Annotated in this window: 49 protein-coding genes and 1 tRNA gene (2 of these 50 cut by a window edge); 23 read left to right on the forward strand and 27 right to left on the reverse strand. The window is 67.4% G+C overall.

Annotated elements, in window-relative coordinates; all coding sequences use genetic code 11:
* The 4 genes from ACIPYT_RS14215 to ACIPYT_RS14230 form a co-directional block, all read left to right on the forward strand.
* A protein-coding gene (locus ACIPYT_RS14215) for an ABC transporter permease (RefSeq protein WP_401075485.1) crosses the window boundary here: on the forward strand, positions 1-228 show its 3' end. 699 nt of this gene lie to the left of the window's left edge; the window shows 228 of its 927 coding nt (coding positions 700-927); the start codon falls outside the window, past its left edge; its stop codon occupies positions 226-228.
* Positions 225-2,156, forward strand: coding sequence for a dipeptide ABC transporter ATP-binding protein (locus ACIPYT_RS14220; RefSeq protein ID WP_401075488.1), 1,932 nt, complete (start codon positions 225-227; stop codon positions 2,154-2,156). Before ACIPYT_RS14215 ends, ACIPYT_RS14220 begins: the two co-directional genes overlap by 4 nt.
* Positions 2,157-2,274: 118 nt before the next feature.
* Positions 2,275-3,984 (forward strand): ABC transporter family substrate-binding protein, encoded by a 1,710-nt coding sequence (locus tag ACIPYT_RS14225; protein WP_401075491.1) that lies wholly within the window; start codon positions 2,275-2,277, stop codon positions 3,982-3,984.
* Between the two features lie 68 nt (positions 3,985-4,052).
* Positions 4,053-4,799 (forward strand): alpha/beta fold hydrolase, encoded by a 747-nt coding sequence (locus ACIPYT_RS14230; RefSeq protein WP_401075494.1) that lies wholly within the window; start codon positions 4,053-4,055, stop codon positions 4,797-4,799.
* Here ACIPYT_RS14230 and ACIPYT_RS14235 read toward each other — a convergent pair.
* Complete coding sequence (locus ACIPYT_RS14235; protein ID WP_401075497.1) at positions 4,768-6,093, reverse strand: MFS transporter; 1,326 nt, start codon at positions 6,091-6,093, stop codon at positions 4,768-4,770. The genes ACIPYT_RS14230 and ACIPYT_RS14235 overlap by 32 nt on opposite strands.
* Before the next feature lie 148 nt (positions 6,094-6,241).
* On the opposite strand from ACIPYT_RS14235, the gene rpsT reads away from it, so the two are divergent.
* A complete protein-coding gene (rpsT, locus tag ACIPYT_RS14240; RefSeq protein WP_050720699.1) occupies positions 6,242-6,502 on the forward strand; it encodes a 30S ribosomal protein S20 in 261 nt (86 codons plus the stop codon).
* 100 nt (positions 6,503-6,602) lie between these two features.
* Here rpsT and ACIPYT_RS14245 read toward each other — a convergent pair whose 3' ends face one another.
* The 6 genes from ACIPYT_RS14245 to ACIPYT_RS14270 form a co-directional block, all read right to left on the reverse strand.
* Entirely contained in the window at positions 6,603-7,298 is a 696-nt protein-coding gene (locus tag ACIPYT_RS14245) for a histidine phosphatase family protein (RefSeq protein ID WP_401075501.1), read from the reverse strand.
* Entirely contained in the window at positions 7,295-8,338 is a 1,044-nt protein-coding gene (gene holA, locus ACIPYT_RS14250) for a DNA polymerase III subunit delta (protein ID WP_401075503.1), read from the reverse strand. Before holA ends, ACIPYT_RS14245 begins: the two co-directional genes overlap by 4 nt.
* A 108-nt stretch (positions 8,339-8,446) precedes the next feature.
* Complete coding sequence (locus ACIPYT_RS14255; protein ID WP_401075506.1) at positions 8,447-10,732, reverse strand: ComEC/Rec2 family competence protein; 2,286 nt, start codon at positions 10,730-10,732, stop codon at positions 8,447-8,449.
* Entirely contained in the window at positions 10,729-11,328 is a 600-nt protein-coding gene (locus tag ACIPYT_RS14260) for a helix-hairpin-helix domain-containing protein (protein WP_401075509.1), read from the reverse strand. The genes ACIPYT_RS14255 and ACIPYT_RS14260 overlap by 4 nt, the downstream gene beginning before the upstream one ends.
* A 119-nt stretch (positions 11,329-11,447) precedes the next feature.
* A complete protein-coding gene (gene leuS / locus ACIPYT_RS14265) occupies positions 11,448-14,021 on the reverse strand; it encodes a leucine--tRNA ligase (RefSeq protein ID WP_401075677.1) in 2,574 nt (857 codons plus the stop codon).
* 34 nt (positions 14,022-14,055) lie between these two features.
* Positions 14,056-15,360: an anthranilate synthase component I family protein gene (locus ACIPYT_RS14270; protein WP_401075512.1), complete on the reverse strand. Its 1,305-nt coding sequence runs from the start codon at positions 15,358-15,360 to the stop codon at positions 14,056-14,058.
* A 41-nt stretch (positions 15,361-15,401) separates the two neighbouring features.
* Between ACIPYT_RS14270 and ACIPYT_RS14275 the strand changes: the two genes are divergently transcribed.
* From ACIPYT_RS14275 to ACIPYT_RS14285, 3 genes are read left to right on the forward strand one after another with little or no spacing between them, the layout of a single operon-like run.
* The gene (locus tag ACIPYT_RS14275; protein ID WP_401075515.1) at positions 15,402-16,079 is read left to right on the forward strand and encodes a DedA family protein; all 678 of its coding nucleotides are present in this window, start codon (positions 15,402-15,404) and stop codon (positions 16,077-16,079) included.
* A gap of 4 nt (positions 16,080-16,083) precedes the next feature.
* Positions 16,084-17,109, forward strand: a complete 1,026-nt coding sequence (locus tag ACIPYT_RS14280; RefSeq protein ID WP_401075517.1) for an App1 family protein — start codon at positions 16,084-16,086, stop codon at positions 17,107-17,109.
* Between the two features lies 1 nt (position 17,110).
* Positions 17,111-17,971, forward strand: a complete 861-nt coding sequence (locus ACIPYT_RS14285; RefSeq protein ID WP_401075520.1) for a 3-methyladenine DNA glycosylase — start codon at positions 17,111-17,113, stop codon at positions 17,969-17,971.
* A 7-nt stretch (positions 17,972-17,978) separates the two neighbouring features.
* On the opposite strand, the gene ACIPYT_RS14290 is transcribed toward ACIPYT_RS14285, so the two are convergent.
* Genes ACIPYT_RS14290 through ACIPYT_RS14300 form a run of 3 tightly spaced genes read right to left on the reverse strand, consistent with a single transcriptional unit; the run spans position 17,979 to position 21,002 of the window.
* Positions 17,979-19,196 (reverse strand): glycoside hydrolase family 3 N-terminal domain-containing protein, encoded by a 1,218-nt coding sequence (locus ACIPYT_RS14290; RefSeq protein ID WP_401075523.1) that lies wholly within the window; start codon positions 19,194-19,196, stop codon positions 17,979-17,981.
* 4 nt (positions 19,197-19,200) lie between these two features.
* Entirely contained in the window at positions 19,201-19,857 is a 657-nt protein-coding gene (locus ACIPYT_RS14295; protein WP_401075526.1) for an SDR family oxidoreductase, read from the reverse strand.
* 41 nt (positions 19,858-19,898) lie between these two features.
* Positions 19,899-21,002: a flavin-containing monooxygenase gene (locus ACIPYT_RS14300; protein WP_401075528.1), complete on the reverse strand. Its 1,104-nt coding sequence runs from the start codon at positions 21,000-21,002 to the stop codon at positions 19,899-19,901.
* A 134-nt stretch (positions 21,003-21,136) separates the two neighbouring features.
* Here ACIPYT_RS14300 and ACIPYT_RS14305 point away from each other — a divergent pair.
* Positions 21,137-21,209 (forward strand) — tRNA-Ala (locus tag ACIPYT_RS14305).
* Positions 21,210-21,561: 352 nt separating this feature from the next.
* Here ACIPYT_RS14305 and ACIPYT_RS14310 read toward each other — a convergent pair.
* From ACIPYT_RS14310 to ACIPYT_RS14330, 5 genes are all read right to left on the reverse strand, one after another.
* The gene (locus ACIPYT_RS14310) at positions 21,562-22,563 is read right to left on the reverse strand and encodes a DUF3644 domain-containing protein (protein WP_401075531.1); all 1,002 of its coding nucleotides are present in this window, start codon (positions 22,561-22,563) and stop codon (positions 21,562-21,564) included.
* Positions 22,564-22,749: 186 nt separating this feature from the next.
* Positions 22,750-23,988 (reverse strand): PASTA domain-containing protein, encoded by a 1,239-nt coding sequence (locus ACIPYT_RS14315; protein ID WP_401075534.1) that lies wholly within the window; start codon positions 23,986-23,988, stop codon positions 22,750-22,752.
* Positions 23,989-24,063: 75 nt separating this feature from the next.
* Positions 24,064-24,969 carry a hypothetical protein gene (locus tag ACIPYT_RS14320; protein WP_401075537.1) on the reverse strand — a complete coding sequence of 302 codons (906 nt, stop codon included), beginning with the start codon at positions 24,967-24,969 and terminating at the stop codon, positions 24,064-24,066.
* A gap of 313 nt (positions 24,970-25,282) precedes the next feature.
* Positions 25,283-25,702 carry a hypothetical protein gene (locus ACIPYT_RS14325; protein ID WP_401075540.1) on the reverse strand — a complete coding sequence of 140 codons (420 nt, stop codon included), beginning with the start codon at positions 25,700-25,702 and terminating at the stop codon, positions 25,283-25,285.
* A 308-nt stretch (positions 25,703-26,010) separates the two neighbouring features.
* Positions 26,011-26,295: a CFI-box-CTERM domain-containing protein gene (locus ACIPYT_RS14330; RefSeq protein ID WP_401075680.1), complete on the reverse strand. Its 285-nt coding sequence runs from the start codon at positions 26,293-26,295 to the stop codon at positions 26,011-26,013.
* A 239-nt stretch (positions 26,296-26,534) separates the two neighbouring features.
* On the opposite strand from ACIPYT_RS14330, the gene ACIPYT_RS14335 reads away from it, so the two are divergent.
* From ACIPYT_RS14335 to ACIPYT_RS14345, 3 genes are all read left to right on the forward strand, one after another.
* Positions 26,535-26,819 carry a helix-turn-helix transcriptional regulator gene (locus tag ACIPYT_RS14335; protein WP_401075543.1) on the forward strand — a complete coding sequence of 95 codons (285 nt, stop codon included), beginning with the start codon at positions 26,535-26,537 and terminating at the stop codon, positions 26,817-26,819.
* 176 nt (positions 26,820-26,995) lie between these two features.
* Complete coding sequence (locus tag ACIPYT_RS14340; protein WP_401075546.1) at positions 26,996-28,048, forward strand: tyrosine-type recombinase/integrase; 1,053 nt, start codon at positions 26,996-26,998, stop codon at positions 28,046-28,048.
* 102 nt (positions 28,049-28,150) lie between these two features.
* Positions 28,151-29,281 carry a DNA N-6-adenine-methyltransferase gene (locus ACIPYT_RS14345; RefSeq protein WP_401075549.1) on the forward strand — a complete coding sequence of 377 codons (1,131 nt, stop codon included), beginning with the start codon at positions 28,151-28,153 and terminating at the stop codon, positions 29,279-29,281.
* Here ACIPYT_RS14345 and ACIPYT_RS14350 read toward each other — a convergent pair.
* The 5 genes from ACIPYT_RS14350 to ACIPYT_RS14370 form a co-directional block, all read right to left on the reverse strand.
* Complete coding sequence (locus ACIPYT_RS14350; RefSeq protein ID WP_401075552.1) at positions 29,278-29,667, reverse strand: hypothetical protein; 390 nt, start codon at positions 29,665-29,667, stop codon at positions 29,278-29,280. The two genes, ACIPYT_RS14345 and ACIPYT_RS14350, sit on opposite strands and share 4 nt — an antisense overlap.
* Before the next feature lie 86 nt (positions 29,668-29,753).
* The gene (locus ACIPYT_RS14355; RefSeq protein ID WP_401075555.1) at positions 29,754-30,053 is read right to left on the reverse strand and encodes a hypothetical protein; all 300 of its coding nucleotides are present in this window, start codon (positions 30,051-30,053) and stop codon (positions 29,754-29,756) included.
* Positions 30,054-30,254: 201 nt separating this feature from the next.
* Entirely contained in the window at positions 30,255-31,706 is a 1,452-nt protein-coding gene (locus tag ACIPYT_RS14360) for a DNA polymerase (protein WP_401075557.1), read from the reverse strand.
* Positions 31,706-34,186: a hypothetical protein gene (locus tag ACIPYT_RS14365; protein WP_401075560.1), complete on the reverse strand. Its 2,481-nt coding sequence runs from the start codon at positions 34,184-34,186 to the stop codon at positions 31,706-31,708. The genes ACIPYT_RS14360 and ACIPYT_RS14365 overlap by 1 nt, the downstream gene beginning before the upstream one ends.
* 726 nt (positions 34,187-34,912) lie before the next feature.
* Positions 34,913-35,194 (reverse strand): helix-turn-helix domain-containing protein, encoded by a 282-nt coding sequence (locus ACIPYT_RS14370; RefSeq protein WP_401075562.1) that lies wholly within the window; start codon positions 35,192-35,194, stop codon positions 34,913-34,915.
* Positions 35,195-35,811: 617 nt separating this feature from the next.
* Here ACIPYT_RS14370 and ACIPYT_RS14375 point away from each other — a divergent pair.
* The 3 genes from ACIPYT_RS14375 (at position 35,812) to ACIPYT_RS14385 (ending at position 39,616) form a co-directional block, all read left to right on the forward strand.
* A complete protein-coding gene (locus tag ACIPYT_RS14375) occupies positions 35,812-36,822 on the forward strand; it encodes a metallophosphoesterase (protein ID WP_401075565.1) in 1,011 nt (336 codons plus the stop codon).
* On the forward strand, positions 36,819-37,202 hold the full coding sequence (locus ACIPYT_RS14380; RefSeq protein ID WP_401075568.1) for a hypothetical protein: 384 nt from the start codon (positions 36,819-36,821) through the stop codon (positions 37,200-37,202). Before ACIPYT_RS14375 ends, ACIPYT_RS14380 begins: the two co-directional genes overlap by 4 nt.
* A 1,187-nt stretch (positions 37,203-38,389) precedes the next feature.
* Complete coding sequence (locus ACIPYT_RS14385; protein ID WP_401075571.1) at positions 38,390-39,616, forward strand: hypothetical protein; 1,227 nt, start codon at positions 38,390-38,392, stop codon at positions 39,614-39,616.
* A 105-nt stretch (positions 39,617-39,721) separates the two neighbouring features.
* On the opposite strand, the gene ACIPYT_RS14390 is transcribed toward ACIPYT_RS14385, so the two are convergent.
* The 7 genes from ACIPYT_RS14390 to ACIPYT_RS14420 form a co-directional block, all read right to left on the reverse strand.
* Positions 39,722-41,296: an ABC transporter substrate-binding protein gene (locus ACIPYT_RS14390; RefSeq protein WP_401075574.1), complete on the reverse strand. Its 1,575-nt coding sequence runs from the start codon at positions 41,294-41,296 to the stop codon at positions 39,722-39,724.
* Positions 41,297-41,406: 110 nt separating this feature from the next.
* Positions 41,407-42,774, reverse strand: a complete 1,368-nt coding sequence (locus ACIPYT_RS14395) for a serine hydrolase domain-containing protein (RefSeq protein ID WP_401075576.1) — start codon at positions 42,772-42,774, stop codon at positions 41,407-41,409.
* The gene (locus ACIPYT_RS14400) at positions 42,771-43,802 is read right to left on the reverse strand and encodes a dipeptidase (protein WP_401075579.1); all 1,032 of its coding nucleotides are present in this window, start codon (positions 43,800-43,802) and stop codon (positions 42,771-42,773) included. Before ACIPYT_RS14400 ends, ACIPYT_RS14395 begins: the two co-directional genes overlap by 4 nt.
* Positions 43,799-44,575 carry an ABC transporter ATP-binding protein gene (locus ACIPYT_RS14405; RefSeq protein WP_401075581.1) on the reverse strand — a complete coding sequence of 259 codons (777 nt, stop codon included), beginning with the start codon at positions 44,573-44,575 and terminating at the stop codon, positions 43,799-43,801. The genes ACIPYT_RS14400 and ACIPYT_RS14405 overlap by 4 nt, the downstream gene beginning before the upstream one ends.
* The gene (locus tag ACIPYT_RS14410; protein WP_401075584.1) at positions 44,572-46,587 is read right to left on the reverse strand and encodes a dipeptide/oligopeptide/nickel ABC transporter permease/ATP-binding protein; all 2,016 of its coding nucleotides are present in this window, start codon (positions 46,585-46,587) and stop codon (positions 44,572-44,574) included. The genes ACIPYT_RS14405 and ACIPYT_RS14410 overlap by 4 nt, the downstream gene beginning before the upstream one ends.
* Before the next feature lies 1 nt (position 46,588).
* Positions 46,589-47,653, reverse strand: coding sequence for an ABC transporter permease (locus ACIPYT_RS14415; protein WP_401075683.1), 1,065 nt, complete (start codon positions 47,651-47,653; stop codon positions 46,589-46,591).
* Positions 47,654-47,708: 55 nt separating this feature from the next.
* Positions 47,709-49,277 (reverse strand): serine hydrolase domain-containing protein, encoded by a 1,569-nt coding sequence (locus tag ACIPYT_RS14420; RefSeq protein ID WP_401075587.1) that lies wholly within the window; start codon positions 49,275-49,277, stop codon positions 47,709-47,711.
* 116 nt (positions 49,278-49,393) lie between these two features.
* On the opposite strand from ACIPYT_RS14420, the gene ACIPYT_RS14425 reads away from it, so the two are divergent.
* The 8 genes from ACIPYT_RS14425 to lysA all read left to right on the forward strand — a co-directional run.
* The gene (locus ACIPYT_RS14425; protein WP_401075590.1) at positions 49,394-51,064 is read left to right on the forward strand and encodes a PucR family transcriptional regulator; all 1,671 of its coding nucleotides are present in this window, start codon (positions 49,394-49,396) and stop codon (positions 51,062-51,064) included.
* A 111-nt stretch (positions 51,065-51,175) separates the two neighbouring features.
* Positions 51,176-51,763 carry an isochorismatase family protein gene (locus tag ACIPYT_RS14430; RefSeq protein ID WP_401075592.1) on the forward strand — a complete coding sequence of 196 codons (588 nt, stop codon included), beginning with the start codon at positions 51,176-51,178 and terminating at the stop codon, positions 51,761-51,763.
* Positions 51,760-52,929, forward strand: a complete 1,170-nt coding sequence (locus ACIPYT_RS14435; RefSeq protein ID WP_401075595.1) for a M20/M25/M40 family metallo-hydrolase — start codon at positions 51,760-51,762, stop codon at positions 52,927-52,929. Before ACIPYT_RS14430 ends, ACIPYT_RS14435 begins: the two co-directional genes overlap by 4 nt.
* A gap of 43 nt (positions 52,930-52,972) precedes the next feature.
* Positions 52,973-53,836, forward strand: coding sequence for a GNAT family N-acetyltransferase (locus ACIPYT_RS14440; RefSeq protein WP_401075597.1), 864 nt, complete (start codon positions 52,973-52,975; stop codon positions 53,834-53,836).
* Complete coding sequence (gene menC, locus ACIPYT_RS14445) at positions 53,833-54,963, forward strand: o-succinylbenzoate synthase (RefSeq protein ID WP_401075600.1); 1,131 nt, start codon at positions 53,833-53,835, stop codon at positions 54,961-54,963. The genes ACIPYT_RS14440 and menC overlap by 4 nt, the downstream gene beginning before the upstream one ends.
* Positions 54,963-55,676, forward strand: coding sequence for an aspartate/glutamate racemase family protein (locus tag ACIPYT_RS14450; RefSeq protein ID WP_401075603.1), 714 nt, complete (start codon positions 54,963-54,965; stop codon positions 55,674-55,676). Before menC ends, ACIPYT_RS14450 begins: the two co-directional genes overlap by 1 nt.
* A 43-nt stretch (positions 55,677-55,719) precedes the next feature.
* Positions 55,720-57,093: a serine hydrolase domain-containing protein gene (locus tag ACIPYT_RS14455; protein WP_401075605.1), complete on the forward strand. Its 1,374-nt coding sequence runs from the start codon at positions 55,720-55,722 to the stop codon at positions 57,091-57,093.
* Positions 57,094-57,190: 97 nt separating this feature from the next.
* Positions 57,191-57,671 carry the start of a diaminopimelate decarboxylase gene (lysA, locus tag ACIPYT_RS14460; protein ID WP_401075607.1) on the forward strand. The gene runs 830 nt beyond the window's last position, so the window shows 481 of its 1,311 coding nt (coding positions 1-481); its start codon is at positions 57,191-57,193; its stop codon lies off the right edge, out of view.

The raw sequence follows: 57,671 nt of genomic DNA on the forward strand, positions 1-57,671 counted from the left end.
GCGGTGCTCACCGAGACCGCCCTGTCGTTCCTCGGGTTCGGCGTGAAGCTGCCCGACGTGTCGCTCGGTGCGCTGATCGGCTACGGCTCCAGCACTCTCGTGAGCGCGCCGTGGCTGTTCTACTTCCCTGCGGCGGCGCTCACGCTGCTCACCGTGTCGATGGCCCTCATCGCCGACGGTCTGCGCGACGCCCTCGACCCGACCTCCGCGGCTGGAGGTCGCGCATGAGTACTGTTCTCTCCGTCCGCGACCTCAAGGTCAGCTTCCCGTCCGAGGCGGGCCGAGTGGATGCCGTCCGCGGCGTCTCCTTCGACCTCGAGGCCGGCAAGACCCTCGGCATCGTCGGCGAGTCCGGCTCGGGCAAATCCGTCACCTCCCTCGCGATCATGGGGCTGCTCGACGAGAACGCCAAGATCACCGGCTCCATCGTGTATGACGGCCAGGAGCTCATCGGCAAGTCCGACAAGCAGCTCTCGGTCATCCGGGGCAACGGCATGGCGATGGTCTTCCAGGACCCGCTGACCTCGCTCACCCCTGTCTTCACGGTGGGTGACCAGCTCATCGAGGCACTGACCGTGCACCGTCGGCTCTCGAAGAAGGATGCCTGGGACCGCTCGGTCGAGCTCCTCACGCTCGTCGGCATCCCCGAGCCCGAGCGGCGGATGAAGTCGTTCCCGCACGAGTTCTCCGGAGGCATGCGACAGCGCGTCGTGATCGCGATCGCGATGGCCAACGACCCCAAGCTGATCATCGCCGACGAGCCCACCACGGCGCTCGACGTCACGATCCAGGCGCAGATCCTCGAGCTCATGGCGACGGCGCAGAAGGAGACCGGCGCCGCGATGATCATGATCACGCACGACATGGGCGTGGTCGCGAAGACCGCGGACGACGTGCTCGTGATGTACGCGGGCAAGCCCGTCGAGCATGCTCCGGTGCGCGAGCTCTTCTACCGCACGCGGATGCCGTACTCGATGGGTCTGCTCGGCGCGATCCCGCGGGTCGACAAGACCGAGAAGATCCCGCTGATCCCGATCAAGGGGAATCCCCCGCTGCTGATCAACCTCCCGGACGCGTGCCCGTTCGCGGCGCGGTGCCCGATCGCGATCGACGCGTGTCGCCAGGGCGAGCCCGAGCTGCTTCCCATCTCGACCGAGGGTCACGCGAACCACACCGTCGCGTGCATCCGCGCCGAGGACATCGACGACGACGGCACGATCGGCGGCCTGCCGGTGTTCCCCGCCCCCGAGGTGCCCGAGAGCACTCTCACGAAGCTGCCCCGCGAGGAGCGTCCGATCACCCTGCAGGCGATCAACCTCAACAAGACCTTCCCCCTGATGAAGGGCGCGCTGTTCAAGCGCAAGGTCGGCGAAGTCCACGCCGTCAAGGGCATCAGCTTCGATGTGCGTCAGGGCGAGACGCTCGCGATCGTGGGCGAGTCCGGCAGCGGCAAGACGACCACGCTGCTGCAGATCATGGACCTCGTGAAGCAGGAGGACGGCGACATCCGCATCGGCGGCACGAGCGTCGCCGACATCAAGAGTCGCGCCGAGGAGCGCAAGCTCCGTCGCGACCTGCAGATCGTGTTCCAGGATCCGATGGGCGCTCTCGACCCGCGCATGACCGTGTGGGACATCATCGCCGAGCCGATGTTCGCGATCGGGATGAGCCGCGACGACGTGTTCGATCGCGTCGAGGAGCTCATGAGCCTGGTGGGCCTGGATCCTGCGCACAGCGACCGCTTCCCGCAGGCGTTCTCCGGTGGCCAGCGTCAGCGCATCGGCATCGCCCGCGCCCTGTCGACCAACCCCAAGGTCGTCGTCCTGGACGAGCCCGTGTCGGCGCTCGACGTGTCGATCCAAGCCGGCGTCATCAACCTCCTCGACGAGCTCAAGGCGAAGATGGGGCTGTCGTACCTCTTCGTCGCGCACGACCTCGCCGTGGTCCGGCACATCGCCGACCGCGTCGCCGTGATGTACAAAGGCGAGTTCGTGGAGCACGGCGACGTCGACCAGGTGTTCGATGCGCCGGAGCATCCTTACACGAAGGCACTGCTGTCGGCGATCCCGATCCCCGACCCCGACATCGAGCGCACCCGCGAGCGGATCATCCTGCCCGTCGAAGGATTCGATGCGCAGGCCGTACCCGCCAATTGACGAGGAATCAGTTGTGCACAGTCCGATAACGAATCGGTGCGCAATTGCTTCGGCCCGCGAGACGCGGAGTTATTCTGCCTCCATCCCCAAGTAAGGCCGACAGGCACTAAGGAGTACCATGAAACGGCATCAGAAGCTGATGGGCATCGCTGCTCTCGGCGCCGCCCTCGCACTCGTCATGAGCGGTTGTGCGCCGGCAGGCAACGGTGGCAGCGGAGAGGGCGACACGCCTCAGACGGTCGAGGGTGCGGACTACAATCCGCAGCCCCGCGAGAACCTGGCCGAGGGCGGCGAGCTCCGCATCCCCGTCTCGAACATCGCCGAGCAGCTGAACTACTTCCACAGCGACGGTGACGCGCGCGTCACGCAGATCGGCACGTGGTTCCGCCCGCAGATCCTGCTCATGGATCCGGACGGCACGGTCAAGAAGAACGACGCCTACCTCGACGACTACTCCTTCGGTGTCGAGGACGGCAAGACCGTCCTGCACTTCAAGGTCAACGAGAAGGCGGTCTGGAACGACGGCACGCCCATCGACGTCACCGCGTTCAAGGCCACGTGGGAAGCCAACAGCGGCGCCAACGAGGAGTACCAGCCGAACGCGACCGACGGCTGGAAGGAGATCGAGTCCGTCGAGGCCGGCGAGAACGACCGCGACGTCATCGTCACCTTCAAGGGCGAGTTCGCCTGGCCCGAGATGGTCTACTCGCAGCTTCTGCACCCTGCGGTCAACACGCCGGAGCTCTTCAACACGGCGTTCCTCGGTGACTGGCACCCGGAGTGGGCAGCCGGCCCCTACACGGTCGAGGACTACGACAAGACCGGTGGCGTCGTCACGCTCGTCCCGAACGAGAAGTGGTGGGGCAACGCTCCGCTCCTCGACAAGGTGACCTTCATCCAGATGGAGCCGACCGCCGCAGTAAACGCTCTGCGCAACGGCGAGGTCGACATGGCCGAGACCGGCAGCGCCGAGCTGCTCGCCCAGGTCGAGGGCCTCGACGGCGTCAAGACCTACAAGGGTCAGGCGACCGCGAACGCGATCTTCACCCTCAACTCCGCCAACCCGGCGCTGGCCGACCTCGACGTCCGCAAGGCTGTCTTCGAGGCGATCAGCATCGAGCAGGTCAAGGAGATCGTCTTCAACGGTCTGAACTACACCGAGGAGCCGGCAGGGTCGCTCACGCTGTTCTCGTTCCAGCCGGACTACGTGAACGCTCTGGAAGAGGCCGGTCGCAAGGACGGCGACACCGAGGGCGCCAACAAGCTCCTCGACGACGCCGGCTGGGTCCCCGGATCTGACGGCATCCGTGAGAAGGACGGCGTGCGTCTGTCGCTCGTCTTCCCGGTGCACTCCGACACGGAGACCGCGCGTGCACGCTCGCTCGCCGTCCAGGCGCAGCTCAAGGAGGTCGGCGTGGAGGTCACGATCGATACCCGACCGTCTGCGGACTTCGCCGAGGACTACACCACGCAGAACGGTGACATCTTCTTCCTCAACTTCACGTCGTCCGACCCGTTCGGTGCCGCCTGGTTCTGCCAGCTGTACTGCTCGGACAGCGGCCTGAACCTGTCGGGCACCGGCACGGAGGAGATCGACAAGATGATCCACGAGGAGCTGGAGACCATCTCCGACCCCGTGGAGCAGACCAAGAAGGCCATGGAGATGGAGTCCGAGATCTTCGCGAAGACCTGGGGCATCATCCCGGTCCTCAACGGCCCGGAGATCTGGACCGTCAAGGAAGGCCTCGCCAACCTCACGCCCGAGCCCTACGTGGGTCTCGACCTCTTCGGCATCACGCCCGTGGAGAACGTGGGCTACGAGAAGTAAGCACTCGTCCTGAGTGAGGAGGCGGGGTCGGTGGGCAACCACCGGCCCCGCTTTCGTATGCTGAGGGTGTGACAGTCCAGGTCGTCCTCGTGCACGGCATCCGCACGTCCGCGACGATGTGGCGATCTCAGGTCGTGTTCCTCGAGGAGGCCGGCATCCCGGTCGTCGCGGTCGACCTGCCGGGGCACGGCACGCGCATGGCGGAGGACTTCACCCTGCACGAGGCGCTGCACACGATCGATGCGGCGGTACGCGATGCGGCGACGCGGGGACCCGTGCTGCTGGTCGGGCACTCGATGGGCGGACTCCTCACGCTCGCCTACGTCGGCGGGGCGCAGAAGCCGCCCGTCGCGGCGCTGATCGCGGCCTCGTGCACGGCTCTCCCCCACGGTGCGGGCCTCGCCGCGTACCGCATGATCGCGCGCGCGGTCGATCATCTACCCGACCGCGGACTCTGGCTGACCGAGCGGATCCTCGAGGCGACGATCCCCCTCGAGACTCGGCCCGACTTCGCGGCAGGCGGCTATGCGTTGGACACGCAGGACATCGCTCTCGCTGCACTGTCGGCGCTCGACCTCGCGACGGCTGTCGCACGGATCGAGATCCCGCTCTGGTTCGTCAACGGCCAGTACGACCAGCTGCGCATCAACGAGTCGTTGTTCACCCGACTCGCCCCGCACGCCGAGCTCATCGTGGTTCCCCGCACCTCCCATCTGGTGACAGCCATGCGGCCGACGGTGTTCAACGCCGTGCTGCGACTCGGCATCGCGACCGTCGAGGCCCTCAGCGACGAGGCGGACGCGCGCGAGACGTGAGGATGCCGCCGACGGCCGACAGCACCGCCGCGGCGACGAAGACCAACCAGAAACCGCCGACCAGCGCCACGAGACCGGCGCCGAGCACCGGACCGATCAACTGGCCGAGCGCCGCCGTCACCGTGACGACACCGAGATCACGCGCGTGATCCTTCTCATCGGGGAGCAGATCGGCCGCGAAGGCGAGACCCACGGTCGAGAACGCGCCGTACCCGACGCCCATGAGCGCGGCGGCGACCATGGTCGCCTCGAACGAGGGGACGACGGCGATCACCACTCCGGACGCCGCCTGCACCAGGGTCGCCACGACCGTCAGCGTGCGGCGGTCGCCCGTACGGTCGGACACGATGCCCGTGACCACCGAGGCGAGCACGACGAACACGGTGTAGACCACGATGAGCAGCAGCAGGTTGTCCTGCGCGGTGGCCGTGTCCTGGTTCAGGCCGTGCAGCAGATAGAAGAGGAAGAGCGCGGTGCCGAGGGCGTTGCCGATGTTCGTGACGAGGCGGCCCGACAGCATCCATGCGAAGTCGCGATCCCGCAGGAAGGCGAGCGGATGCCGGGCTCGCTCGTGCCTCACGAGAGACGCCGGCGCAGGCGGATCGGGCAGCAGCAATGCCGCGGCAGATCCCACGACGGCGATGATCGCCGCGAGCAGGAGGTAGCCGTCACGCACGCCGAGGCCGAGCAGCACGACCAGGCCGACACCCAGCACGATCCCGACGGCCTGGCTCGACCCGACCGCAGCTGACGCGGCGCCGCGCTGGGTGCTCGGGAGCTGATCCGCGATGAGCGCGGTGAAGGCCGCCGACGACATCGCGACGCCGACCGAGACCCCGAGCCAGGCGAGCCCCACACCCCACGGTTCCTCGGCGAAGCCGGTGACGACCAGGCAGGCCGCCGTCAGCAGAACGCCGCCGAGCGCCCAGGGCCGCCGCCTCCGTCGTCCCGCGCCCGCACGATCGGACAGCGCACCGGCGACCGGGCCGGCGACGATGCCGGCGAGGCCTCCGACTCCGAGCACCAGGCCGGAGGAGACGACGCCGCGGATCCAGTCGTCCTCCGGCGTATCGAGCTGAAGCGGGAGGAGCAGCTGCACGGGGGTGAGCTGAACGGTCCAGATGGCGAGCCAGGCGAGCGTGAAGACGGTCATCCAGCGGGCGCCCGCACGCACGACGGCCGTCTGTTCTCCGCTCGCTGCAGGGTGGTCGGTCATCGGTCTCCTTGACGTCGGCGTCGTGAGAGGAGGTCGTGCGGGCAGCACGACACGGTGCGGATAAGGTCGATTGTGCACCCGGAGGCGCCCGTTTAGGGTGAACGGCTCGACTGCTGGTAGACTCGACTCTTGGCTTGCGTGTGGGTTCTTCCCTCACGACCGCCGCGCGGAAGCCCTCTTCTTCCGCCGGCATTCCGAATCACTCCTGTACAGAAAGTGTCCACACGTGGCAAACATCAAGTCGCAGATCAAGCGCAACAAGACCAACGAGAAGGCGCACGAGCGCAACAAGGCCGTCAAGAGCGAGCTCAAGACGCACGTCCGCGCCGCACGCACCGCCGTCGCCTCGGGTGACAAGGCTGCTGCCGAGGCCGCGCTGAAGACCGCGTCCCGCAAGCTCGACAAGGCCGTCAGCAAGGGCGTCATCCACCAGAACCAGGCGGCGAACCGCAAGTCGGCCATCGCCAAGCAGGTCGCCGCTCTCTGAGCACCGATCACAGAGGAAGGGCCCGTCTCGTCGAGACGGGCCCTTCCTCTTTCTGCGCGCCGTGTCAGTCAGGCGGCGCGTGCGGTGGCCTCGGGCGCCGTCAACCCGCGGGTGTCTCGACCGGATCGCCGGGCTCGCCCACCGGCTCGGCAGGGACATCGAGGGCTCCGGGATCTTCGAGGTCCACTCCCCCGAGCGGCTCCTCGTGCCAGGACACCAGGTGCCATCCCGTGACGGGATCGCCGTCGAGCACGCACATGCCGGTGTTGTAGAGCCGCCAGTGGGCAGCGTCGTCGAGGTCGATGCCCTGCAGCCGAGCGGCTGCCCACACGCGGATCGCCGCCCCGTGGCTCACGACGACCACGGCGCCGTCGGCGTGGGCTGCCGCGATGCGGTCGATCGCCGCGTCGTAGCGGGCGAAGAACTCCGTGCCGCTCTCGCCGCCCGGGATCTCGACGTCGACGTCACCCGACAGCCAGCTGCGGGCGGTGCGCACATACCCCTCGACCGCCTCGCGGTCGCTGTGCATCTCCCAGTCGCCTGCGGAGATCTCCTCGAGCCCCTCGACGACGGCGATCTCGATCCCCCGGTCTACGGCGAGAGGTGCGGCCGTGAGTTGCGTGCGCACGAGCGGCGAGGCATAGATCGCGTCGATCTGCTCGTCGCGCAGCACACCCGGGATCGCCGCGGCCTGCGCATGTCCCAACCCCGTGAGGCCAGGGCCGGGGCGCCCGGTGTCGAGGGCGCCGATGACGTTGCTCGGCGTCTGACCGTGGCGGATGAGCAGCAGCTTCATGATTCCCCTCCGAAAGGCTGGCGCGTGGCGATGACCGTGAGCATGCGCTCCAGGGCGAAGATCGGGTCGCGAGCGGCGCCCTTCACCTCGGCGTCGGCCCTGGCCGTGGCCTGAATCGCGAGACCGAGGGAGTACTCGTTCCAGCCTGCGAGATCGCGGCGTGCGCGATCGACCTGCCAGTCCTTCATGCCGAGGCGCTGGGCGAGCTGCCGACTGGGTTCGCGGATGCCGGCGACCCGCGCCATGGTGCGCAGCTTCATCGCGAACGCGGCCACCATCGGCACCGGGTCGGCGCCGGAAGCGAGAGCGTGCCGGAGCGCGACCAGCGCCTCTCCGTAGCGTCCGGCGATGGCGGTGTCGGCGACGACGAACGCCGACACCTCGACGCGGCCGCCGTAGTACTTCGTGATGACCTCTTCGGTGATGTCGCCTTCGACGTCGCCGATGAGCTGCTGGCACGCGGCGGCGAGCTCGGTGAGATCGTCGGCGAACGCCGAGACGAGCGCGCGGAGGGCGGCCGGCGCGATGCGCTTCTTCGCAGCGGTGAACTCGCCCGCGGCGAAGTCGACGCGATCGCCGTCGCGCTTGATCGCCGGGCACGCGATCTCGATGCCGTCACCCGTGCCGGCGCGCAGAGCATCCAACAGCTTCTTGCCGCGGACGGTGGCGCCTGTGTGCCGCAGCACCACGGTCGCCCCCTCCTGCGGATGCTCGAGATACGCCACGGCCTCCTGCAGGAAAGCATCGGAGCACTTCTCGACTCCTGAGACCCGGACGAGTCGCGGCTCCCCGAACAGCGAGGGCGATGTGAGCGAGAGCAGGGTGCCCGGCGCGTAGTCGTCGGCGCGGACGTCGGTGACCTCGAGAGCCGCGTCTTCGGCGCGCAGGTAGTCACGAACTCCTGCGATCGCCCGCTCCGCACAGACCTCTTCGGGACCGGAGACGAGCACGACGGGCGCGGGTCGCGGGGAACGCCACGAGACCTGCGGGATCTTGGACGACGCGGCTCCTCCGCGGGACGAGGATCGGGGAGCAGCCATGGTCCCAGCCTACCCGGGGGCCTCCGACATCGACGCGGCGTGCGCTCCAAGGGAGTCGCCGCCCGGACGCACTTTTCTCGCCGGACGCCCTCCGCCTCTCCCGCCGGGTCACGGCGGCTGCTTCTCGGTCCAGACATCCAGCTCTCCGTCACGCAGGGCGACCAGCACACGCCCCTGCTGGTCCGTGCGGAACGCGCGGGTACCGGCGGCATCGAGCATCGCCAGCGTCTCCGCACGAGGATGCCCGTAGTCGTTCTCAGCCCCGACGCCGATCAGACCGATCGTCGCCCTCGCCTCGGCGTACAGCGCGGGATCCTGATCGGCACTGCCGTGATGCGATACCTTGACGACCGGGTAGACCCCGGAGACGCGGGCCGATCGCACCAGCGCGCTCTGCGCCTCCGCGGACAGATCCCCGAGGAACAGCGATCGCGGCACGTCTCCGCCGTCGAACTCGACGACCACACTGAGATCATTGCCCGGCGGAAATGCCCGCTCGTCGCGCGCGGGCCAGAGCACCCGCCAGGAGGATTCCCCGAGCATCCCCCGCAGTCCCGCCGACGCCGCCACGAGGTGCGCACCGCTCTGCTGCAGACGGTCGAGCATCGCCTGATCGTCCGGCTCGCCCGGGGGACCGTGCAGCACGACCTCGGCCCGCCCCTGCACGGCGTCGACTCCCCCGACGTGATCGAGATCGAAGTGCGTCAGGACGAGGATGTCGAGACGGTCGACACCGAGTGCGCGCAGGCACCCGTCGAGCGGGGCCGGGTCGGGCCCCGTGTCGATCAGGGCGACGCGCTGCGCCGACCGCACGACGACCGCATCGCCCTGACCGATGTCGCACATGGCGATCGACCATCCTTCGGGCGTGTTCATGGTGGACAGCGGCCCCGAGAGCACGAGATGCGACGCCCCGAGCGCCAGTGCGATCGCCAGCACGGTCGATGCGGCACCCCGCACGAACGGCATCCGACGCAGGCCGCCGCCGAGTACCACGGCCACGGCAGCACTCACGACGGCGACGAGCGCGGCCGTGAGCAGGCCGGGCGGCACGAGCACCTCGGCGAACGGCAGGCGCGCGCTCACCTCCGCCGTCATGGCGATCCACGCCGCGGGGAGCCAGGCCGATGCGGCGAGCAGATCGGCGAGCGGCGGCACGGGCGCCGAGAGACACGCGAGGAGGCCGATGACCGTGGCGATCGGCGCCGCGGGAGCGGCGAGGAGGTTCGCGGCGACGCCGATGAGCGACTGCTGCTCGGCGAAGAGGGCGATGATCGGCCCGCACGCCAGTTGCGCCGCGATCGGTACGGCGATCGCGAGGGCGAGCGATGCCGGCATCCATCGACCTAGTCCCCGCGCGAGCGCAGGAGCCAACAGGATGAGCGCGCCCGACGCCGCGACCGACAGCGCGAACCCCGCCGTCGCGGCGAGCCAGGGATCGGCGATCAAGATGCCGGTGGCGCTGAGCGCGAGCATCCCCGCGCCCGCGCTCGGTCTGCCGACAAGCACGGCGGTCATCGCGACGCCCGCCATGACCGCCGCCCTGATCACACTCGGCTCGGGCGTCACGAGCACGACGAAGCCCACGAGCGCGATGGCCGCAAGGGCGATCCGGAAGCCCCTGGTCGCACCGCACAGCCCGGTGAGCCAGAACACCGCACCGACGACGATCGCGCAGTTCGCGCCCGACACAGCCGTGAGATGACTGAGCCCGCTCGTGCGCATCGCGTCGTTCAGCTCGGTCGACACGGCCCGCGTGTCGCCCACGGCGAGTCCGGGGAGCAGCCCCGCACCCGGTTCGGGGAGCCCGAGAGAACGCTCCACGAACGAGTGGCGCAGACCCGCCGCGACCGCGAACACCCCCGCTGCCGGGCGCTCGACCGTCGCCGTGTTCGCGAACACCACCAGAGCCGCACGTTCGCCGACATCGGTCACCTCCGCCTCGCCGGTCACGCGCACGGAGGCGCCGAGGTCGAAGCCCTCATCGGGCTCCACGCCGATGCGCACGGGCGCAGATGCCGGCCGCAGAGCGCCCGGCGGCCCGATCGCGATCGTCTGCACCTCGACCCACAGCCGTCCGTCGCGGCCGAGCGACGCCGAGGAGACGATCTCTCCCGTCGCCTCGATCACCCGGCCGTCCCACGCGGCCGCCGCGTCTCGCGACGCCTCCGCGGCCACGCACGTGATCGACACGGCCGTCGCCGCCGCGCACGCCACCACGAGCAGGCCCCAGACCGACGCGACCCGCCGGCGTCGCAGCATCCCGCCGCACAGGAGCACGCCCGACGATCCGGCGATGACGCTCCCCCACGCCGCTCCGGGAGCGAAGACGCAGATCAACGCGATCGCCCATGCGGCACCCGCGATCGGCAGCAGGCGAAGGTCACGCCTCACACGCGAGCTCCGTCGCGGATACCGGCGAGCAGCTTCTCACCGATACCGGGCACCCCGAGGAGGTCGTCGACCGAACGGAAGGGTCCGTTCTCGTCGCGCCAGGCGATGATGCGCTCGGCGAGGGCCGGCCCGATTCGCGGCAACGTCTCGAGCGCCGCCTGATCCGCCGTGTTGAGGTCGATCAGTCCGTCGTCCGGCGCTGCCGCTCCCGGCGCGTCCGCCGCCGCACCGACCACCGGCACCACCACCTGCTCGCCGTCGGTCAACGCCCGGGCGAGGTTGACGGCGGCGAGATCGGCGTCGTCCGTCGTCCCACCCGCCGCGCCCACGGCGTCGACGAGGCGCGCGTCCATCTCGAGGACGTAGAGCCCCGGATGCTCGACGGCGCCGAGAACGTGCACGTACAACGCACCGGTGACGTCCGGTGCCGCCGAGCCGGTGGACATCGGGATCGACTCGGCGGGAGCCGCCTGGCCTCGCAGCAGCCCGAGGCCCACGGCGCCCGACAGCACGACGAGCGCGACGACGACGGCCGCGCCGATGCTCAATCGCAGTCGTCGCGGCGGCGGTGGCGGGGTCTCGTTCTCATCCGGCATCCCGCCACGCTAGGCGGGCACGCCGACGCCGCACGGCCCTGTATGCACACTCCGTGCACAACCCCGGCGCCCGGACACCTGTGCAGGGGCAGTGCGATCACCGTCCCTGCACAGGCCTGCTACTTCACGACGATGCTGACGATCTTCGGAGCACGCACGACGACCTTGACGATCTCGCGGTCGCCGATCGAGCGGATCACGCGCTCGTCGGCGCGAGCGAGAGCCTCGAGCTCCGCCTCGCCGATGCGCGCCGGCACCTCGAGCTGGGCGCGGACCTTGCCGCCCACCTGCACGACGGCCGTGACCGAGTCCTCGACGAGCAGCACCGGATCGGCCGAACGCCAGGTGACGAGACCCACGGAGGGCTCGTGTCCGAGCGCCTCCCACATCTCCTCCGCGGTGTGCGGGGCGATCAGGTCGAGCATGACCGCGACCGTCTCGATCGCCTCACGAACCGCGGGGTCTCCCGCACCGCCCGCGCCGTCGATCGTCTTGCGCGTGACGTTCACGAGTTCCATCAGTCGCGCGACGAGCACGTTGAACTTCGTCTGCTCGACCAGTCCCGGCGCCTCGGACAGCAGCTTGTGCGTCGCACGGCGCAGGGCCGCGTCTCCGCCGTCGAACACCACGTCGACGTCGCTGGTGACCTCGTGCGCGATCCGCAGGGCGCGCGACAGGAACTTCTGGGCGCCGGTCGTCGAGACATCAGCCCAGTCCTTGTCGTCCTCGACCGGGCCGGCGAAGGCCAGACCGACGCGGAGGGCGTCGGCGCCGTGAGCATCGAGCTCCTCCTGGAACAGGACCAGGTTGCCCTTGCTCTTCGACATCTTCTGCCCGTCGAGCAGGACCATGCCCTGGTTGATCAGGTTCGAGAACGGCTCGGTGAAGTCGATCAGACCCATGTCGAACAGGACCTTGGTGATGAAGCGCGCGTACAGCAGGTGCAGGATCGCGTGCTCGACACCGCCGATGTACGAGTCCACCGGGGCCCAGCGCGATGCCTCGGCCGGATCGAACGCCACGGTGTCGCTGTTCGGCGACAGGAACCGCAGGAAGTACCAGGAGCTGTCGACGAACGTGTCCATGGTGTCGGGGTCGCGCAGCACCGGCTCGCCGGAGACCGGGTCGACCGTGCGCACCCAGCTCTCGGCGCCGCCCAGCGGCGACGTGCCCTTGGGCTTGAGGTCGAGGCCCTCGACGCTCGGCAGCCGCACCGGCAGCTTGTCCTCGGTGACGGGGATGATCGAGCCGTCCTCGGCGTGCAGCATCGGGATGGGCGTGCCCCAGAAGCGCTGACGCGAGATCAGCCAGTCGCGCAGGCGGTAGTTCTTCGCGGCGCGACCCGTGCCGGATGCTTCGAGCTGCTCGATCGCACGGGCGATCGCGTTGCGCTTCGACAGCCCGTTCAGCGGCCCCGAGTTGATCATGCGGCCGTCGCCCGTGAGCGCGACCCCGGTGGACGCCGGGTTCTGCTCGTCGAGAAGAGCATCGACGTCGATCGGCACGCCGTCATCGTCGACCTCGATCACCGGCATGGCACCGGTGATCGGCGCGGTCGTGTCGACGACGACCTTGACGGGCAGGTCGAAGGCGCGGGCGAAATCGAGGTCGCGCTGGTCGTGCGCGGGCACGGCCATGACCGCACCGTGACCGTAGTCGGCCAGCACGTAGTCGGCGGCCCAGATCGGCAGCTTCTCGCCGTTGACCGGGTTGATCGCGTACCGCTCGAGGAACACACCGGTCTTCGGCCGATCGGTCGACTGCCGGTCGATGTCGGTGGTCTTCTGCACGTCGGCGAGATACGCGGCGAAGCGCTCACGAACGGCATCCGGCGCTTCAGCGGCGATCTCGGTCGCCAGGTCTCCGTCGGGCGCGACGACGAAGAACGTCGCACCGTGCAGGGTGTCGGGACGCGTCGAGAACACCGTCACCGGCTCGTCGCGTCCCTCGATGCGGAAGTCGACGTCGGCGCCGACCGAGCGGCCGATCCAGTTGCGCTGCATCTGGAGCACCTTGTGCGGCCAGCGCCCCTCGAGCTGGTTCAGGTCGTCGAGCAGTCGGTCGGCGTAGTCGGTGATGCGGAAGTACCACTGCGTGAGCTTCTTCTTCGCGACCTCCGCGCCGCAGCGATCGCAGCGTCCGTCGACGACCTGCTCGTTCGCGAGCACGGTCTGGTCGTTGGGGCACCAGTTCACCGGGCTCTTCTTGCGGTAGGCCAATCCGCGCTCGTGCAGCTTCAGGAACAGCCACTGGTTCCAGTGGTAGTACTCCGGGTCGGACGTGTGCAGCACACGACTCCAGTCGAAGGAGACGCCGTACTGCTCGAAGCCGACCTTCTGCTGCGCGATGTTCTGGTACGTCCACTCGCGCGGGTCGGCGCCCTGGCGGATCGCCGCGTTCTCGGCGGGCAGACCGAACGAGTCCCAGCCGATGGGGTTCAGGACGTTGTGGCCCCGGTGCCGCCAGAACCGCGCGACGATGTCGGAGTACAGGTAGTTCTCCGCGTGCCCCATGTGCAGGTCGCCCGACGGGTACGGGAACATCGCGAGCACGTAGCGCCGCGGCCGCTTGTCGTCGTCGCCGCCCGTGAGGAACGTGCCGTTCTCCGCCCAGTACTTCTGCCACTTGGCCTGGATGGCGTGCGGCGAGGAGGTCTCCTCGTCGACGGGAGAGGTGGGCAGGTGCTCAGACAACGAACGCACGACCAATCTGAAGGGATAAAGGGGATCAGCTCAGGATATCGGAAGCCCAGGCCACGGGCGTATCCGCGCCCAGGGCGGCCAGGGGCGCCGCGGCCTTGGTGGCGACCTCCGCGACCTCGGATGCCGCGACCGACCGCCACGTGATCCCGCCCCCGGCGCCGACGACCGCGCGGTCTGCGTCGATCACGATGCTGCGGATGACCATCGCGAGATCGAGCTGACCACCGGTGCCGATGTAGCCGAAGCATCCGGAGTACACCCCGCGCGGGCCGCCTTCGAGCTCGTGCAGACGCGTCATGGCCGAGAGCTTGGGCGCGCCCGTCATGCTGCCCGCGGGGAACGTCGCGTCGAACAGTCCGCCGACATCGACGCCGTCGGCGATCGTACCGCTCACGGTGCTCACGAGCTGGTGCACCGCGGGGTAGGTCTCGACGCTCCAGAGCGCGTCGACGCGGATCGATCCGGGGACGCACACGCGGGAGAGGTCGTTGCGCATGAGATCGACGATCATGACGTTCTCGGCGCGCTCCTTCTCGTCGGTCGCGAGCTCGGCGACCAGCTCGGCATCGCGCTCGGGGGTGTCACCGCGCGGGCGCGTCCCCTTGATCGGCCGCGTACGCACCGAGCCTCCCTCGGCATGCAGGAACTGCTCGGGACTCGCGCTGAGCAGCGATCGTCCCCTCATCCGCAGAAATCCCCCGTGGTGCGCGGGCGTCGCCGCACGCAGCCGTCGGTATATGTCGACGGGGTCGTGCGCGCCGTCGATCGTGAAACGCGTGGTGAGGCAGAGCTGGTAGGCGATCCCCGCGCGGATGAGTTCGCGGCACCGCTCGATCAGCATCCGGTACTCGTCGGGGGTGTGACGCGCCCGCGCACGGGATCGCGTGACGGCGACCGTCGGATCCGAGGGCGCCGGCGCCGCGAGGATCACGCGCTCCCAGTCGTCGAGCTCACCGTCGGACGCGAGCGCCCAGCAGTCCCCGGTCCCATGGTCGACGGCGAGGAGGCGCGTGACGCGCATCCACGCCCCGCTCTCGGACTCGGCGCCGCTCTCCGCGACGGGCGCTCCGGCCGCTCGCGCTCCGCTCTCGTAGTCCCGCCAGCCGACCCATCCGCCCCCGAACGGCGGAACGGTCGGGGCTTCGGTCGTGTCGAGGCGCACCTGCGCAGGGAACGCCGCGTCCTCCCCCACACCGACGTAGCTCCATCCCTCGGCGGCAGCCCCGGCGTCCAACCAGAAGATGTCGGACTCGTCGCGCTCGAGCGCGACGAACACCGCTTCGGGATCGACGGCTCGCGCGAGTAGCCGACGGTGCAGACGCTCGGACACCTTCTCAGCCTAGGCCGCGGCCTCTCCCGTAGTCTCGGAGGGTGGACGACCTGCTGCTGTGGCTGTTCGACGTGATCCAGTCGATCGACCCGGTCACGCGCACGCTCATCGCGGGCGTCGCAGTGATGCTCGAGACCAGCGTGCTCATCGGCCTCATCGTGCCGGGCGACACCGTCGTCATCATCGCGTCGATGGGCGTCGCGAGCCCGCTCGAGGCCGTCGCCATGGTCATCGCGGTCGTGGTCGGAGCGCTGATCGGCGAGAGCATCGGCTTCTGGCTCGGTCGCTGGCTCGGCCCGCACATCCGGCACTCGTGGGTCGGGCGCCGCATCGGCGAGACCAACTGGGTGCGGGCGGAGAACTACCTCGCGCGACGCGGCGGCATCGCGATCTTCCTGTCGCGGTTCCTACCCGTGCTGCACTCGCTCGTGCCGTTGACCGTGGGCATGAGCCACTACTCCTACCGCCGATTCCTCGCCTGGACCGCGCCCGCCTGCCTGCTGTGGGCGACGGCGTACGTCTGCATCACCTCGCTCGCGGCCGGAAGCTTCCGCGAGCTCGTCGACCGCGTGCACTACGCGGGCTACATCTTCGTCGGGGTCATCGCGGCGTTCCTCCTCCTCGTCTTCCTGGGCAAGAAGCTCCTGACTCGACTGGAGTCCCGGCATATCGATGCCCCCGACGCGGGCGCGCCGAGCGATGCGGACGTGAAAGACTGAAGCAATGGCTTCCGCACCCCCGGCGCCCCGGATCCACTGGTTCGCGCGCCTCGAGCACCGCTTCCACGTGTGGCGGGAGGGTCGAGCGCGCCGCCACGGTCGCACGGCGACGATCCTGCCCTTCCCCGGATACGGCGGTCCCGGCTGGGTGCGTGTGCTCGGCAGAGTGCTGATCGTCCCGCCGCAGCGGAGCACCAAGAACGGCGAGCCCGCGAGCGTACGCGGATGGCGGAGCTTCGTCGGCATCCCGGTGAGCTTCGCCAAGGTCACGGTGCAGGTCGGCGACGCCGTGCATCACGTGGTCGCCGACCGCGGCGGCGTCGTGGACGCGGTGATCGAGGCCCGGCTCGAGCCCGGCTGGCAGACGTTCACCTTCTCGGTCGAAGGTCAGGAGCCCGTGGAGGCGACCGTGTTCGTGGTGTCGGAGTCCACGCGCTTCGGCGTGCTGTCGGACGTCGACGACACGGTCATGGTCACCGCGCTCCCCCGCCCGTTCATCGCCGCCTGGAACTCGTTCGTGGTCGACGAGCATGCGCGTCTGCCCGTACCGGGGATGGCCGTGCTGCTCGACCAGCTGCTGCGCCAGCATCCCGGTGCGCCGATGGTGTACCTGTCGACCGGTGCATGGAACGTGGCGCCCACGCTCCGACGCTTCCTGGGTCGCCACCTCTTCCCCTCGGGCTCGATGCTCCTGACCGACTGGGGTCCCACGCACGACCGGTGGTTCCGCAGTGGCCGCGAGCACAAGCTCACGAACCTGCGCCGCCTCGCCGCCGAGTTCCCGCACGTGAAGTGGCTGCTGATCGGCGACGACGGGCAGCACGACGAGGCCATCTACACGCAGTTCATGGAGGAGCATCCCGATGCGGTCGCCGGGGTCGCGATCCGTCGACTGCTCCCCGCAGAAGCGGTGCTCGCCGGTGGACGCGCAGGGCGCGAGCCGCATTCCGAGGACGTCGCGCCCTGGGTCAGCGCCGAGGACGGCGCCGGGCTCCGCGACCTGCTCGGCGAAGCCGGCATCATCGACTGACATGATCCTCTCGCGATCGGAGTGGGCGGAGCGCGAGACGGCGCACCGGGAGCGCGCCGACGCGCTCACCGCTGAGCATCGCGAACGAGCGTCCCGCGGCGAGAAGCACCCGGTGTGGGACTTCCTCTTCACCTACTACTCGTACAAGCCCGCGCAGCTTCGTCGATGGCACCCCGGCGCGGGAGTGGAGCTCGCGGACGCCGTCGAACGGCGGGCCTGGCGCTGGTACTCCCCCGGTGAGACGGTCGACGGAGCCGTGCCGGATGCGGCGGTCTTCGCCGCAGAGAAGCCTGCGCTCGCAGACCTGGTCGAGCGGATGCTGCGGCGCACCGCCTCCCGCCCCGCACAGTTCGGATGCTTCGGTCTGCACGAATGGGCGATGGTCTACCGCGCCGAGGAGAACCGGCATCCGGTGCCTCTGCGCCTCGGCCGTGACGGCACCGATCGAGTCATCGAGAGCCACGAGCTGCGCTGCACACACTTCGACGCCTACCGCTTCTTCACGCCCGAGGCCGTTCCGCGCAACCGCACGACGCTCAGCCGCGATGACCAGCCGCTCATCGAACAGCCCGGATGCCTCCACGCCGGCATGGACCTGTACAAGTGGGCACTGAAGCTCGGTCCTCTCGTACCGGGCGACCTGCTGCTCGACACGTTCGAGCTCGCGCGCGACATCCGTCTGCTCGACATGGAGGCCGCACCGTACGACCTCGCTGCATGGGGCGTCGTGCCCGTCGCGATCGAGACCCCAGAGGGCAAGGCCGAGTACGTGCGTCGTCAGCGCGGATTCGCCGAGCGGGGTGCCGAGCTGCGCGTGCGACTGCTCGACTCCTGGCTCGGCGTCTCAGCCGCCACCACCTGACCCGGGCTCACGTCGCCGGTTCGCAGTCGCCGCACAGCGACCACTGCGCGGGCGCCGCGGCGTTCTGCATCCGCAGCGCCATGACCCGCGTCGCCGCCTCGGCCAATCGATCGGCCGAGACCGTGCCCGAGTCGACGGCCGCGACGATCCCGTCGACCATGTCGCCGGCCGTCTCGGGCGTCGATCCGGCGACCATGAGCAGCAGGTCGCTCCCCGCGGCCAACGCGGTGACGGCGTTCGCGACCGGATCGGCGTACTCGGGAAGGCCGGAGGACTGCAGCATCCCGAGATCGTCGGTGACGATCACGCCGTCGAAGCCGAGCTCGTCGCGGGCGATCGCGTGCCAGGCGGGCGAGAGCGACGCGGGGGCGGCATCGACGGCCGTGTACGACAGGTGCCCGAACATGAGCAGCGACGCTCCGGCGTCGATCCCGGCCGCGAAGGGCACGGCGTCGCTCGCACGCCACTGCTCGAGGCTTTCGTCCGTGGTCGGGATCGCGTGGTGGGAATCGCCGGGGGCCGCGCCGTGGCCCGGGAAGTGCTTGAGCGTCGACGCCACGACCGGCTCTTGCGCGGTCGTGGCTGCCGCGACGCGCTCTGCGGCCGTCGCTGGGTCGGTGCCGAGAGCTCGGCCGTAGATGAACGACGCGGGGTCGGCGGTCACATCCGCCACGGTGCCGAAGTTCACGTCGATCCCCGCTCGCACGAGCAGCGCCACCCGCGCCGAGAAGGCCGCCGCGGTCGCCTCGACGGGCAGCGACTTCAGCGTCGTGGACGCCGGATACTGGTCGGCATCGAGACGCGACACGATCCCGCCCTCCTGATCGATCGCGATGAGCGGCGGGAGTGCGGAGTCGCTCGTGAGGGCGGCAGTCAGGGATGCGAGCTGGGACTCGTCGTCGGGGATGTTCGCGCCCATCAGCAGGAAGCCGCCGAGCCCCTGCTGCATGTAGCTCGCGAGAGCACCGGCGTCGGTGGTCGGGATGTGCCCCATGACGACCGACGCCGCCTGCTCCTGCGTCGTCATGTCGGCGACGACCGCTGCGGCGCGGGTGTGCAGCGGATCGTCGCCGGACGATGTCGTGGTCGGCACGATGACCGCCGCGTCGACGGTTCGAGAGTCCGCGTCGACCTCGGAGACCGCCGCGGCGGCGGAGCCGGACGGCAGCGCTGCCGCGCCGACGGCCAGTGCCGTCAGCAGCGCCCCGAACCGCACCGCACGCATGGCGTCAGGCGCTGAGAGCGTCGGCGATAGGGGTCGACGTCTCGGCGGTGCCGTTGCCGAAGCGGATGGTGCGACCGTACGTCGACGGCGTGCCGACGGTCGCAGCGATCACGGCGGCGACATCGGCGCGCGACACCTCGCCCCGCCCCTCGGGGTCGATGAGGATACGGCCGGTGGGATCGTCGAACGTGAGGGTTCCGGGGCCGAGGATCGTGCCGTCGAGGTCGACCGCGCGGAGGTGCTCGTCGGCGGCCCATTTCGCGTCCGCGTAGGGGAAGAACGAGTCACCCTCCGGCACGCCGTGGTCGGCCGTCGAGCCGATCCACGACACCATCACGTAGCGCCGGACGCCGGCATCCACCGCAGCATCCATGCTGCGGATCGCGGCATCGCGGTCGACCGCGTACGTGCGCTCGGGCGAGCCGCCGCCCGCACCGGCCGACCACACGATCGCGTCGTGCCCGCGGACGACCTCGGCGATGCCGGGCGTGTCGAGACTCTCGACATCGGCGACCAGCGCGTGCGCGCCGGTCTGCTCGACCTCGGCCACGTGGTCGGGATTGCGGACGACCGCGGTGACCTCGTCACCGCGGGCGACGAGCAGAGGGGCGAGCAGCAGGGCGATGCGGCCGTGGCCGCCGAAGACGAGGATGCGCGACATGTGTTTCACCCTACGCGCCCCCGCCGACGTCGGCTCCGGGGTCAGCTCGTCGGAACGCCGTCGGCCGCGGACGACGCCGCGAGCACCGGCGCATCGGTCGCCGACGCGAGCGCTCGACGCACGCCCGTCGCCGCCGAACGCCCGGCGCGGTTGGCGCCGATCGTGCTCGCCGAGGGTCCGTAGCCGACGAGCTGGATGCGCGGATCGGCGACCGCCGTCGTGCCGCGACCGTTGCGGTCGAGCTGGATACCGCCGGCCGCGCTGCGCAGATGCAGCGGCGCGAGATGGCTGATCGCGGGGCGGAAGCCCGTGGCCCACAGGATCGCGTCGACGCGCTCGAACGATCCGTCGGCCCAGCGCACTCCGTCGGGCTCGATGCGCGAGAACATGGGGCGCCGATCGGCGTACGCTCCGAGGAGCTCGGCCTCGCGCTCCTGCGCGCGCAGCTTCAGCCCGGTGACGCTCACGACGCTCTGCGGCGGGAGGCCCTGTGCGACACGCTGCTCGACGAGCGCGACCGCCGCGGCGCCGGCCTCCGTCGTGAACTCGTCGGTGCGCCAGACGGGAGCGGTGCGCGTCGCCCAGAGCGTGTCGGTGAGCGGGGCGAGTGCACCGAGGAACTGCACGGCCGACGCTCCGCCGCCCACGACCAGCACCCTCTTCCCGCGGAAGTGCTCCGGACCGGGGTACTCCACGGTGTGGAACTGCTCACCGAGGAACGTCTCCATGCCCGGGTAGTGCGGAAGGAACGGCTGCGTCCACGTGCCCGTCGCGTTCACCAGCGTGCGCGTACGCCACTCCCGGTCGCCGGCCCGCACCACGAGGATGCCGCTCTCGTCGTCGACGCGGTCGACGTGCACCGGCCGGATGATCGGCAGATCGTGAGCTGCTTCATAGGCCGCGAAAGACGCCGGCACCACGATGTTCGCCCGCTGGCCGTCGCGTGCGGGAGGCCGATCGTCGGGAAGCTCTGCGACCCCGTGCACGTCGCGCATCGTCAACGCGTCCCACCGGTGCTGCCACGCGCCACCCGGCGCCGCGTCGGCGTCGAGCACCACGTGACGGATGCCGAGACGGGTCAGATGGAAGGAGGCCGACAGGCCCGCCTGCCCTGCGCCGATCACCACGCTGTCGAGGATGTCCACGCACACGTCAACGCCGACGGCGGCGCTGTTGTTCCGCTGTCCGCGACGCGCCCGGATGGCACGGCCCGATTGGTGTTGCGCGCGATCCGTGTAGTACGCTGTTCGAGTTGCTCCGAGCGATCGGAAGCAGTTCTGGGCCTGTGGCGCAGCTGGTAGCGCACCTGCATGGCATGCAGGGGGTCAGGGGTTCGAGTCCCCTCAGGTCCACGAAAGAAACCCGCGAGATATCGCGGGTTTTCTTGTGTCGACGTGCGTTTCCGGAACGCGAGAATGCGGGCAATATTCCACCGCCCTGCCCTCATTCGTCGCCACGGTCTTCTCGGCGGCTCCCGCGGGACATGTCGGGATGTCTCGGGAACTTGAGGATTGTTCCGGCGCAGGGCCTATGCCGAGCTCTCGACAGTTATCTGTACGCGCGGGGATTTCAGCGTCGGTCGATTCCGCGTGAATGCCGCGGGGACCGATATCTTGACGCTGTCCTAAGCACGATGGCAAATCACGAGCGCGTCGCCGAGATCTATCCCGGAGTGACGCAGGATCGGGACGAGGGACGAGCCGATCACTTCACGGCTTCACGAAGGCTCGCACTGTATCCCTTTCGGGCGGCGTCATACTGCTCGTCGGTCAGTGAGACCATGTACGCGACCGTCTCACCCGACCACGAGTGCGATCCACCGATGGTGTGCTTCCAGGCGTACTTCGGGTTCTCGCGGAGTTGATACTGCCAACACAACGCCTGGTGATCACGGCTCGTCAGCTTGCGCCCTGTGCGCTTCTCGTTGACCTTCTCGAGCAGCTTGGTCGCACTGAACGGATGCGTCTGGTTGGGGTCGGTTTTACGGATCGCAATCTGCCCGTCAGCGGTCGGCGAGACAGCAACCACGAGATCCGCGCTGCTCATCTTCTTCTGCGACTGCATGTGAATGTCGTAGACGGTCGCCACACGCCCCATGTCGCCGCCTGTCGCCTGCACATCATCCATCAGGTGACGAAGTTCAGTGATGAAGTCCTCGACTTCGGCGACCATCGTGGCGTTCTTGTCCACCTTCATGAACTGCACTGCATCTGCTGGGGCCGTCGCTCCAAGCGGGAGCAACTGCCAGGTCATCGAGTCGGCCAAGTCCTTTTTGAACTTGGCGACCATGAAGTCTCGGTAGTTCAGGATGTTCTGCTGCAGGAAGGGGTAGATGACTGCACCGAGGCCCTGCGCGTTATAGAGATGTATCGCCCGATCCCGATACTCGGCAAGTGCTTTGACGTTGGCCATGACGGCAGGGCCATCGATGTCCGCCGGCCACAGTTTGCTGGCGGCGACTCGGCCAAGCGCATCGTCAATCGCGATAGATCGGTAGCGTTCGCCGCGCTTCTTCGGGTAGAAAATCGATCTGTTCTTCTGACGCAGCGTGGCTTTGAGCGCCAGCTCCCATGCATTGACGATCAGCATGACGGTTACCTCATCGCGGTACGTCATCTGCGGCTTGTTGTACACCTCGACAGCCGCGAGCATCCCGGCGAGCGAGTTGTCGACCAATCGCTTGATCGAGACATACGGCGCGCTCATCAGTGGACTCCTCGCTCGAGCTTTCGGTTGGCCAGCGGGTCGGGTCAGCATGGAGCCGGAACTTCAGCGGCTGCTTCTCGCAAGAACATCGCGCCGTTCTCGACGGAGTCGATCTCTAACTCCGTCTTGCTCACGACGCGAGCGAAGCTGTCCCAGAATGAAGCCCGGACCCGCAATGCATCTCGCCTAACCACAACTGACGACCGCATAGCGTCCCGTGGACGTGGCTGTCTTGACCAGTTGACCGTTGACGTAGATGTTGCAGGTGACGCTGTTGCCGTCCATGATCTGGGCGTTGAAGTTGCGGTAGCCGGAGTCGGTCGGCCAGGACATTCGCCACGGTAACGGAGTGTCGCCCGCCTGGCTGATGCTGAAGCTGTTCGGTGGCGCCCAGGTGACCGTTCCTCGACTTCCGTTCGACACGACTTCGTACACGGTGGACGGCGGTTCGAGGGTGATGGTCACGGTATCGCCGGGCTTAAGCACGGTGCCGGCGGCGGGATCTTGAGCGGCGACCGCCTGCGAGCTGGACTTCGAACCAGTCACGGTCAGTTTGGCGTTCGAGAGCGCGTTGTTCGCTGCAAGGTCCGTCATCCCGACGACGCTCGGCAGTTGCACTCCCCACGAGAGTGAGACCTTGCTGGCCACGGGTAGCTTGCCTTCGATGATCTCCGGGTCGGTCGCAGTCACGACCCAGGCGGGGTCGTACGGGTCGCCAGGATCCGAGGACACCACCGCCAGGAACCCGGCAGCCGTGAGCGTGTCAAGTGCCCCCTGCAGGTTGGTTCCGATAACTGCGGGGGCGTCGGCGACGGGACGGTCGAGTGTGACCCTGAGGTTGGATCCGGCGGTCGAGGTTCCGCGCTCGGCTTGGGTGAGGACTGTCCAATCCTCGTATCCGTCGATGAGGCTGTCGGAGGTATCCGAAGGCAGCACCTGAAGTGCGACTTCGGCGCCAGCGTCGACCGCATCGCCGTAGGTCATCCCGTCCAAGTCCGGGATCGAGACTTCGGACGGGACTACCTCAAGTGTCACAACTTCATCCGCATGAACACGCTCGTCCCCGGCTGGGGTTTGAGAAGTCACCACGCAGAACTCGGGTCCGCGGTCGTCATCTTCGCAGAACGCCGAATCGGTGTGGAAGACGCTCCGGAGCTCGACGCCGTCGAGGGCGGCCGTGGCGTCAGCGAGGGTCTGCTGTTCGACGACCGGAACCGACACCCGGGTGACGTGGTCGAGGATGACGAACGCAACGAGCCCGAGCGCGACCACTCCTGCGACGATGATCCCGCCGACCAGGATCGAGCGCTTGCGGATCCGGGAACGAATCCCCTCCAAGAGCGTGCCGCGTTCAGTCGCTTGTGTTTCCGGATCGTCACCGGGCATCTGGGTGCCGGGCTCTGCACCCGAAGACTCATCTACCACCGTTGCTCCTTGGATTCAGAGTTGCTGGTTCGGGGAGGGCCGGCACGTGTGACACGACCCTCCCCTGCTCGTGTGCTACTGGACGGCGACGAACACCTTGTCGGTGATCATGCCGGCGCGGACCGCGAGGACGCCGTCCACAGGGCTCGGGACCTGGATGGCGTAGTTACCGGTCGCCGACGCGCCCTCGTACAGCGGCGAGGTGCTGTTCATCGCCTCGGGGGCGAGGACGAGCTTCTCGAGCGGGTCGATGGTCACACCATCAGCGGTGACGTAGTCGAGGCCGACGAACGCGGGCATCTGACCCTCGGGGTCGGTGCCGATGTACGTGACGGTGTAGTTGACGAGGATGAAGACGGAGCCCGCGTCCGGGGCCTCGTTGTACGGGTTCTCCGCGGCGATCTGCGCGTTCGCGTCGAGGGTGACGGAGTTGACGACGACCTTCCAGTCCGAAGACGAGAACGGGGTGCCCAGGGCGATGGGGTTCTCGCGCGTGCCGGCCTCGGCCGCGGCGCTCTCGTCATTGGCGGGAGCGTCGGCTTCCTCGGTGACGGTCGTCGGGGATCCGACCTCGACGTCCGAGCCGCCGAATGCGTCGTTGAACGCGGTGGCGACGACGACGGTGAAGACGATGATGCCGATGATAGTGCCCACGATGGAGACGATGATGGCGGTGACGCCCTGCCACTTCACCTTGCCCTTGAGGAAGAGCGAGACGATGCCGAGGATGAAGCCGATGGGCAGCAGCACCCAGCCGACGATGAGCGCGCCGGGGATGCAGGCGAAGATGAAGCCGACGGCGGACACGATGAGGGCGATGAGGCCCGGGATGTTGCGTTGCTTCTTCGTCGCCGGGGTGACTTCGGCGGGAGCCTGCGGGTACGCGGCGTCGGGCGTCGGCTGCGCGCTCGGTGCGGGCTGTGCGTACTCGGGGGCGGGCGCCGGCTGCGCGTCGGGAGCCGGGGGCGGGACGTTGGTCATGATTCTCCAGGTGCTGTGTTCTTGCGGGGGCGCGCGCGAATGGCGCGGGACCCGTGGCCCCTGTGACTCCCCCAGTGTCCGGATGGACAACCTCAATCTAGTGGGATCCACAGACATTCCACAGCGAATGGAGATAACGACTTGAACGCGAGTTCAGCAATCAGCCTGATGACGGCGGGGGCTTTCGTCGGGGGCGGCCGCTCGCGTTAACTCTCCCCTGAACTACGGATGCCTCTCACGCCGCTTCCAGCGGCCATTATCACGAGCATGAGCGTCCGCGCACGCGTCGCGGCCGTGTCTATTTGTAGCGCGATCATCGCAACTCCGGGCACATGATCGGCACGGCGATCTCTGTGTAGAACGCCGCCGTGACTGGATCGGCGTCTACCAGCGACTGCTCTGCTGCCATCCCGGCCTCTAGGTCGTTGCAGAGCCGGCTCGTGCCGGTGACATAGATCGAGTTCATATTGCTCTCGCCGAAGTACTTGTCGGCGGCCTCACGTACCTGCTGCCGGACGTCCGGCTGCTGGGAACCGAAGAAGGGCTCCCCCCTAACAAGGTTGGGGATCCCCATGGCCGCAAGTGCGCCGAGGACCACAATCGCGATGAACACGAGGACCAGAAGGAAGCAACCGGGCTGCTTTGATGGCTCTGTTGGCTTTTGCGGCAGGGCAGACTCCGGGTCGCTGGGTCGTGCGGGCGGGCGCTCGTCGTATCGGCGATCATCCGACATCAGACACTCTCCACGACCGCCGTGAGGCAGTAACCTGTCAGTTTGAACCCTTGCTGCAACGACACGATCCTCATCGGTGGGTACGATTCCAGGCGGCGCCGCAGCTCCGCGAACGCCGTCTCGAACGACAAAGGATCCCGTCCGCCATACGGGCCTTCAACGTATAGGGCATCCTGCTGGGGAATCAGAGGCATGGCGACAGAGACCTTTCGGCGTAGTGGGATTCTCAGCAGGCTATCGGCTCTGTCCCCAGCGAGTACGAATCCTCACCGATCAGTTGTCACCGATTCGTGCATCAGCCCCGCACGTCAGTCGCCGTCGTATGGTGTTGCGGAGTATCCGGAACGCTGAAGACGAACGACAATACGGTCAAGGCCGGCGCGAGACGAGGCCACAAACCAGTTCCGCGAGCCAAATCTGCTCACGCGGTGTGGTGAAGAGGCGTAATAGAACCGGATCATCTGGCAACCCAACGCCGATGCCCGGAGCTTTGTATCGCGCCACCGTCTGAGCACGACCACCTCAGGAGCGTCATAATCTCCGTCCGTCGATGACCGGCAGTCCGCAGCCGCGACACAACTCCCCAGCCTCAGCTTCGTCGTGTATCAGAGACATGCCTTCGTCGGCCCATCGCCTCCGCTGCAACTCGTATCGGTGCGCGCAGCGCAGATGGTAGCGCCCCCGCGAGATCGGATCCCCGTCGGCAGCCGAGCAGCGTCTGCGGAACGTGGCCACCCTCCTGATCCCGGCCCTTGAGCAGGCTCTCGTCCTCGCTTGCGGGCCCCACAAGCTGTGTCGCATCACTCCCGTCGAGACCGCGCATAGAGCAGGTATGACTACCCCCGACTTGAACGCAATCATCCAACTGGCGGCAATCGTCGCGGAGCAGAACGCCGCTCCAGGACCCGAAGTGCCTCCCGTGCACATGCGCGAGGAGGAGCTGCCGGACCTCCTGACCCTCGCCGAGACCGCGCAGTACCTGCGTGTGAAGCCGAAAACGCTTCGAAACTGGAGCTGCCTCGGCAAGGGACCGAAGCCGCTCCGCCTCGGTGGCCGCGTGGTCTACCGTCGCACCGACGTGCTCGCGTTCCGCGATGAACAGGCGGTGGCAGCATGACTCGCGCAGCGCTCAAGCCCGGCGAAATCGGGGAGCCCTCCGTTCGAGCGGTCGACGGTGGCTATCAGGTGCGTGTTCGCTTCCGACGTCATGACGGCGAGCTGGCTCGCACATCTGCAACGGGGCGCACCAAGAGTCTCGCAGTCCGCGCTGCACGCGAAAAGGCGTCCGCGCGGATGACCGACCGAAGCGGAGCGGCAATCGGGGCTTCGCCTCTGACTCCTGACTCGACCGTCAACGAGCTCGCCGCAGAGTTCCTCAATGCACTCCCCCACCGAACAGGTAGCGACAAGGCCCAGTCGGTCTCGAACAAGGTCCGGACCATTCGGAAGCACATCGTCGGCTCCGCGCTGGGCGGGATGACTCTTCGCCAGCTGACTGTGGGCGCCGTGAAGCGTCATCACGCCGCACTCGTCGCACAGGACAAGAAGGCAACCGCGCGTCAGGTGGTGAGCGCTCTCCGTGAGATTCTGGCTTTCGCAGCGGAAGATGACCTGGTGCAGGGCAACGTCGCGGTCGAGTTCCGGATGAAGCGTCCCCCGACGCAGATGAAGTACGTGCCGGCGGTGAGCGACGTGCAGCTCCTTCGCGATGCAGCTCGCGCGTATCGAGACCGCCCGGGGAGGATGGGGCCACGGCCGACTCCTCTCCTGCTCGACGCCATCGACATCATCCTCGGAACCGGCCTTCGCATCGGGGAAGTTCTCGGCCTTCGCTGGTCCGACCTCAACCTCGACGGCCCCTCCCCGACGCTCGAAGTGCTTGGAACGGTCGTCGAGGGGCACGGCATCAAGAAGCACTGGCAGCCCGGACCGAAGGTGATGAAGTCGGAGCGTACGTTCTTCATCGACGACGCACTCACGGCGACTCTGAAGCGACGGAGAACGGAGAGCGTCGGTCGCACGAGGTACGTGTTCGAAACGAACTCGGGGGCTCCCACGGGTCCTCACCAGTGGCGCGTGCAGCTGTGGAAGGTCAGGGACTGGGCCCTCAGCGAGGAGTCTGGCTTCGCCGTCCATGGAGAGATGGGCGCACACGCGCTTCGTCGCGCAGTGGCGACCGTCGTCGCAGACGAGACTGACGTCGTGACGGCGGCGCGTCTCCTCGGCCAGCGCGAGACCGGAGTCACGGAGCGGCACTATGCTCGCCGGAATCCCGAGGCTCCCGACGTGCGCTCCGTGCTGTCCGTGTTCGCCGACACAGGGCCCGTCAGAGAAGTCGAGCTCTAAGCCGTGGTGCGCCTCGCGACGCCGACAACGACGAGGCGCACCTAGGCTGAGTGAGTGCGTACGCAGTTCCCCATACACCCGTTCGCGGATCTGCTTCCTCGCATGGCAGATGACGAGTTGCAGTCTCTGACGCACGACATCGCGGCGCACGGGCAGCGCGAACCGGCGACAGTGTGGACCGACGCGGATGACGTCACCTGGCTTCTCGACGGCCGGCACCGCGCGCAAGCAGTCGAGCGCTTGGGATCGAATCTGCGCACGACCAGATTCGATGGCACCGAAGAAGAAGCACGAGCACTCGTCATGTCGCTCAACGTGCATCGTCGACACCTCAGCCCGTCCCAGCGGGCGCTGGCCGCCGGTGCGCTCGCCACGAGACAGCGCGGCGGAATATCGGGCCTAGCGGCAGGCGTGCCGATTGCTCCGACGCAAGCCGAGGCGGCGCGGTCTGCTGGCGTGTCAGAACGTCTCGTTCGTGACGGATCAGTCGTCATGGCATCCGGCGACGAGGCGATCATCCGAGCTGTCGCGAACGGAGAGATGAGTGTGACCGCGGCGGCGGCGAACGTCCGCGCCGAACGGACTGATCGTCAGGCAGCGGCAGCGCTGTTCTTCACGCATCGACGCTCGTCTTCCTCGGACTCATGGCTCACTCCCCCATGGGTACTCGAGCGAGCTGCTGCCTGCATGGGGCGGATCGACGGCGACGTCGCTGCAGCTCCGGAAGGCAACGTTCCAGCGCGGTGGAGCCTAACTGCTGAGGATGACGCCCTCGCGCAGGCCAGCTGGGCCAACCCCGACGGATCTCCATCACGCCTCTGGGTGAATCCGCCATACGGAGTCGGAGGGCGAGGTCCAGGCGACTGGACACGACGCGTTGTCGACGAGTGGGAGACGGGGTCCATTGAAGCGGCGCTACTGCTCCTTCCCGCGCGGCCCGGAGCTCATTGGCAGCAGGCGCTCGCACAGTTTCCCCGACTCGAGTTCCGAGGCCACCTGACCTTCGAACCCGGTATGGGCAATCCGGCACGCGAACGCTGGGACGCGGGAACGCGCTCTGAAGCGCCGTTCGCCAGCATCCTCGTCGGTGTGGGTGTCGACGCGTCGCGTCTCCACGCCCATTTCGGAGACGTGGGGGTCGTGTTCGTGGCGTACTCGCCGACGGAAGCCATTCGCCCCACGCTTCCTGAGGGAGCTTCGCTCCTTGTCGAACGTGCGCCCGATTTGGATTAGCTTACGGAAGGAAGGGTGAGGTCAAACGCGGCGTCGCCGTTGTACCACCGAACCAACTCGACGTGGCTCGCGCCCACCGTGATGACCCGGTCGAAGACGACCTGGCCCGCTGAGACCACCCGCACGCGACGCAGGTGGTCCGCGCGGGGCCCCGTCTGGCGAGGCAGGTCCTCCACGACCATCACATGGATGCCCGTGGCACAGAACGGGTCTGAGAGCGTGTCTTCGACGAACTGAGACGTGCGAACCGAATCGTTGGGGTAGAAGCAGAATAGGAGCACTTCGCCGTTGTCACGGAGAAGGCGGTCGATATACCTCTCGCCCTGGTCGATTTGAACGAGGCTTTCCGTGAGGAAGTTGGACAGGAAGGTCGCGTCGATGTGCATGGTTCTCCAATAGAAGTCGGTCGGAGGAAGGTCGCCTCCTCTTCATCTATGCGCGGTGCGCTATCGCACCGCGCCGGTTCAAGGCGTTAGGCCGTCAACCAACCCGGCAGTGCTTCGTCGAGCTTCGCTCGCCGCTCGCGCGGCAGAGCCCCTGCCCGGGCACGCTGCTGCTGCCTCTGCAACCAGGTCGTCGCGCTTTCCTTCGACGAGGAGTATCCGACGTTGAGCTCCTGGAGCCACGCTTCCGTACGCATCGCCTCTGCATCGACGTCGCGCCAGTCCGGCAGGGTCTTGTCGAGGTACGCGACTTGCTGCGGCGAGAGTTCTCCAACGGCGTCCTCGAGCTGGCACTCCTCGATGAAGTCGGCGGCTTCGTATGCGTTCATGGTTAATTCCTCTTTCGTGTGTGCGGGGTCGGGCTCTTGCCCTTTGCTTCTCTATGCGCGGTGCGCGTCGGGAACGTGGTCACGACAGAGTCACCGATGGGCTTTGTGCATCTCGGGTACCGGAGCGAGACCATCTCGTCGGCTGCTCGTCGGGGCGGACGGTGAGGTCTCGTCCGCCCCGACGCCTCCGTTCGAGCGTGCTCAGAGGGCTCGCCAATGCGGTCCGAGGACGACCGGTGAGGCGTTGATGGCGACCTCGCGGCATCTCGTCGGCATGAACCGTCCGAGCACATCCATCACGGTCTCCACCTCCCGCTCCGGGGTTTCGATGATGAGCTCGTCGTGCATGGGCAGCCAGATGTGCGCTCCGGCCGGGAGGTTGTCGTGAACGTCGAGCGCGGACTTCTGGAACAGGTCGTACGCGGTCGACTGGATGAGGAGGTTCGCTCGGGCATGTTTCCTCTCGACGATGCCCATCATCCGCCCGCTCTCGAGCCGCAACCGTTCGGTGCCGCGCTGGGCGTTGAGCCAGTTCTTGGCGACGGGGTATGGGTCCCACAGTGAGTTTCGGACGGCATGCGCCTCCGACGTGGAGCTTCCCAGCATGCGTGCAGTGCGTCCCGCGGTCGCACCGTACATCGTGGAAATCATGATGAGCTTGAAGGTCTTCCGGAACTCCACTCCGTTGAACCCGGCACGCTCAGCCGCACTCACATACGGGTCACCGTTGGCCAGGTCGTGCGCGAGCACCTCGTCCCCGCTGAGAGCAGCCAGAACCCTCGGTTCGACCCCGTCATAATCCGCGGTGACGAGCACATGCCCGGGACGCGCGACGAGAAGGGAACGCATGTCCTTCGCGACGTTGTTGAGCGCGGGGCCCGTCGACGACACGCGACCGCTGACCTGCGCGAACGGTGTCAGCTTCGTGTGCACCTTCCCACGTCGCGTCGCTGCCTTGAGCTCGCGCGCCTTGGGGAGACGTCGCCGGATGTGCAGGACGTTCTCGTACATGTCAGCGGCTGCGAGGGCCGCGGCATCGTTCTCGACTCGGCGACCTCCCCAGTCATCGCTGGACGGGCCGTCGACATGGACGCCGCGCTCCGCAAGCCAGCGCACGACCGCTGCCTGGTTCGCCCGGTCCACCGGGTCGAACGTCATCAGGTCCTGCACCTGCCGACGGACGCCCTCCATCCCGTTGACCACCGCGTCGAGCTGCTCGACGTCGACTCGAATGCCTCGCGCGGTGGCGTTGGCGAGCACCGCCTCGAAGCGTGAGGTCTCGATGGCGTAGCGTCCGGCGCTGGGGTCGGTGCGCGCCGCGCTCAGTAAGGCCTCTGCGGTTCCAGTCGGCTCGGCTCCCTTGGAGCTGTGGTGGACCAGCCACGGTGTCGTCGCGTTGCGTACCCACATCCAGCCGGGCACACCGCTCTTCTTGATGAGCTCGGTCACGGATGAGGTCCGGGTCCAGAGCCTATGGTCGGGAGCGAAGTCGGTCCAGAGCTGCTCGACGTAGGCGCCGTGAGCGCGGAGGTCCACGGTCCACTCCCCCGCGATGATGAGTTCGTTCGCGCGGACGTATCCGACCACCGGCTTGGGTGCGTTGTCGAGCCAGGCGATGAAGTCCGCTCCGGAGGTAGGCGTGAGGTACCGCATCAGTACACCTCCCTCTTCATGCGCGCGTCGCGTGCTTTCCGCTCGTCGGGCGTGAGCGGTTCTCGTACGAGCGGTTCGACTTCGCCCCGGTGGAGGGCGCGGATGTCGTGCGCGTTGACCTGGAATCGGAGGCGACCGTTGTTGTCGACTACGTTGACGATGAACACGCGCTCGCCGACGAAGACCTTGCGACCGCGCAGACCCTTCAGCGCCTGGGACCAGCGTGCCCCGCGCTGCCTGGGACCGACTCCGGTCAGGTCTTCCGGGACATACAGGTCGAGCGGACTGGTCAAGACCGCCATGGCGAACTCGCTGGCCGCCAGCGGGCGGTCCACCACCTTCCATGCGTACTCGAGCGCGGGTCCCCATGCCTCCACCATCGGGTCGGCGCCGGCCACGTCCTTCTCCCATCCTTCGATGGCCTGGGTCGCGACAGACGTCTCACCCTTCCTCACCCAGCTCAGAGCTCCGAGGATTCGCTCCGACCAGATGGACGAGAAGTTCATCGTGGGGATGTCGAACGCGGGTCCCTGCTGAATGGCGCGCAGCACCATAGTGTGAGCGGCGGCGACGAGTGCGGGGCGGTTCTCGGCGATGTAGCCGGCCAGGTCGGGGTGCGTGTAGTCGCGTCCGAGGGCCATCTGGAAGAGCGGCTTCTCCATGCGGATGGTGACCCACCGCCGGGGACCATCGTCTGCGATGGTGATGTTGTTCCCGCACGCAGTCGTGATGATGCCGGTGACGGGGATGAGTCGGCTGACACCGAGCTCGCGGATGGTTTCGGCTCCGTCTTCGGCGGTGATGACCTTTCCGATGAATGGGCTGCCGAGGGGACCACGGACCTCGTCGTTGTGGAAGAAACGCGTGGACCTGGTGAGCAGGGCGGCGCCGAGTCGCTTCTCGTTCTCGACGTCCGCGCCGCGACCGAGGGTCCACGCAGTCAACGCCTTCGAACCCTGCCCGAGCAGCCGGCATGCCTGAGCGGCGTAGCTCTTGCCGGTTCCGGGCTCCGAGGCATCCCAGGCGAAGCCGGGGCTCATGGTCACGGCCGAGCGGGCTGCGCTCGTGAGCATCGCCGCCATCATCCTGGCACGGTCGCGCGGGCCAGCCCAGGGGAAGTCTGCGCACAGCTCGTCGAGCTTCTCGAACGCGCGCTGCGCGTCGTCTTCGGTCGGGTGTTCCGGGACTTCGTACTGGCCCTCCCACCGTGCGCGAGCGCGGTGAGGCATGATGAGGACCGTGCGCTCGGCGGGGTGATACCCGGGCGTCGTCACGAGACGGTCACCGATGATGGACGGCTCGAACACGATGTGTTCGACGACCGGGCACACGGCGCGCAGGCGCATCAGCACCGCACCCAGCAGGCCGCTCGGGATGTTGCTCGTCGGGCGCTGTCCGTCCTTGGTGGTGGTCATGGGCTGGATGGCGTGCAGCAGCAGGACGTGCACGTCCTGCTGCGTGTCCCAGCGGATGACTTCACCCGAGGGGGTGACGCTGACCAGGCGGGCGCTGCTTCCCGCAGTCCCCGGTTCGGTGAAGACCAGCGGAAGTCGGCTGTCTGCCTGCTGGGTTGCGGTCGCGATGATGTCGGCGATGCGCGTCACCATCCGGTCGACCGTTTCGTCGATGGCGACGTTCTGTCGAGTGGCTCCCCAGATGTAGGGGCTGCGGTGGTTGAAGACCCCGGTCTTCTCGAGAACCTCGAGTGCCTTCTCCGGCACCTCGTCGATGAGGTCGAATGCGGTGAGCAGCTGTCCGTCGCGAGCGGTGAGGGACGGGTTCGCTCGGTTGTACTCATCGCGCGCTACCGCGACGTGCGAGGGGAGCGTTCGAAGGTCGACCGCGTACGGGGTGGGAGCCGTCGATACCTCGGAGCCCCAGTCGAGCATCGCCCCCAGACGGAGCGCTTCGGGCTCCGTCAGCGTCGTGACCGCGCCTCGAGTGCCGTGGGCAAGGTCCGCCAACGGCACGACTCCGGTCGTCATCAGCTCGGCGACACGCTGCCCCGACTGGATGGTGGCGTGCGCCGGCATCGTGGACGAGTCGTCGATGCACACGAGGAGGTACTTCCAGTCGTTGTCCTCCTCGACCCACTCGATGCTGTCGAGGACCTTCTGCGCCCCCGTGCTCCCGATGGCGTCGTGCAACCACTCGTCGTTGTGGGAGGGGAGGCGGAACGCCGCGAGTCCGTCTCCGAGCACGACGTCGACCGCGCCTCCCTCGAGTCGTCTGGCCGGGACTCCGACCTTGTCGAGCTCGAGCACGGTCAGGTCAGGTGCGATGAGGTGGATGCGTGAGGAGCTGGGCGTGGCCAGCCCCTCACGCGGTGCCTCCGCGCCGGTGTCGGCCCGTCGGGGCCTCCAGGTACCGTCGAGGGCCTGTCCGGTCGAAGGCTCGCTAGCGCGACCAACGCCAGCGGGGTCAGGGATGGTGAAGGGGGTGATGGTGCCGCTGTCCGCGGCGGTGTGGGTATTGGACATGTTCGTCTTCCTGGAGTTGGACAGCCACTGGTCTGCGGCTGTTGCTCCACCGGGCGGTGTGAGCGGGTCGTGTCGCTCCCCTTCCGGCGAGCGATGTGCCCCCTATGCGCGAGGTCCGAAAACTCGAGATGTAGTCGAGTTGCGGAGCTGTTCTGCCTGGAGACGACACCGCCGGAGCGGGTGCGACGCTGCCCCTATGCGCGTGCTTCGGAGAAGACGAACGGCTCAGACACCACCGCTCGGCCTGCTCGGCAGCTGGGTCGTGCCCGGCTGAAGCCGAGGCCAGATCAGACATCGAATCCGAACCCAGCGGATCACCATGCCCATTGAGCACAGTTCGGGCCGATCAACTGCACGCCAAGTTCACCCAGAAAGACGCGGACTACCTGCTCAGCGCGCAGTGAGTGCACAATCGGTGACATCCCACTGCGACGGACGACGTTCCTCAACCTCTCCAGTAACCTGAGTCGCTTCTAGAGCTGTCACTGCGCTTGGACACTGAGGTCTGCGGAATCACACGGAGGAAAGGCTCGCAGTGGTCAGCTCACAACTGCGGGATGCCTGGCCGCGAAGGCATCCGGGCTCATGCATCCGTACCAGAGGCCCCGAAAGGTCGGACGTCGACCGCGCTCCCACCAGATGGCGACGTGGTCAGCAGTCGAGCGCGCTGCTCCGATCAGGTTGGCCGTCAAGGGTGCTTCAGCCTCATCCAGCGACCTGGTTGCTCTATCGCGTGGTCACGTCGGGGAGATCCGACGGCAGGAGTTCATCGAGCCGAATCTCAAGGACCTGCGAGAGCGCGATCAGACTGCGCAGGGAGGGATTGGCCGCCTGACCAGACTGGGACACGCCTCGCTCATAGCGCTGATAGGTGTAGCGGGTCAGACCTGCGCGGTAGGCGACCGATTCCTGAGAAAGGCCCCGGTCGATCCGGAACCGATGAAGCCGGATACCCATCCCTTTGGCGAACTCCGCCCAGTCGTCGGTGGAAGATGATCGCCTGCTCACTGAACAAGCCTTGCGAGAAGGCACTGATCCATGACCTTTTCTATGTGGCATAATCGTCGACACCGCACTCAAGGGCGCATCGCGTCAACAGCGCTCGCCCGCGAGATGATCCCCTGAGGAGATTTGCCTGTGTCACATTCCACTCCCCCCTGGTGGATCGCGTCCGCTCCCCCGCCTCCGGAGGCGTGGAGCCGGAGGTTCGAAGAACTGACCGACAAGAGGCAGGCCGACCTGTACGGGCGCCGGGCAGCGATCTACGTCGCCAGAGTCGTCAAGGCGACCGGACGGGGACCGTCGTTCTCCCAAGTGTTCCGCGAGCTGTTCGACGCGGGTGACCTCTATCCAGAGTGGCCAGAGGGCGTGAACTCCAAATCGCGCGTTCAGGTTCGGAAGCAGTTCCGTCGCCATGTGGCCATCCAGTGGCGACGCAGCGGGTGGATCACCTGGGAACCAGGGGTAGCACACAGCCTCAGGACAGCCCGACGGTTCCACGAGCGCTCGAAGGCGCGTGCCCGAGCTCGCGAAGCAGACGGCGACAGGAGATCGCGCGACAACCCGAAAGGCACTCGCGGCGCAGAGACTCAGGTTCCGATTATGAGCTGTGACCAATGAGAGTCGTGGAGCACGTCGATCACATCGAGCTACCGGACCAGCGCGTGGCAGTGTGCGGTGACTGGCACAGAAACCTGGGCTGGGCGCGGATGCTGTCTCGAGCGCTCCCATTCCTCGCGCCCGACGTGCGCACGGTGCTGCATCTCGGTGACTGGCAGATGCCACCGACCGAGACTGACGAGGCCTTCTCCGAGACGAGCATCGAGCGCATCTACGTCACCCTCGGCAACCACGAACCGTGGGACAAGGTCACCAAGTTGCAGAATCAGTATCCGGGCGAGGCGATCCGCGTCTCAGAGATCATCTGGCTACTCCCTCGACCGATGCGGATGACCATCGGTGGCCGTCGTGTCCTGTCGCTCGGCGGAGCCGCTTCCATCGACCGGCAGTCGCGGATCGAGGGCTCGACTTGGTTCCCGGAGGAAGCCGTCACTGACCACCACGTGGCCGAGGCCATCGCGGGCGGGCCTTCGGATCTCATGCTCACTCACGAAGGTCCTGCAGGCACACCTGTCCATCCGGTTCGAGAGATCCTGCGCACCAATCCTCACGGGTGGCCGGCTGAGGCGCTCGAGGCGTCCGCGGCATCCCGCGCTCGGATCACCGCAGTGTGGGACGCCGTGCGCCCCGAGCTTCTCGCGCACGGCCACATGCATGTCGCGGCAGGAGGTAGAACAGAGGATGGTCGCCGCGTCGCGAGCCTCGGGCGGGACGGGCAGAATGGGAACATCGGCTTCCTCGACATGAATACGCTGCGGATGACCGTTCCGCACCTCAGCATCATCCGTGGCTACGCAGAGCAATGGGAGGACGAGCGCGTCGAGCGTGAGAGGCGTGCGGTGAGCGTGGTGAAATCGATGGACTCGATGGCCGTGGACGGGCTGGCCCCGTCGCCGGAAGCACTGCATGACGCACAGGACTATGTCGACGGTCGACGCACCCTCGACGAGCTCACCGAAGACGTTGTTCGACGGCACACGCGCCTCCCTGAGAAAGGCGCGGAAGGCACGCCATGACGGAAGACGAGCAGCCGAACCCGTGGGCGAGGATCGTAGGCCCTTGCTACACGGTGGCGAGCATGGCGCGCACTCTCCGTTGGAGCGAGGCTGATGTCGTCGAAGCCGGTGAGCATATGCGTCTTCTCATGCTGCGCACCGAGGAAGGCACCGTGCTCTTCCCGTCGTTCCAGATCCACAACGGGACCGTGGTCGCAGGATTGAACGAGGTGCTCCTCATCTTGCAGACGGGGACCACTAGCCCCTGGACCTGGACTCAGTGGTTGAACGTCGAGCTGCCCGATGCGGATCCTCCTCGCAACATCGAGTACCTCTACAACGGGCGCCTGGAAGAAGCAATGCGTGACGCCCGGCACGTCGCTTGGGCATGGAGTTCATAGCGGCCTATCTCCCCGGACTCTCAATAGAGTCAGCTGCCGTCGTGGCATTGAGAAACTGAGTCCGGCATTCCGAGATCGGAGTCAAACTGGAGCATCGCGGCGCCAGCCCACGCGAGCGACAGCGCGCCCGAGCGCGACAGCGGTTCGGTCCGCATGCAGGAACAGGCTGCGGACGAACAGACTCGCGGGCACATAATAAGAGAGCTCCCTCCCTCCGCCCTGCCCTCACGTCTCGGTGCTCGCTTCGCTCGACCGTGTCGTTCGGTTGGTCGTCGGTCGGTCGCTCAATCGCGTCGCCCCCGACTGTATGTGACGGAGAGGTGCGGGGTGACGCGCGATGTTCGGCTGGGTCGGTGCGGTTCGCGATTCAGCCTCGATGGCATCGTGCAGACGGTGTTCTTCGACTCGAGCGTCGAGGCGCAACGCGACGTGCACATGAAGCGCCGGGACGCATGGGGTTGTGAAGAAATACCGGCGGCCGGATGACAGTGAAAACAGCGTTCAGTCACGAGGCACGAATCAGTGCGCTTCGTCCCCCTTTACTCGGCACCGCGTTGCACGATGATGTCGGCTCGACTGATCAACACGGTCTCGAACTGCCTGCCCCGCCGCGCACGAGGGGCGTGAGCAGGACACATGAAGAGGCAGGATGTGCAACCCGATTCATTCGCACGTTTTACCAGCGAACGAGAACCGGGTCCTGGGAGGTGAGCTGACGAAGGGAACGAACTGACCCGGCGTGGGCATAATGCGTGGATCTGCGACAGTCATTCTTCGGTTTCACGATCACGCTTCTGAACGCCGCGCATAGAGGGATAGACGGGCCGAAGACCCTCCCGTTTACTCCGCTACGACATCACTGAATGGGAGCTCATGGATACACACCTCAGCGGTCCGCGCACGACGGCAGACTTCAACTCGGCCCTGGACGGCTCGGTCATGATGCGCTCCGCATTCCGCCCGGTTGCAGGTGACGAAGGCCGCTTCGACAAGGCGGCGTGGGCGCCCAGGTTCGTTCTTTCTACGTCGAGGTACTCGCGATGATGCTAACAACCCCACTCGCCCACCTCCCCTCCCGTACGCCGCTGCATCCGCGTCGGGCAGCGCTGCGCGCCGACCCGTTCTGGTCGAGCATGTGGCGGACCGGATCTACCGGCGACTGGTATTCCGCCGCTGACGTGCGCGCGATGGCAACAGCTGAGTTCGTCACTCCGCCGTCGTGGTTGCGGATGCCGGAGGAGGACGCCCGCGAACGAGTGCTCTCGTCCCGCAACCGCGAGCGGGTGTACCGCGTTATCGCGGCACTCGACCAGTGGAGAACGATGAGTGTCGAGCAGCTGGAAGCGCTCGTCGACATTCGAAAGTTCGCATCTGGGGAGCGGTCGCTCCTCTCTGCGATGTGGAACGCCGGCCTCGTCGAACTGTGCCAGATGGGAGCGATGTTCCTTCCCGGTGAGCGGACTAGAGACGGGTGCCTCGTTCGACCTGCGAAACCTGGCAGGGTGCTTCGGGATCTCGAAGCACAGATGTCGTACGTCGAGTGGGTTTCCACCACCGCTGGGACGAGGTTCGACGCCGACCGACAGTTCGCCCGCCACAACATCTTGTCGACCGAACTCGGGCTTCGCATGGCGGAGTTCGGAAACGTCGGAACGGTGCTCGGCGAGAAGCTCAGCACCATGGCGATGCTCGCATATGCAGGTGTAGGTGACCCCGTTCCGACGACTGGTGCCAAGGGTGGGTCTGACCTCACCCTTGTCCGTACCGATGGCCTGCGCATTGCTGTCGAAGTCACCGCTTCCGCGCACGGTCGGTGGTTCTATGACAAAGTCGAGAAGCTCGTCCGTATCCTGCACCGACGCTCTCTGGCGCGCACCGGGCTGTGCGTTCTCTTCGTCGTCGCGCCCCGCCGAGAACTTGCGTCTCAGGCACCGCGCGAGGTTCTTCGAAAGGTGAAGCAGGACATCCAAAGGGCCGTGCGCGCGTACCCCGGGACGCACCGCGACCCGACCGCCGCTCGCGTCGCGGTAGCGAGCTGGACGGACCTGTTTCCCAGCGGGGATAGTGCGTCAGTCGACCTCCGCAGGCTCCCCGTCGAACGACCGACCGGACCCGGCTACTTGGGTGATTCGAACGCAACGAACGTCTGGGAGTGGGCATATTATCTGGACGCCGGGTCGGTGCCGTTCGCCCCGGACAGGCCGGAGAAGATGACCGCAGTCCTCGGGAATGCTTCTGGGGTGCGAGGCGTGCCACATGCCGTGCGTCACGTCGCTGAGCGTCCAGTTCTCTCCGACATGGTCGTCAAGTCTGCGGGCTTCGACGTTGTCGGCGACGTTGAGGGGACCAAGTCGCTCGAGCACGGGCGGGGAGCTGCGGGGGCGCCGACAGTGCCTGCGCGGTTGGTGTACTGATTCCCGAGACGGGCGGCGCACTAAGCGAGGGCTCATCATGCGGGGCATGCGTTACCGACCAGCGGGGGCCGCGGCAGTTCAGTCCACCGCGGCCCCGGGTTTGAATCAGTTCGCTCGCATCCGGACCGTGGTGGGCGAGATCGTACCCTCCCGCAGTTCGAACGACGCATTCTTGGAGAACCAGATGCGCTGCTGGTTCGCGAAGGGCACCAGGTCCGCCCGTTCGTACAAGGCGGTCTCCGCAGCATTCCACTCCTCGCAACCCTCTGCGCCGGGAAGCTGCGTGGCCGCCTCGACATGGGCGAGGTAGTCGAGGTTATCGATGAGTCCGGCGTTGAGGCCCGCGCCTGGGCCGTCGCCCGACACGAACGGAACGAGCTGACTAGGCAACTGCAGACCGGTGTTCACGAAGTGCACGTCAAAATCACCTGTCTCGTCCAGTGCCTGGCCGATCAGGGCGTCATTCGCTGCGACCAACTCGACGTCGACGCCGACCGCAGTCCACGCTGTCTGGACGAACTCCATGCTCGCCACCATCCGCGCACCTTCCGCGGCCGGATAGAGAACCTTGATGGAGAGCGGAGTGCCGTCCTTCTCGCGGATGCCTCCGTCTGCGGCCTTCCAGCCGGCCTCGTCGAGCTGCGTGGCCGCGACCTTCGCGTCGAACTTCGGGAAGATGCCATCGATGAGATCGCCCTGGCACACGGAAGGCTCCGTCGCGCTGAAGCGCTCGGGCTGGGTACCTTTGCCGTCGGTGAGCACGGTGCGGAGGTCCTCGAGGTCCAACGCGGCGAGCAGCGCCTTGCGCACCTGCTCATCGCTGGTCGGGTGCCCCGCAGCCTCGTTGAACCAGAGCTGTCCGATCGCGGAGGCGTACGCCACCTCGCGAAGATTCGCCGCCTGGAGCCGCGCGGTGTCGGTGCCTGTAATGCGAGCCGCGTTCACCTCGCCGGAGAGCAGGAGGTTAGCGCTCGTGCTCTCGCTGTCGACGACGCGGAAGACGACGGTCTCGGGCAGGCCCTTCGTGTCGAACTCGCCGTCTCCGGGAGCCCATTCGTAGCCGTCACGTCGGGTGAGCGTGTAACGGTCGTTTGCCGCCGCCTTCGTCAGAGTGAAGAGTCCCGTGCCCGCGGATCCGGCACGGAGCAGCGACCGGTCATCCAGGCCGGCCTGGCAGACGATGCGCACGTTGCTGAGGCCGCGAAGCAGGAACGGGTCAGGGGCTCCGCTCTGCACCGACACCGTGCCCGCGGCGTTGTCTGCGATGGCCACCGTTCCTGGCTGCACGTCGATTCCGAGCAGTGGAGACCCGTTTTCCGGGTCGGCGATGAAGTTGATGTTCGCGGCGACCGTCTCAGCGGTGAGCTCGGTTCCGTCGCTGCAGGTGATGCCCTTGCGCAGCGTGAACTCGGCTTCGGTGGTCGTCGCCTCCCACGTCTCGGCCAGGTTGGGTTCCGCCGAGCCGTCGGTGGCGGCTAGCGTGAGGGTGTCGTAGAGAAAGCGGCTCATCTGCCGCGAATCAGACGACAGCGACAAGGCCGGATCGAGGGTTCCCGGGTCATCTGGGATGACCACGGTGAAGGTCTGGCCGTCCACGAGGGCGGCATCGTCGCCGCCTCCGGCACCGCCGGCGCCTGCACAGCCTGCCAGGACTACGGCAAGACAGCCGATGGCTACCACAGCAGTCGTTCTTCTCACGATGTGCTCCGTTCTCTCTCGGGCGAGAGGTTCTCTTAGTTCAAGGTCGGTTCGGATGGTGGATCGGGTTGGGGCGCTTTCGATGCCTGAGCTCAGGCGTGGACAGCGATGCGCGGGTAGGCGCGCCCGCTGTGCAGGTAGATGGCGGGACCGCTGTCCCCGAGGAATGAGTACGCGACCGGGTCATCGTCAACGGTGACGAACGTGCGCCCGGCGACGTGAACCAGTTCCGCGACCGACGGCTCCTGGAAGGCCGCGACGAACCCCTGCGGCTCCCGGAGGAGGGTTAGGCCGCCCTCCGGCCGTGCGGACACGGTCCAGCGCACCGAGACGCCGGCGTAGCTGCCGACGAGGTCCGCGGGCGCCGGGGCGGGTGTCCTCCCCGCGCCGGACGATCTTGCGATCCGCCCGCCGGTCTCTCGCACCAGGACATTCTCGAAGAACTCGGTAAACCAGGCATGCGCGTTGCCGCCGTTTGTGAGCGCGACCACAGCGAGGTCGAGCGACGGGATCACGCGCAGGAACGCGTGCTGACCGATCGTGTCGCCGTCGTGACCCAGCACGATCGTTCCGTCGAAGTCGTCAATCTCCCAGCCAAGGCCGCGGAACTCAGGCCATTGTCCGGCTAGATCAGGCACGGCCACGGGCTGCTTCGTCTGCATGCCGTCGAGACTCGACGCGGCAAGGAGCGCATTTCCTAAAGGGCTCCCGGAGACATGCGCGCGGATGTGCGCGACGCCGAAGCGGGCCAGATCCGCGGCCGTCATCGCGAGCCGGGTTCCCGCTGGCGCCCAGGAGCGGGGCAACCGGTCGGAGGTCGGGGTCCATAGGCCGTCGTCGCCGTAGCGGTGCCCTTTTGCCGTCCGGGATGCCAACGCCGCCGCATATTGCGGATGAGCGTCGGTCAGGCCAAGCGGGCTGATCACTCGGTCGGCTAGGGCCTGATCGTAGGATCCGCCGGTCAACACCTCGACGATGCGCCCGAGGACGCAGAAGCCGGCGTTGCTGTAGGAGAACATCTCTCCCGGCGAGAAGTACTGGGGTGCGTCGGCGAGTTCCGCCAGGAACAGTTCGAGGCTTTCCTCGCCCTCACCAGTGTCGGCGAATACGTCGCCCTCGAAGCCTCCAGAGTGCGTGAGGAGGTGACGCGGAGTGACGCGCGCTGCTGCATCCGCATCGGCGATCCGGAAATCCGGCAGCACGCCGCGGACCGGGGCGTCGAGGTCGAGGATCCCCTCGTCGGCGAGCTGCAGAATCAGCGTCGCGGTCCACACCTTCGTCACGGACCCGATCTCGAAGATCGAGTCGGGGTGCACGGGCGCGGCGCTCTCGGCGTCGAGTACTCCGGCCGCGTCCACGGCGAGATCGGAGCCGCGAAAGACCGCGATCGACGCCCCAGGGATCTCGTATCGAGCGATCTGCGCCGCCAGGTCGCCGTCGTACCGCTCATCGCTGGTCATGCGCGTGCTCCGAGTTCGCGCTGCAGGAAGTCGGACAGGTTGCGTCCGAGCACGGCCGCAACGTCGTCCGTCACCCATCCCCGGGCCAGCAGTCCCTCGGTGAACAGCGGGAGACCGCGCGGACCCTCAAGACCGGGGATGTAGACGTCGTTTGCCAGGTCGTCCTCGCAGCACGGAGGCACGGTGTCGTGGAGCACCTCCGAGATGAAGTCTGGTCCGATCCCGACCTGTCCGATGCCGACGACCTCGACGAGGTGCTCCACGTGGTCTATCAGCCGGTCCAACGTGTGTTCGGTGTCGTCGAGGAATCCGGCGTAGAAGTTGGCGCAGACGATGCCGCCATTGTCGCGTACCGCGCGCAGCTGCGCGTCGCTGAGGTTGCGGTGGTGGTCGAACTCCGCGCGCGCTCCGGAATGCGTCGCGATCACCGGCCTGTCTGTGAGCTCGAGCACATGCTCCACCCCGCCGACGCCGAGGTGGCTGATGTCGAAGATCATGCCGAGCCGGTTCATCTCGTGCACGGCCTCGATGCCGGAGGACGTCAGCCGGCTGCCGGTCGCGTCCTCCTCGCTGCCGTCCGCAAGCGCGCTGCGTCCGGTGTGTGCAATGGAGGCGATGCGCACACCAAGTCGGTGCATCGTCTCGAACAGCTCGACGTCGTGGTCGATGCCGGGAGCGCTCTCCAGCGCGAGAATCATCGCGATCCGATCGGATTCGAGGGCACCGCGGATGTCTGCGCCGTCGAGACACAGCGTCGTGGTCTCGGGGTTGGCCTCGCAGATGCGGTGCGCGCACTCGATCATCCTTAGGGTGTACCGCAGCGCAGACTCGGGCTGATGGCGCGTCTCTACCCAGACAGGCAGCACCTGCAAGTTCACGCCGCCGTCGTGCAGCTGCGGCAGCCAGCGGTCCGCGAAGTATCCCGGCCACTGCGTGACCGGGCGCCCGCAGACGCTCAGCAGGAGGTCGTTGTGCGCATCGGCGACGAGGCTTCGCTCGTGCAGGGTGCGTGCGGCATCCTTGATCATTCCTGGGGTCCTCTCCTATTGACGACTTCGGATTCATGCCCGGCTGCCGCAAGCAGCGCGCGGGTGTACGGATGCTGCGGGTCGTCGATGACCTGCTCGACAGGGCCCCGCTCGACGATCACTCCGCCTTGCATCACCGCAACCTCATCGCACACGTAGCGCACGACTGCGAGGTCATGGGAGATGAAGAGCACCCCCAAGTCGAGTGCAGAACGGAGCGCCTTGATGAGGTTGAGCATCGCACCCTGCACCGAGACGTCGAGGGCAGAGGTCATCTCGTCGGCGACCACCACCTTCGGCTCGGCAGCGAGCGCCCTGGCGAGGGCCACTCGTTGGCGTTGGCCGCCGGACATCTCGTGCGGGAGCACGTGGGCGAGCCGCGGGTCGAGTTGCACCAATTCCAGCAGCCGCTCCACCTCTCGACCACGGCCCGCACGATTAAACCGTCCTGGACGGATGGCCTCGGCGATCGACTCGCCGACGCTCATGCGGGGGTTGAGGGAGGAGAAAGGATCCTGGAACACCATGTGGATGGGGCGAGATCCGCGCGGAAGGCTGCGGATGTCGTGCCCGCCTAGTGTCACCCGACCTTCGAACGGTTCGACTAGCCGCACTGCGGCCTTGGCGAGGGTGGACTTGCCCGACCCCGACTCTCCAACCAGTCCCACGATTCGGCCATACGGGACTTCCAGCGAGGATGAGCGGACGATCGTCGCCGCTGAGCCAGCAGTGCCGTATCGGATGCTGACGCTGTCGAAGACGAGGGCGCTCATCGCTTTTCACCGGCATTCACGACGGAAGGCTCTGCCGGGGGAGCTTCCGGAAGGTCGACGGGGTTCCAGCAGGCCACGGCGTGCCCCTCTTCGATCGGCTCGAGCGCGGGATCGAGCTCGAAGCATTCGGCAGTGGCGTTCAGGCATCGGGCAGCGAATGCGCAGCCGGCGCCGATCTCAGTCAATCGCGGCGGGCGCCCGGGGATCACGGCGAGCGGCTTAGCGCGGTCGGTGCCGAAGGTCGGCACCGACGCCTGAAGGGCGCGCGTGTATGGATGCCGCGAGCGGGCCGCGAGGCTCTCTGCTGGGAGGGACTCGACGACGCGTCCGGCATACATGACCATCACGCGGTCGCAATGCCGTGCGACGAGGTCGATGTCGTGCGATATGAGCAGCAGCGCGGCATACCGGGACGACTTCGCCTCGTCGAGAAGATCGAGGACCTTCCGCTGCACGGTTACATCGAGAGCAGTGGTCGGCTCGTCCGCCACGATCATCGAGGGCTCGCCCATGAGGCCCATCGCGATCATGGCGCGCTGGCGCATCCCTCCGGAGAACTCGTGCGGGTACTGGCTCGCGCGTTTCTCGGGGTCTGTGATGTGCACGGCGTCGAGGCGATCGACGGCGCGGCGCCAGGCGGCACGTCGGAAGAGGCCGCCGTGCTGTCGAGACACCTCGGCGAGCTGGGTACCGATGCGCTGAGAGGGGTTGAAGGAGGTCATCGGATCCTGGAACACCACCGCGAGCCGGGTCCCCAGCAGTGCGCGCTTGTCACTTTGAGCGCTGTCGGGCAGCGACGTGCCGAGGAAGACGTGCTCGTCGACGAGCACGCGTGTCGGCCGTTCGATCAGCTGCGAGATCGCCATGGCCGTCATGCTCTTCCCGGACCCCGACTCTCCGACTAGGCCTACGGACTGTCCGGCCGAAATCGAGAAGCCGACACCGCGCACGGGCCACAGCCAGCCGTCCGCATGCGGCAGAGCGACCCGCAGGTCTTTCACCCGCAGCACGTCGGTGGCGGCCTGAGTTTCCGGCGTCGCATGCGGAGCGCCCTCAAGCAGCTTCTCCCGCCGGCGCGAGGAGCCCCAGCGGGTGCGCACTCCGATCACCTGTGCCACCGCCTCGCCGAGGAGATTGAATGCGAGTCCGCCGAAGAGGATCGCGATTCCCGGGCCGAGCACGGCCAGCGGGTTCACATACAGCAGCGCCAGCCCCTCGTTGAAGATCCGTCCCCAGTCGTACTGCGGCGCCTGCACGCCAATGCCGAGGAAGGACAGCGAGGCGAAGGCAAGCAGCGCCTCGCCGGCGAGCATGGTCGCGTTGATGGCGAGTGTGTCGCCGATATTCGGCAGCAGGTGGCGGAACAAGATGCGGGTGCGCCTGACCTCCGAGACGCGGGCGGCTGCGACGAAGTCGAGTCCTGCCACCGCGGTCGCGGAGGTGTAGGTGAGGCGCGAGAAACCGGGCGCAATTCCGATCGCCACAGCCAGGAGGGCGCCGGTCATCCCGACGCCGAAGATCGTCGCGAAGAACAGCGAGAGAAGCAGGCCCGGGAATGCGACGACGATGTCGACCAGCGCCATCACCAGGCGCCCCACTGGCCGCGGGAGGAACAGCGGGGCGATCCCGAGGAGGAAGCCAAGCGCTACGCCGCCGAGAGTCGCCGCCACGGCAAGCACAAGCGTGAAGCCGGTGGAGACCAGGGTGCGCGCGAAGATGTCGCGACCGAGGGCGTCCGTGCCGAAGAGATGCTCCAGGGAAGGTCCCTGCTGAGCGGAGGCGACATCCTGCGCGGAGGCGATGTCTCCGAGCAGCCAGGGTGCGAGAACGGAGACGAGCATCAGCACCGTGAGCATCGTCACGGAGATAGCGCCGAGGGGGGTACGCATCAGCGCGATCCACTTCGGCTGGGATCTCGGCGCCGACGTCTGGAACTTCGTGGCGCCGACGACTTGCTTGAGAGTCCCGGTGCGGTACTGCGGGTCGCTGGGCTTCATGTCGATGTCTTTCATGTCACTGCCCCCTGATCAGTGAGCGCGGGTTGATCAGAGCGAGGATCAGATCCACGATCAGGTTGGTGAGCAGGATCAGGGCTCCGAGTACGAGCACGATCATCTGGACGAGCGGGAAGTCCTTCTGCTGGATCGCGGAGACGATGGTGGAGCCGAGCCCCGGCCAGGCGAACACGTTCTCGACGATTACCGTGCCGGCGATCATCCCCGAGAAGAGGAGACCTGCGACGGTCAGCGTCGCCGTGCAGGCGTTGGGCAGGGCGTGCACGAGGTAGATGCGCAGCCATGGGAGCCGCTTGGCGCGCGCTGTGCGGATGAAGTCGCGTTCGAGTACCCCGAGCATGTCGACGCGGAGGATGCGGGTGAGCACGGCGATCGGGCCGATTGAAAGCGCGACGACGGGAAGGACCAACGAGGGAAGGCCGTCGCGACCCGCGGCTGGTAGCCAGTTCAGGCCCACAGCGAAGACGGTGATAAGCACCGTCGCGGTGAGGAAGGTCGGTAGCGCGGCGACCGCAATCGATGCCGCCGCGAAACCGACCTCTGTACGCGGATGGCGGTCACCGCGGGTTAGCACGGCGAAGATAGTGCCCAGGGGAACCGTGATCACGATGATGAGCGCGAACGCGAAGAGGGCGAGCTCCATGGTTGCGGGGAGACGGACGGCGATCACATCCGAGACCGGCAGTCCCGTGATGATCGAGGTCCCGAAGTCACCGGTGATGACGCCGCGGAGGTAGCCGAAGTACTGGGTGAGAAGAGGCTGATCGAGTCCGAGGGCCTGACGACGGGCCTCGACCGTCTCGATGGGGGCGGAACGACCCAATGCGATCCTCACTGGGTCGCCCGGGACAAGATGGATCATCAGGAAGGATGCGGTGACCAGAACCCACAGCGAGACGAGGAAGCGCGTCCCTCTTCGGGCGAGGAAGCCCATCCACAGCGGCGGCGTCCATCTCTGGACTGTCACCTCGCTGGTCGCCGTAGATGTCATCCTCAACTCCAATCGTCCGGTAGGACTTCGTCTTTCATGATGAACCACTCTCCGCGGTGGGTGACCGTACATGTGAACAGAGAGCGGAGGTGCCCTCGTACGCGGATACGAACTCCGCTCCGGGTACTCAATGATCGACCACGACGGGCGTGTAGGAGCGACCCACGATCGCACGCTCCTCCGTCTTCGCGACCGTGATCTCAAGTCGCTGGACGCGTCGGGGGAAGACTGGGGTGATCTCGATGCGGCAGTCGAGATCACCCGACTCGCCTAGCACGGACCAGCAGAGCTGCGCGGAAGACTCCGTCCACCGGAGACGTCGCGCCAGCGGCGGGGGATCGAGGACGAGTCCACCCACCTCCGCGATCACGGCGCGCAGACGTCTGGCACGCACATCCGCCGGCACGTCGATGAGGACATTCGGAGCGAACAGGGACTTCGTTCCGAAGTCACCATCACCCCGGATGCTCACATCGATCTCCTCCGCGGCGGCGAAAGTCTCCGGCCAGAGGGCGATCCGTCGAGCCGCGAGAGCCCGGTCGTCCAGCACCGTCCTCAGGATCTGAGCAGACCATCTCGTCAGCGAAACGCTGTTGGTGTTCGCGAACATGACGACGCCGAGGCCCGACGCGCAGTGCCAGCGCATATGGGAGGTGAAGCCGGGGAGGCCGCCCGCGTGATAGGCGAACCCCCCGAACCGATGATCCTCGTCGACGAAGAGCCCGAGACCGTATCCGACGTTGTCAAGCTCGGGTTGTGCCGAGCGTTCGCTCTCCTGAACGGTCGTGGCGATCCGCTGCATCAGACGCCTCGAGGCTCTCGACAGGATCGCATCGTCCCCATAGCCCTCGTCGAACGGGGCGGAAAGCCACGCGCTCCACCGCGCGATGTCGGTCGGCGTGCTGTACATGCTTCCGAGGCAGGCAAACGCACCGGTCTCCACGAACGGCTTCTCCTGCCAGGTTTCTCCTTCGTCGAAGGTGACGAAGCCGTGCGCGATCCCCGCTCCGCCTTCCCCCTGTTCTGGGTACTCGGCGACGTCGTAGTGCGTGGACGACAGGCCAAGCGGCTTAAGGAGTTGCTCTGTCGCGACATGCTCGAACCGCTGACCAGTGATGTTCTCCACCAGTCTGCCCAGGATCGCGAACCCCAGGTTCGAGTACTGGAACCCGACATCCGGAACATCGGCGTACCCGAGTCCGGCGTGCAGCAGGCTGGTGAGTGCCTCCCTGGCGATCCCAAGGCTGTAATCCGCCCATGCGTTGTCCTCCGGCAGGCCCGAGGAGTTGGTCATCAGCATCCGTACCGTGATCGGCACCATTACACCGTGCGAGTCGATGTAGTCCGGGAACTCCGGCACGTAAAGGCTCACGGGATCGTCCAACGACAGCCTGCCCTGTTCCCGCAGCACCAGGATCACTGCGGCGCAGAAGCTCTTGGACAGAGAGCAGATCCGGTAGATCGTGTCGCGCGTCGGCGCTCGCCCGTCAAGTTGGAACTCGCCCCGCCCCTCGTGGAAGAGGATCCCGGAGCGGTCGAACAGGGCAAAGGAGAGAGATGGGAAGGGGTGCGACGTGGCATCCGGTATCCGCCTGACGCGCGCGATCGCCGCCGCACTCGGCTGGATTCTTCTATCCATAGCTTCCTCTCCTGCCGTCTCCGTCACGCTAACAACGATGACGGGATTGATCTTCATTCGTGAATACAGGATCAGGGCATGCTTTGGTATCTGGATACAACCTGCTGAGGGCCTTCGGCGGGCATGATGGATACGCATGTTGGAGTCGGCCTCACCGTGAGAAAGGAGGCGCGATGAACGCCTCTACTGGTCCGCGCTCGTCTCGGGCGAGCCTGTCGCGCATCGTCGAAGATCTGGGCTCGACCCTCATCGATCTCGTCGTGCCGGCAATCGACATGGAGCCGATGGTCAGCGACATAGTGATCCATGACCCTGAGGAGGAGCTCGTCGTCCGCGCGGGCGCCCTGGTGCTCGGTGTCGGCGTTCGCGGCGATGAGCAGCTCCAGGACTTTGCCGCGCGCGCCGCCGACGCAGGTGCCGCCGCAATCGTGGTGAAAGGCGCAGCACGCTCGGGACCGCAAGTCGTCGACGCAATCCGTCGGTCCGGAATAGCTCTGCTCGGCCTCAACGTAGGCGTGTCCTGGAATCAGCTCGCAGCGATGCTGCGCACCCTGACTGCGGACGGCGCTCTGCAGGAAGTCTCGACCCCGGGTTCCTCTGGTTCCGAACGCGACCTCTTCTCCCTGGCCAACGCGCTCACGGCTCTCCTCGACGCCCCCGTCACGATCGAGGACCGCAACTCACGCGTGTTGGCGTTCTCCGGCAGACAAGATGAGGCCGACGCCGCGCGCGTCGAGTCGATCCTCGACCGGCAGGTGCCGCCTCGTTTCACCCGGCGGTATGAGGAGGAGGGCGTCTTCCGCGCCCTCTACCGCAGCGATCAGCCCGTTTTCGTGCCGGCGGATCCTGATGACCCGGAGGACACGGCGCTCTCCCGTGTCGCGATCGCTGTGCGCGCGAGCGAGGAGATCCTCGGCTCCATCTGGGTGGCCGTCAGAAACGATCTAGACGAGACCCGCACCCGTGACCTGAAAGATGCGGCCAAACTCGTCGCCCTGGAGATGCTGCGGATGCGCGCCGGTGGACACGTGGAGAGGCGCTTGCGTGCGGATCTCGTCGGCGCGGCGCTGACCGGACGCGCCGAGGCTGCCGAGTCGATCGAGCGCCTCGGCCTGGCCGGAAGGCCGGCCGTGGTGGTCGCGATCGAGCTCCAGGTCGACGAAGACGACAGGGCCCCAGGCGCCGCCGCTCGCCTGGTCTCGGGGCGGGAGCGCGTGAGCGAGGCGCTTGCCATGCATCTGTCGGCGGTCTCGCCGCGTTCGGTGGCCGCGATGATCGGCGACCTCTGCTTCGGCATCGTTCTCGTCCCGAGCGCCGACATCGACGCCGACGAGTCGGCGCTCCGTGTCGTCACGGGGTTCATGGAGCGAGTCAGCTCCCCGTACCGGCTCACCGCCGGTCTGGGTGCCGTCGCCACCGACGCCGCCGGGCTCGAGAACTCGCGTCAGCAGGCGGAGCGTGCGCTGCGCGTGCTGCGCTCCCGCCGGGACCCACGGTCGATCACGCGCCTGCGCGACGCGCAGATCGATGCGCTGATGCTGGAGCTGTCGGACCTCGTCGCGACACGGGGAGAACTGCCGTCCGGATCCATCGGAAAGCTCGCCGCGTACGACGCTGCGCACGGCTCCCGCCTGGTCGAGACGCTCGATGCCTGGCTGGAGAACTTCGGTGAGATCCCGGCGTCCGCCGCATCGGTCTTCACTCATCCGAACACGTTTCGCTATCGACTGAAGCGTGTCTCCGAGATCGGCGAGATCGACCTCACCAGCGCATCGCAGCGGTTCGCCGCCATGATCCAACTTCGCGTCTGGGCACCACAGGCCCTTCGAGGTCGCGCCCGCTGACTCGTTCGCGGCTCGGACGAGTCTGAGCTTCATCTAGAGCTCCAAGGTAAGCCTGAAGTCTCGGATCGGCGCACCAACACCGCCGCCGGCGGCCGATCTACTGTGCGTAGCATGACTCTGATCGAACGCGAAGAATCGCTGCTGCTCGTCATCGACGCCCAGGACAACTTCTACCCGACCCACCGCATCGATGTGGACCGGTACGCGCTGGGCGCCGCCTTCGACCGCACCGCGTGGGTCGCTCTCGCCGCGGCGACGCTCGGCGTCCCCACCATCGCGACAGAGGAGGAGCCCGCCTTCAACGGCCCCACCGACCAACGCATCTCACGCAACTTCGCCTCCGGCGCGATCACGCTGGAGAAGACTTACTTCTCCGCGGCGGACAATCCGAACATCATGGCGGCGATCGAGGCGACCGGACGCTCAACGATCGTGCTCACCGGCCTCGAGAGCGACATCTGCGTGGCCCATTCCGCGCTGCAGCTCGCGGCGCGCGGCTTCCGCGTGGCCGTGGCCCACGACGCCGTGTTTTCACCCGGCGCCGCGCATCGGGAGGGGCTGCGGCGGATGGAGCGCGCCGGCATCGAGTTGCTGTCGGCGAAGGGCGTTTTCTACGACTGGATCCGCAACGTGGACGGACTCGATGACGCTGTCGCCCGCGAACCGCGGCTGCGCGCCACCCCCGGGTTCCACCTGTGAGCGCACCATCCCGCCTACGTGACGCTGAGCTCGCCCTGATCATCGAGGATGCACGAACCCTCATCAACGTCGAGTCGCCATCCAGCGACCGTGCCGCCATACGCGCGGTAGTCGACGCCGCCGCCGCGATCCTCACAGCCGACGGCTTCGATCCGGAGATCCTCGAGATCGACGGCTGCGCCCAGCTGCGACTCATCGGCGGACCGCTGGCATCGCCACGCGTGCTGCTGCTCGGGCATCTGGACACGGTGTGGCCGCACGGGTCGCTGGAGACGCATCCCTCCCGCACGACCGACGGACGCATCGAAGGCCCCGGATCGTTCGACATGAAGGTCGGGGCCGCACTCGCCTTCGCGCTGCTCCGGCGGCTCGGGCCGGGTGCCGCGGTGACGCTGCTCTTGACCGGCGACGAGGAGATCGGTGCATCGACCTCGCGCACATTGATCGAGGAGACCGCCAGTACTGCCGATGCGGTGCTGGTGCTGGAGGCCTCAGCCCCCGGCGGTGCGCTGAAGACCCGGCGCAAGGGCATCGCCGAATACTATCTGACAGCCGAGGGGCGCGCCGCGCACGCCGGCCTGGAACCCGAGCTCGGAGTCAACGCGACGCTCGCCCTAGCGGGGGCGGCGCTGGAGATCGCCGGCTTCGGGGATACCGGACTCGGCACGACCGTGACGCCGACCCGCCTCACGAGTGGAACCACTCTCAACACGGTACCCGCATCGGGAGTCCTCTGCGTGGACTCCCGTGCCTGGACCGTCGCCGAACAGCAGCGCGTCGATGCGCGCATGAGGGCGCTACGCCCGCTCATCGAAGGCGCGGGATTCCGGCTCGAGGGCGGGCCTTCGCGCCCACCGATGGAGTCGGCGAGCTCGGCCGATCTGTTCCGGAAGGCTGTCGAGGCAGCGAGGACGCTCGGGCAGGTGCCACCGGAGGAGGCGCACGTCGGAGGAGGCTCTGACGGGAACTTCACCGCTGCTCTCGGCGTACCCACGCTCGACGGCCTCGGCGCCGTCGGAGGAGGGGCTCACGCCGACGACGAGCACGCCCTCGTCGACGCTCTCCTCCCCCGGTTGGACCTGCTTGAGCGCCTGGTCCGCGATCTCTTCGTAGACGCCGGCCCGGCCTGGTCTGCAGGTACCAACGCCTCCGCGACTGTCGTCTGAAGTTACGGACACGGCGACCGCCGCACCGAGAAGGATCTCTAAGGTGAGCATCGCATCGTTCCCCACGACCGCCGAGAAGCCGGCCGACGGAGCCGCCCGCACCGCGGAAGTGGCCGCGCAGCGCGCTGGCGTCGAGATTCGCCCCCTGGCCGATCTCGGCGACATCCGAGCCGCGTGCGAGCTCCTGGACGACGTGTGGGGCGACGGCGGCCCGGTCAGCGCGAACCTGCTGGTCGGCGCCATGTCCGCGGGCAGCTATCTCACCGGAGCCTATGCTGGCGGCGACCTCGTCGGGATGTGCCTCGCTCTGTGGGGACCGCCTCCCGCTTCCGTGCTGTACAGCCACATCGCCGGCGTTTCCGCCACCATGCGCGGTCGCGACGTCGGCTCTGCGATCAAGCTGCACCAGCGCGCGGCAGCCCTCGCCCGGGGTGTCGACACGATCACGTGGACCTATGATCCGCTCGTCGCCCGCAACGCCCACTTCAACATCCGCAAGCTCGGAGCTCGCCCCGTGGTCTATCACGTCGACCACTACGGCCCGATGCGCGATGCGATCAACGGCGACGACGAAACGGATCGCCTCCTGGTGCGATGGCAGCTCGACTCCGAAGAGACCCGGGCCGCCCTCGCTCGCCATGCCGCAGGCCTCGAGGGCGCTCCAGCTGTCGTCCTCGCCTGCGGATCGGACGGGTATCCTCAGCGCCGGGGGGAGGCCGGTTCCCTGCTGCAGGTGAGCGTGCCGGCCGACATCGAGCAGCTTCGGCGAACGGACCCGGCCGCGGCCAGAGCCTGGCGAATCGCTGTGCGCGACACACTCGGCGACCTGCTCTCGAGGGATGCGACGGTCGTGGACTTTGACCGGGCGAGCTCGGCCTACCTCCTCAGAAAGGACATCTCCGCATGACCATCGACTCGTTCACTCTTCACCGCGTGCGCCTGGAGCTTGTCTCCCCGTTCCGGACGTCGTTCGGCTCGCAGTCCACCCGCGACCTGATCCTCATCGAGGCGACGGACGGCGATGTCGCCGGCTGGGGCGAGTGCGTGGCGATGGCCGAGCCCCGGTACTCTCCCGAATTCGTCGACGGCGCATGGCAGGTCATCTCGCAGTTCCTCGCGCCGGCTCTGCTCGCCGAGGTTCACCTGACCGCGTATGACGTGCAGCGCGTGCTCGCGCCGTTCAAAGGGCACCGGATGGCGAAGGCGGCCCTTGAGATGGCCGTGCTCGACGCGGAGCTGCGTCTGCGCGACCAGTCCTTCGCGGACTTCCTCGGCGCGAGTGGGAAGAGCGTCCCCAGCGGGGTCTCGATCGGGATCATGGACGACATCGAAAGTCTCCTCGAGGTCGTCGGCGGCTTCCTGAACGAGGGCTACCAGCGCATCAAGCTGAAAATCGAGCCGGGTTGGGACATCGAGCCGGTGCGCGCCGTCCGCGAGCGCTTCGGAGACATCCCGCTGCAGGTCGACGCCAACACCGCGTACTCCCTGCAGGATGCCGCACACCTCGCCCGCCTGGACGAGTTCGACCTGCTGTTGATCGAGCAACCGCTCGACGAGGAGGATCTGGTGCAGCACGCCGAACTCGCCAAGCGCCTGCGCACCCCGGTGTGTCTCGACGAGTCGATCACCTCTGCCAAGGCCGCCGCCGACGCGATCGCTCTCGGCGCGTGCACCATCGTGAACATCAAACCGGGCCGGGTCGGCGGCTACCTGGAGGCACGCCGAATCCACGATCTGTGCCAGGCCCACGGCCTCCCCGTCTGGTGCGGTGGAATGCTGGAGACCGGCATCGGCCGGGCTGCGAACGCCGCCCTCGCCGCCCTCCCAGGCTTCACCGTCGTCGGCGACCTGTCGGCATCCGACCGCTTCTACCGCGAGGACTTGACCGAGCCGTTCGTGCTGGAGGACGGGGGCCTGCGGGTGCCGACGGGCGCCGGGTTCGGCGTCGTGCCGGACGCCGGACGGTTGGCGGCGGCGACCGTGGAAACGACCCGAATCGACCGCCCGGTCTCGGTCGGCGCAGGCCTCTCGTGATGCGGGCGCCCCGGCCCCTCGGCGTGCTGGGCGGCATGGGGCCGCTCGCCACCGCGCGTTTCTACGAGGCGCTGGTGCGCGCGACTCCGGCTCGTGTCGACCAGGACCACATCCGGACGGTGATCTGGAGCGACCCGGCCATCCCCGACCGCACCGCGGCGATCCTCGGGCATGGGCCGTCACCGGTCCCCGCGATGCTCGCAGGCGCTCGACAGCTACGCCGCCTGGGAGCCCGCGTGATCGCCACGCCGTGCAACACCGCACACCGCTACCTCCCTGAGGTCAGCCGCATCGCCCGCGTGAAGATGATCGACATGGTCGACGAGACTCTGTCGAGAGCAAGCCTCACGGGCTCGTCCTCTGCAGCGATCCTGGGCACCCGCGGAACTCGCGCTGCCCGCCTCTACGACAGCGCGGCAGAGCGCCACGGATTGCGCATCGCCTACCCGACGGAACGCGAACAGACCGACCTCATCGATCGCGCCATCCTCCTCGTCAAGGAGGGTCGGTCGCTGAAGGAAGCGGAGACGCTCATCGCACTCGCCGCGTCGGCCGCGCAGGCGGCAGGAGCCGATGTAGTGGTGGCGGCGTGCACCGAGATCCCTCTCGTGATGGCCACCGCGGCCGCGTCCGTGACCATGATCGACTCGATCGACTGCCTCGCCGCGGCCTGCGTGCGGGTGCTGCGACCCGCACTTCTAGCTGCGGCATGAGCGCGGCCGATGCCCGAGACTGAGAAGAGAGCAAGGAGGACCCGTGCCGGACAACGATGAGCACCCGCTCCAGGAACGCCTCGATACGCTGATCGAACAGCACCGCGTGCCTGGAGCCGTGATCGGCATCCAGATGCAAGGAGCGCGGACCTTTGCGGCAGCCGGCGTGCTCGGCACGCGGACCGGCGTGTCCGCCACCGTCGACTCGCTCTTCAAAATCGGCTCGATCACGAAGGTGTGGACCGCTGTGCTGATCCATCAGCTGACCGAGGAGGGTCTGCTGGACGTCGACGCCCCCGTCGTCGACGTGCTCCCCGACTTCCGATTACGCGACCCGGATGCCGCGCGGCACATCACTTTGCGCCAGCTTCTCAACCACACCAGCGGCATTGACGGCGACATGTACGCCGACACCGGGCGCGGAGACGACGCCCTCGCCCGATACGTCGATCTGCTCGCCGACGTGGGCACGATCCATGCTCCCGGCGCCGCGCTGTCGTACTGCAACGCAGGCTACAACCTCGCCGGCCGGATCGTGGAGGTGCTGCGCGGCACGACCTGGGAGCGCGCGCTGCACGACCGGATCTGTACGCCCCTCGGACTGGCCGACACCGTGACCTTCGCCGAGGACGCCATCCTCCACCGTGCGGCGATCGGGCACGTCGTCGACGCCGACGGCGCACTCACCCAGACCGGCACCTGGGCTGTGCCACGTTCCAGCGGCCCTTCCGCTGTCATCGCGACGACCGCCGCCGACCTTCTCTCCTTCTCCTCCTGTTTCCTCACGGATGCCGACGCATCCGGACTCTTCCGCTCGCCCGCATCCCCTCGCGCGATGCTGGTGCCCGAGCATCCCGTGCCGATCCCCGGCATGGGTGTCTCCGCGTGGGGACAGGGCTGGTTCCACGTCGACTGGGACGGGCACCACGCGATCGGCCACGACGGAGCCTCCTCCGGACAGCGCGCGTACCTGCGCGTCTTCCCCGACGACGGGCTGGTCGTGACCCTGCTGACCAATGGCGGAAACGGCGGAGCCCTGTTCCGGGACCTTGTCGCGCCCGTCGTTCACGAGCAGATCGGAGCCACAGCGCCCGCACGGATCGACGCGACCCCGGCTGCCGTCGTCGATGATTCCTCCCGACCGGGGCTCTACGTTCGCGATACCGAGCGGAACGAGGTGTACCGCGACGACGACGGGCGACTGCGTATGCGCCAGACCTGGACCGGTGCCCTGTTGGACGGTGAGGATCCGGATGACCTCGTCGACGAGTTCTTCCTGCGCGCTGTCGACGAGTCGACATTCATCGCCTCGGCCGCACCGGACGGCGCCGGCGAGCCCGTCAGCTTCATGAGCGTCGACGGGGTGGAGATGCTGTGCTTCCTGATGCGGGCGAGTCCGCGCGTCGGCGGCGCCTGAGCTTCACGACAGCGCTTCGCAGGCCGGCACACACTGGGTCTCAGGTTTCGGATAGGACCACGAACATCCTGCTGCTCACCGCTCCTACTCTGCAGATGTGACCGATTCCGCAACCGCCTCTGCCACGATACTGCGTCTGTTCCCGGGAGGTTCCCATGCCGTTGACGGCGAACTCGTCGTCGGCGGATGCCATGTCTCCGATCTCGCAGCGACCTACGGCACTCCCCTGTATGCCTACGACGAGCACGAACTGCGGTCCCGGGCTCGTCGCTATCGTGAAGGGCTGGAGGCGCGCCGGCCCGGGTCGCGAGTTGTGTTCGCCTCCAAGGCGTTCCCCGCGGTCGCGATGTACCGGCTTGCCGCGGAGGAGGGCCTCGGCATCGACGTGGCCGGAGAGGGAGAACTGCGGTTGGCTCTCGCCGCCGGTGTCGATCCTTCCTCGATGGTGCTGCACGGCAACGCCAAGACGGATGCCGAACTGCGACTCGCCATCGAGTCCGGTGTCGGCCTCATCGTGATCGACAACGATGACGACGTTGATCGGCTCGAGCGTCTCGGCGCTCGTGATCAGCCTGTGC

The organism is Microbacterium sp. NPDC089695 (assembly GCF_044749085.1).
Classification (GTDB): domain Bacteria; phylum Actinomycetota; class Actinomycetes; order Actinomycetales; family Microbacteriaceae; genus Microbacterium.

What these genes read in the sequence shown, in the direction of transcription:
- ACIPYT_RS14320 (WP_401075537.1), bottom strand. Translation starts at nt 24,969, where the DNA reads ATGACCAACGTCCCGCCCCCGGCTCCCGACGCGCAGCCGGCGCCCGCC.
- ACIPYT_RS14410 (WP_401075584.1), bottom strand. Translation starts at nt 46,587, where the DNA reads ATGAAAGACATCGACATGAAGCCCAGCGACCCGCAGTACCGCACCGGG.
- ACIPYT_RS14310 (WP_401075531.1), bottom strand. Translation starts at nt 22,563, where the DNA reads ATGAGCGCGCCGTATGTCTCGATCAAGCGATTGGTCGACAACTCGCTC.
- ACIPYT_RS14450 (WP_401075603.1), top strand. Translation starts at nt 54,963, where the DNA reads ATGCGGGCGCCCCGGCCCCTCGGCGTGCTGGGCGGCATGGGGCCGCTC.
- menC (WP_401075600.1), top strand. Translation starts at nt 53,833, where the DNA reads ATGACCATCGACTCGTTCACTCTTCACCGCGTGCGCCTGGAGCTTGTC.
- ACIPYT_RS14360 (WP_401075557.1), bottom strand. Translation starts at nt 31,706, where the DNA reads ATGCGGTACCTCACGCCTACCTCCGGAGCGGACTTCATCGCCTGGCTC.
- ACIPYT_RS14425 (WP_401075590.1), top strand. Translation starts at nt 49,394, where the DNA reads ATGAACGCCTCTACTGGTCCGCGCTCGTCTCGGGCGAGCCTGTCGCGC.
- ACIPYT_RS14385 (WP_401075571.1), top strand. Translation starts at nt 38,390, where the DNA reads ATGGCAACAGCTGAGTTCGTCACTCCGCCGTCGTGGTTGCGGATGCCG.
- ACIPYT_RS14325 (WP_401075540.1), bottom strand. Translation starts at nt 25,702, where the DNA reads ATGTCGGATGATCGCCGATACGACGAGCGCCCGCCCGCACGACCCAGC.
- holA (WP_401075503.1), bottom strand. Translation starts at nt 8,338, where the DNA reads ATGGCTGCTCCCCGATCCTCGTCCCGCGGAGGAGCCGCGTCGTCCAAG.
- ACIPYT_RS14420 (WP_401075587.1), bottom strand. Translation starts at nt 49,277, where the DNA reads ATGAAGATCAATCCCGTCATCGTTGTTAGCGTGACGGAGACGGCAGGA.
- ACIPYT_RS14340 (WP_401075546.1), top strand. Translation starts at nt 26,996, where the DNA reads ATGACCGACCGAAGCGGAGCGGCAATCGGGGCTTCGCCTCTGACTCCT.
- ACIPYT_RS14415 (WP_401075683.1), bottom strand. Translation starts at nt 47,653, where the DNA reads ATGTACGGTCACCCACCGCGGAGAGTGGTTCATCATGAAAGACGAAGT.
- ACIPYT_RS14345 (WP_401075549.1), top strand. Translation starts at nt 28,151, where the DNA reads ATGGCAGATGACGAGTTGCAGTCTCTGACGCACGACATCGCGGCGCAC.
- ACIPYT_RS14355 (WP_401075555.1), bottom strand. Translation starts at nt 30,053, where the DNA reads ATGAACGCATACGAAGCCGCCGACTTCATCGAGGAGTGCCAGCTCGAG.
- ACIPYT_RS14395 (WP_401075576.1), bottom strand. Translation starts at nt 42,774, where the DNA reads ATGACCAGCGATGAGCGGTACGACGGCGACCTGGCGGCGCAGATCGCT.
- ACIPYT_RS14295 (WP_401075526.1), bottom strand. Translation starts at nt 19,857, where the DNA reads ATGTCGCGCATCCTCGTCTTCGGCGGCCACGGCCGCATCGCCCTGCTG.
- ACIPYT_RS14260 (WP_401075509.1), bottom strand. Translation starts at nt 11,328, where the DNA reads ATGCCGGATGAGAACGAGACCCCGCCACCGCCGCCGCGACGACTGCGA.
- ACIPYT_RS14335 (WP_401075543.1), top strand. Translation starts at nt 26,535, where the DNA reads ATGACTACCCCCGACTTGAACGCAATCATCCAACTGGCGGCAATCGTC.
- ACIPYT_RS14350 (WP_401075552.1), bottom strand. Translation starts at nt 29,667, where the DNA reads ATGCACATCGACGCGACCTTCCTGTCCAACTTCCTCACGGAAAGCCTC.
- ACIPYT_RS14220 (WP_401075488.1), top strand. Translation starts at nt 225, where the DNA reads ATGAGTACTGTTCTCTCCGTCCGCGACCTCAAGGTCAGCTTCCCGTCC.
- ACIPYT_RS14245 (WP_401075501.1), bottom strand. Translation starts at nt 7,298, where the DNA reads ATGAAGCTGCTGCTCATCCGCCACGGTCAGACGCCGAGCAACGTCATC.
- ACIPYT_RS14225 (WP_401075491.1), top strand. Translation starts at nt 2,275, where the DNA reads ATGAAACGGCATCAGAAGCTGATGGGCATCGCTGCTCTCGGCGCCGCC.
- ACIPYT_RS14380 (WP_401075568.1), top strand. Translation starts at nt 36,819, where the DNA reads ATGACGGAAGACGAGCAGCCGAACCCGTGGGCGAGGATCGTAGGCCCT.
- ACIPYT_RS14400 (WP_401075579.1), bottom strand. Translation starts at nt 43,802, where the DNA reads ATGATCAAGGATGCCGCACGCACCCTGCACGAGCGAAGCCTCGTCGCC.
- ACIPYT_RS14285 (WP_401075520.1), top strand. Translation starts at nt 17,111, where the DNA reads ATGATCCTCTCGCGATCGGAGTGGGCGGAGCGCGAGACGGCGCACCGG.
- ACIPYT_RS14280 (WP_401075517.1), top strand. Translation starts at nt 16,084, where the DNA reads ATGGCTTCCGCACCCCCGGCGCCCCGGATCCACTGGTTCGCGCGCCTC.
- ACIPYT_RS14405 (WP_401075581.1), bottom strand. Translation starts at nt 44,575, where the DNA reads ATGAGCGCCCTCGTCTTCGACAGCGTCAGCATCCGATACGGCACTGCT.
- ACIPYT_RS14365 (WP_401075560.1), bottom strand. Translation starts at nt 34,186, where the DNA reads ATGTCCAATACCCACACCGCCGCGGACAGCGGCACCATCACCCCCTTC.
- ACIPYT_RS14430 (WP_401075592.1), top strand. Translation starts at nt 51,176, where the DNA reads ATGACTCTGATCGAACGCGAAGAATCGCTGCTGCTCGTCATCGACGCC.
- ACIPYT_RS14290 (WP_401075523.1), bottom strand. Translation starts at nt 19,196, where the DNA reads ATGCGTGCGGTGCGGTTCGGGGCGCTGCTGACGGCACTGGCCGTCGGC.